46 protein-coding genes and 1 tRNA gene (2 of these 47 running past the window's edge) are annotated in these 57,671 nt (G+C 67.8%); 27 read left to right on the forward strand and 20 right to left on the reverse strand.

Going from position 1 to position 57,671, the window contains the following annotated elements:
- Positions 1-110, forward strand: the final stretch of a protein-coding gene (locus CVV76_RS10575; RefSeq protein WP_102224611.1) for a muconate/chloromuconate family cycloisomerase. The gene continues 1,066 nt to the left of window position 1, outside the view; the window shows 110 of its 1,176 coding nt (coding positions 1,067-1,176); the start codon falls outside the window, past its left edge; its stop codon occupies positions 108-110.
- Positions 111-112: 2 nt separating this feature from the next.
- A complete protein-coding gene (locus tag CVV76_RS10580; RefSeq protein WP_102224612.1) occupies positions 113-751 on the forward strand; it encodes a glutathione S-transferase N-terminal domain-containing protein in 639 nt (212 codons plus the stop codon).
- Between the two features lie 28 nt (positions 752-779).
- Here CVV76_RS10580 and CVV76_RS10585 read toward each other — a convergent pair whose 3' ends face one another.
- Positions 780-1,667, reverse strand: a complete 888-nt coding sequence (locus CVV76_RS10585) for a LysR family transcriptional regulator (protein WP_102224613.1) — start codon at positions 1,665-1,667, stop codon at positions 780-782.
- 335 nt (positions 1,668-2,002) lie between these two features.
- Between CVV76_RS10585 and CVV76_RS10590 the strand changes: the two genes are divergently transcribed.
- From CVV76_RS10590 to CVV76_RS10605, 4 genes are read left to right on the forward strand one after another with little or no spacing between them, the layout of a single operon-like run.
- Entirely contained in the window at positions 2,003-2,452 is a 450-nt protein-coding gene (locus CVV76_RS10590; protein WP_158243134.1) for a MarR family winged helix-turn-helix transcriptional regulator, read from the forward strand.
- Entirely contained in the window at positions 2,449-4,710 is a 2,262-nt protein-coding gene (locus CVV76_RS10595; RefSeq protein WP_102224615.1) for an FUSC family protein, read from the forward strand. Before CVV76_RS10590 ends, CVV76_RS10595 begins: the two co-directional genes overlap by 4 nt.
- Complete coding sequence (locus CVV76_RS10600; protein ID WP_233192805.1) at positions 4,710-4,916, forward strand: DUF1656 domain-containing protein; 207 nt, start codon at positions 4,710-4,712, stop codon at positions 4,914-4,916. The genes CVV76_RS10595 and CVV76_RS10600 overlap by 1 nt, the downstream gene beginning before the upstream one ends.
- Positions 4,901-5,776, forward strand: a complete 876-nt coding sequence (locus tag CVV76_RS10605) for an efflux RND transporter periplasmic adaptor subunit (RefSeq protein ID WP_102224616.1) — start codon at positions 4,901-4,903, stop codon at positions 5,774-5,776. Before CVV76_RS10600 ends, CVV76_RS10605 begins: the two co-directional genes overlap by 16 nt.
- Before the next feature lie 94 nt (positions 5,777-5,870).
- On the opposite strand, the gene CVV76_RS10610 is transcribed toward CVV76_RS10605, so the two are convergent.
- The 7 genes from CVV76_RS10610 to pdxH all read right to left on the reverse strand — a co-directional run bounded on the left by CVV76_RS10610 (position 5,871) and on the right by pdxH (position 16,667).
- Positions 5,871-9,551, reverse strand: a complete 3,681-nt coding sequence (locus CVV76_RS10610; protein ID WP_102224617.1) for a vitamin B12-dependent ribonucleotide reductase — start codon at positions 9,549-9,551, stop codon at positions 5,871-5,873.
- Between the two features lie 553 nt (positions 9,552-10,104).
- Positions 10,105-13,359 carry an efflux RND transporter permease subunit gene (locus CVV76_RS10615; protein WP_102224618.1) on the reverse strand — a complete coding sequence of 1,085 codons (3,255 nt, stop codon included), beginning with the start codon at positions 13,357-13,359 and terminating at the stop codon, positions 10,105-10,107.
- Between the two features lie 11 nt (positions 13,360-13,370).
- Positions 13,371-14,357: an efflux RND transporter periplasmic adaptor subunit gene (locus tag CVV76_RS10620; RefSeq protein WP_233192806.1), complete on the reverse strand. Its 987-nt coding sequence runs from the start codon at positions 14,355-14,357 to the stop codon at positions 13,371-13,373.
- Between the two features lie 363 nt (positions 14,358-14,720).
- Positions 14,721-14,797: transfer RNA gene (locus CVV76_RS10625), tRNA-Pro, on the reverse strand.
- 41 nt (positions 14,798-14,838) lie between these two features.
- Entirely contained in the window at positions 14,839-15,345 is a 507-nt protein-coding gene (locus CVV76_RS10630) for a DUF192 domain-containing protein (protein WP_332888540.1), read from the reverse strand.
- Entirely contained in the window at positions 15,342-15,941 is a 600-nt protein-coding gene (locus CVV76_RS10635) for a cold-shock protein (RefSeq protein WP_102224619.1), read from the reverse strand. The genes CVV76_RS10630 and CVV76_RS10635 overlap by 4 nt, the downstream gene beginning before the upstream one ends.
- A 123-nt stretch (positions 15,942-16,064) precedes the next feature.
- Positions 16,065-16,667, reverse strand: coding sequence for a pyridoxamine 5'-phosphate oxidase (pdxH, locus tag CVV76_RS10640; RefSeq protein ID WP_102224714.1), 603 nt, complete (start codon positions 16,665-16,667; stop codon positions 16,065-16,067).
- A gap of 239 nt (positions 16,668-16,906) precedes the next feature.
- Here pdxH and fabI point away from each other — a divergent pair, with 239 nt between their 5' ends.
- The 8 genes from fabI (at position 16,907) to CVV76_RS10680 (ending at position 25,386) form a co-directional block, all read left to right on the forward strand.
- Complete coding sequence (gene fabI, locus CVV76_RS10645) at positions 16,907-17,728, forward strand: enoyl-ACP reductase FabI (RefSeq protein WP_102224620.1); 822 nt, start codon at positions 16,907-16,909, stop codon at positions 17,726-17,728.
- 47 nt (positions 17,729-17,775) lie between these two features.
- Complete coding sequence (locus CVV76_RS10650) at positions 17,776-18,372, forward strand: LysE family translocator (RefSeq protein WP_102224621.1); 597 nt, start codon at positions 17,776-17,778, stop codon at positions 18,370-18,372.
- Positions 18,373-18,382: 10 nt separating this feature from the next.
- Positions 18,383-18,889 carry a xanthine phosphoribosyltransferase gene (gpt, locus tag CVV76_RS10655; RefSeq protein ID WP_102224622.1) on the forward strand — a complete coding sequence of 169 codons (507 nt, stop codon included), beginning with the start codon at positions 18,383-18,385 and terminating at the stop codon, positions 18,887-18,889.
- Positions 18,890-18,899: 10 nt separating this feature from the next.
- Positions 18,900-19,397, forward strand: a complete 498-nt coding sequence (locus CVV76_RS10660) for a DUF2127 domain-containing protein (protein WP_158243135.1) — start codon at positions 18,900-18,902, stop codon at positions 19,395-19,397.
- A gap of 163 nt (positions 19,398-19,560) precedes the next feature.
- Positions 19,561-20,760 carry an aminotransferase gene (locus CVV76_RS10665; RefSeq protein WP_102224624.1) on the forward strand — a complete coding sequence of 400 codons (1,200 nt, stop codon included), beginning with the start codon at positions 19,561-19,563 and terminating at the stop codon, positions 20,758-20,760.
- A gap of 82 nt (positions 20,761-20,842) precedes the next feature.
- Positions 20,843-22,741, forward strand: a complete 1,899-nt coding sequence (locus CVV76_RS10670; RefSeq protein WP_102224625.1) for a peptidylprolyl isomerase — start codon at positions 20,843-20,845, stop codon at positions 22,739-22,741.
- Positions 22,742-22,752: 11 nt separating this feature from the next.
- Positions 22,753-24,264, forward strand: coding sequence for an anthranilate synthase component I (trpE, locus tag CVV76_RS10675; RefSeq protein ID WP_102224626.1), 1,512 nt, complete (start codon positions 22,753-22,755; stop codon positions 24,262-24,264).
- Positions 24,265-24,516: 252 nt separating this feature from the next.
- The gene (locus CVV76_RS10680) at positions 24,517-25,386 is read left to right on the forward strand and encodes an NAD(P)-dependent oxidoreductase (protein ID WP_102224627.1); all 870 of its coding nucleotides are present in this window, start codon (positions 24,517-24,519) and stop codon (positions 25,384-25,386) included.
- A 119-nt stretch (positions 25,387-25,505) separates the two neighbouring features.
- On the opposite strand, the gene trpD is transcribed toward CVV76_RS10680, so the two are convergent.
- Together trpD and CVV76_RS10690 are read right to left on the reverse strand one after the other, a co-directional pair.
- Positions 25,506-26,519, reverse strand: coding sequence for an anthranilate phosphoribosyltransferase (trpD, locus tag CVV76_RS10685; RefSeq protein WP_102224628.1), 1,014 nt, complete (start codon positions 26,517-26,519; stop codon positions 25,506-25,508).
- Positions 26,516-27,109, reverse strand: coding sequence for an anthranilate synthase component II (locus tag CVV76_RS10690; RefSeq protein ID WP_102224629.1), 594 nt, complete (start codon positions 27,107-27,109; stop codon positions 26,516-26,518). Before CVV76_RS10690 ends, trpD begins: the two co-directional genes overlap by 4 nt.
- A 188-nt stretch (positions 27,110-27,297) precedes the next feature.
- Between CVV76_RS10690 and CVV76_RS10695 the strand changes: the two genes are divergently transcribed.
- The 5 genes from CVV76_RS10695 (at position 27,298) to lexA (ending at position 32,619) form a co-directional block, all read left to right on the forward strand.
- A complete protein-coding gene (locus CVV76_RS10695) occupies positions 27,298-29,325 on the forward strand; it encodes a divergent polysaccharide deacetylase family protein (RefSeq protein WP_102224630.1) in 2,028 nt (675 codons plus the stop codon).
- A gap of 9 nt (positions 29,326-29,334) precedes the next feature.
- Positions 29,335-30,141, forward strand: a complete 807-nt coding sequence (gene trpC / locus CVV76_RS10700) for an indole-3-glycerol phosphate synthase TrpC (protein WP_102224631.1) — start codon at positions 29,335-29,337, stop codon at positions 30,139-30,141.
- A complete protein-coding gene (gene moaC / locus CVV76_RS10705; RefSeq protein ID WP_102224632.1) occupies positions 30,141-30,617 on the forward strand; it encodes a cyclic pyranopterin monophosphate synthase MoaC in 477 nt (158 codons plus the stop codon). The genes trpC and moaC overlap by 1 nt, the downstream gene beginning before the upstream one ends.
- Positions 30,614-31,798 carry a molybdopterin molybdotransferase MoeA gene (locus CVV76_RS10710; protein WP_102224633.1) on the forward strand — a complete coding sequence of 395 codons (1,185 nt, stop codon included), beginning with the start codon at positions 30,614-30,616 and terminating at the stop codon, positions 31,796-31,798. Before moaC ends, CVV76_RS10710 begins: the two co-directional genes overlap by 4 nt.
- Before the next feature lie 89 nt (positions 31,799-31,887).
- Positions 31,888-32,619: a transcriptional repressor LexA gene (gene lexA / locus CVV76_RS10715; RefSeq protein WP_102224715.1), complete on the forward strand. Its 732-nt coding sequence runs from the start codon at positions 31,888-31,890 to the stop codon at positions 32,617-32,619.
- Here lexA and CVV76_RS10720 read toward each other — a convergent pair.
- Positions 32,613-34,784 (reverse strand): ComEC/Rec2 family competence protein, encoded by a 2,172-nt coding sequence (locus CVV76_RS10720; protein WP_233192808.1) that lies wholly within the window; start codon positions 34,782-34,784, stop codon positions 32,613-32,615. The two genes, lexA and CVV76_RS10720, sit on opposite strands and share 7 nt — an antisense overlap.
- A gap of 77 nt (positions 34,785-34,861) precedes the next feature.
- On the opposite strand from CVV76_RS10720, the gene gltX reads away from it, so the two are divergent.
- Both gltX and CVV76_RS10730 read left to right on the forward strand, forming a co-directional pair.
- Positions 34,862-36,322, forward strand: coding sequence for a glutamate--tRNA ligase (gltX, locus tag CVV76_RS10725; protein WP_102224635.1), 1,461 nt, complete (start codon positions 34,862-34,864; stop codon positions 36,320-36,322).
- 49 nt (positions 36,323-36,371) lie between these two features.
- Entirely contained in the window at positions 36,372-37,667 is a 1,296-nt protein-coding gene (locus CVV76_RS10730) for a citrate synthase (RefSeq protein WP_102224716.1), read from the forward strand.
- Between the two features lie 127 nt (positions 37,668-37,794).
- On the opposite strand, the gene CVV76_RS10735 is transcribed toward CVV76_RS10730, so the two are convergent.
- From CVV76_RS10735 to uvrA, 4 genes are all read right to left on the reverse strand, one after another.
- Complete coding sequence (locus tag CVV76_RS10735; protein ID WP_102224636.1) at positions 37,795-38,574, reverse strand: enoyl-CoA hydratase-related protein; 780 nt, start codon at positions 38,572-38,574, stop codon at positions 37,795-37,797.
- Between the two features lie 66 nt (positions 38,575-38,640).
- A complete protein-coding gene (locus CVV76_RS10740) occupies positions 38,641-39,126 on the reverse strand; it encodes a cytochrome c-type biogenesis protein (RefSeq protein ID WP_102224637.1) in 486 nt (161 codons plus the stop codon).
- Positions 39,123-41,105 (reverse strand): heme lyase CcmF/NrfE family subunit, encoded by a 1,983-nt coding sequence (locus CVV76_RS10745; RefSeq protein WP_102224717.1) that lies wholly within the window; start codon positions 41,103-41,105, stop codon positions 39,123-39,125. Before CVV76_RS10745 ends, CVV76_RS10740 begins: the two co-directional genes overlap by 4 nt.
- A 228-nt stretch (positions 41,106-41,333) precedes the next feature.
- The gene (gene uvrA, locus CVV76_RS10750) at positions 41,334-44,207 is read right to left on the reverse strand and encodes an excinuclease ABC subunit UvrA (protein ID WP_102224638.1); all 2,874 of its coding nucleotides are present in this window, start codon (positions 44,205-44,207) and stop codon (positions 41,334-41,336) included.
- Positions 44,208-44,570: 363 nt separating this feature from the next.
- Between uvrA and CVV76_RS10755 the strand changes: the two genes are divergently transcribed.
- Positions 44,571-44,948 carry a rhodanese-like domain-containing protein gene (locus tag CVV76_RS10755; RefSeq protein WP_102224639.1) on the forward strand — a complete coding sequence of 126 codons (378 nt, stop codon included), beginning with the start codon at positions 44,571-44,573 and terminating at the stop codon, positions 44,946-44,948.
- Between the two features lie 228 nt (positions 44,949-45,176).
- Here CVV76_RS10755 and lpdA read toward each other — a convergent pair whose 3' ends face one another.
- The 5 genes from lpdA to CVV76_RS10780 form a co-directional block, all read right to left on the reverse strand.
- A complete protein-coding gene (lpdA, locus tag CVV76_RS10760; RefSeq protein ID WP_102224640.1) occupies positions 45,177-46,571 on the reverse strand; it encodes a dihydrolipoyl dehydrogenase in 1,395 nt (464 codons plus the stop codon).
- Between the two features lie 148 nt (positions 46,572-46,719).
- Positions 46,720-47,313 (reverse strand): DUF924 family protein, encoded by a 594-nt coding sequence (locus tag CVV76_RS10765; protein WP_102224641.1) that lies wholly within the window; start codon positions 47,311-47,313, stop codon positions 46,720-46,722.
- Between the two features lie 135 nt (positions 47,314-47,448).
- Positions 47,449-48,741, reverse strand: coding sequence for an MFS transporter (locus CVV76_RS10770; RefSeq protein ID WP_102224642.1), 1,293 nt, complete (start codon positions 48,739-48,741; stop codon positions 47,449-47,451).
- Between the two features lie 49 nt (positions 48,742-48,790).
- Positions 48,791-49,894 (reverse strand): tRNA preQ1(34) S-adenosylmethionine ribosyltransferase-isomerase QueA, encoded by a 1,104-nt coding sequence (gene queA, locus CVV76_RS10775; RefSeq protein ID WP_102224718.1) that lies wholly within the window; start codon positions 49,892-49,894, stop codon positions 48,791-48,793.
- A gap of 112 nt (positions 49,895-50,006) precedes the next feature.
- Positions 50,007-53,579, reverse strand: a complete 3,573-nt coding sequence (locus CVV76_RS10780) for a YhdP family protein (protein ID WP_102224643.1) — start codon at positions 53,577-53,579, stop codon at positions 50,007-50,009.
- Between the two features lie 116 nt (positions 53,580-53,695).
- Here CVV76_RS10780 and CVV76_RS10785 point away from each other — a divergent pair, with 116 nt between their 5' ends.
- From CVV76_RS10785 to CVV76_RS10805, 5 genes are all read left to right on the forward strand, one after another.
- Positions 53,696-54,163: a peroxiredoxin gene (locus CVV76_RS10785; RefSeq protein WP_102224644.1), complete on the forward strand. Its 468-nt coding sequence runs from the start codon at positions 53,696-53,698 to the stop codon at positions 54,161-54,163.
- The gene (locus CVV76_RS10790; RefSeq protein ID WP_102224645.1) at positions 54,160-55,008 is read left to right on the forward strand and encodes a ferritin-like domain-containing protein; all 849 of its coding nucleotides are present in this window, start codon (positions 54,160-54,162) and stop codon (positions 55,006-55,008) included. Before CVV76_RS10785 ends, CVV76_RS10790 begins: the two co-directional genes overlap by 4 nt.
- Positions 55,009-55,212: 204 nt before the next feature.
- Positions 55,213-56,553, forward strand: coding sequence for a M23 family metallopeptidase (locus tag CVV76_RS10795; protein ID WP_102224646.1), 1,341 nt, complete (start codon positions 55,213-55,215; stop codon positions 56,551-56,553).
- Entirely contained in the window at positions 56,543-57,058 is a 516-nt protein-coding gene (locus tag CVV76_RS10800) for a bactofilin family protein (protein ID WP_102224647.1), read from the forward strand. The genes CVV76_RS10795 and CVV76_RS10800 overlap by 11 nt, the downstream gene beginning before the upstream one ends.
- Positions 57,059-57,212: 154 nt before the next feature.
- Positions 57,213-57,671: the 5' portion of an alpha-amylase family glycosyl hydrolase gene (locus tag CVV76_RS10805; RefSeq protein WP_102224648.1), read on the forward strand. 1,368 nt of this gene lie beyond the right edge of the window; 459 of the gene's 1,827 nt are visible here — the first part of the coding sequence; its start codon is at positions 57,213-57,215; its stop codon lies beyond the right edge, outside the window.

The raw sequence follows: 57,671 nt of genomic DNA on the forward strand, positions 1-57,671 counted from the left end.
CACGGGGCGAGATCCGGTTCGCGGACTACGCCGTGCACCTGCCGCAGGGCCCGGGCCTGGGCATCACGGTCGACGAGGAGGCGCTGGCCCGTGCCGCGCGGAAGGGCTGATCATGGCGCTGCTGCACTGGTCCCCGCGATCGCCCTATGTCCGCAAGGCAATGGTCGCGCTGCATGAAAAGGGGCTGGCGGGCACGGTGAAGACCCTGCGCACCCATGCCGACCCGATGATCCCCCATGCCGGGCTGATGGAGGTGAACCCGCTGTCCAAGATCCCGACGCTGGAACTGGACGACGGGCGGGTGCTGTTCGACAGCCACGTGATCTGCCAATGGGCGGATCTGGAGGGGGCGGAGGGCCCTCGCCTCTTTCCCTCCGATCCCGCGGCGCGGCTGGAGGCGGAGCGCGACGAAGCGCTCGGCACCGGCCTTCTCGACATCGCCCTGCCCTGGTTGGTGGAGTTGAAAATGCGCCCCGAGGCGCAGCGGTCGGCGCAGATGCTGGCAGTCTACCGCAGCAAGACCGCGAAAGTCTGCGACTGGCTGGAATCCCATGCCGCGCGACTGCGGGAACGGCCTTTCGACATCGGACATCTAACAATCGGGGTCGCGCTCTGCTATCTCGATTTCCGCTTCGATGCCGAGGGCTGGCGTGACGGCCGCCCCGCGCTGGCGCAATGGCACGAGGGATTCGCCGCCCGCTCCGCGGTCCAGGCGACGGCCTTCCGCGACGATCCGCGCCCCGAGGGCTGACGCCGCGGGCGCCGCCCCATGACCGGACCTAGCGCTTGCGCGCGAACTTTCGCGTCACCTCGAGGAAGTGCATGACCTGCGGCGCCCGGTTGTCGAGCCGGGCATGCACCGTCAGCCCGGTCCCCGGGTTATGGCCCTTGAAGCTGCGGTAGATCACCCCAGGCCGCTGGGTACGCGACACCGATTCCGGCACCACAGAGATCCCCGCCCCCACCGACACCAGGCTGATCGCCGACTGGAAATCCTGCGCAAGGTCCGTGGTCTTGGGCCTGAAGCCCTCGCGCAGGCACAGATCCAGCACGACGTCGGCATAGCTCGGCCGCGGTTGGCGGGGGTAAAGGACGAAGGTCTCTTCCGCCAGATCGCGGAAATGGATCTCGGGGCGCGTGCCAAGATCGGAATTGTCGGGCAGCGCGAGGACGAGGGGTTCGGTGCAGAGCGGCTCCGCGCGGAACTCCTCGTCGTCGAGATGCGGCCGGGCGACGGCGATGTCGATCTCGCGGCTGATCAGGGCGCGCTGCAGATCGGCGTTGTTCATCGCCGCAAGCTGCAACTCCACCCCCGGATAGAACGAGCGGTAGGACTTGATCAGCGCCGGCAGCACCCCGTGCGAAGCCGACCCGACGAAGGCGATCCGCAGGCTGCCGCCCGACCCCGACCCGACCAGCCGCGTCTCGCGGTAGGCGGCGTCGAGCCGGTCGAGCAACTGGCGGGCATGGGTTTGCAGCACCTCGCCCGCCTGGGTCAGCCGGATCTGGCTGCGCGAGCGGTCGAAGAGCTGCACGCCAAGCTCGCTTTCCAGCGCCGCGATCTGTCGCGACAGCGGCGGCTGCGCCATGTCGAGCCGCGTCGCGGCACGGCCGAAGTGCAGCTCCTCCGCGACCGCGAGGAAATATCTCAGCCGTTTGAAATCCATCCCTGCGTTCTCCCCCGGCAATACCATATAGGTCAAGGATGCACTCCGGATAATGCCCGAAAAGGTATCAGGACGCACCCCGGACCGAGCCTTGCCCGCCTCTTTCCGGCAAGAGGCCGCAAAGATCGGGGTGGCCCCCTCCAGCGCGCCCGCCCTGCCCTGTCTTTCCATGCCCCCCCCGCACGGCCCCGGACGGCCCCCATCCGAGGTTCCGGAGGCTCATGTCCACCCCTGACAAGCCTTGTGCACTGGCGCACAATAAGATGACATTACATTAAATGATATGTCATCTATATAGCCGACAGGGACCCCAGGGCACAAAGGATACGGGCGCGATGGCGGATCATATCGAAGAGAAGACGAGCTTTGCCCCGTTGCTGATCGCGGTCGCGCAATCCTGGCGCCGGGAGATCGCCAGGGAGCTGGCACGCGAGGGGCTGTCGGACGCCACTGCCCTGCCCATCGTCCACCTGCTGCGCGACGGCGACGGCATCCGGCAGACGGAACTCGCCCGCCGCGTCGGGGTGGAGAACACGGCGCTGGTGCGCATCCTCGACGTGCTGGAACGCGACGGCTACATCCGCCGCGACAGCGACCCGACCGACCGCCGCGCCAAGCTGGTGTATCTCACCGAACGCGGGCAGGCGCCGGCCCGGCATGCCTCGGACACGTTGCAGGCCCTGCGCGGCCGTCTTCTCGTGGGGATCGCGCCGGAGGACCTGGCGGTGACGGAACGGGTGCTCGAGAAGATCCTCTCCGCGCTCTACGACGAGACCGCGTCATGAGTGCCTCGGTCCTGCCCAGGGGAAGCGCACCGGCGCAGGCCGGGGCCGGACGCGCGGATACCGACGCGCCAGACCTCCCGACTGCGCCCCCGCCCGTGCAGACCTCCCCCTCCGCCGCTCCGAAAACCGACACGCCGAAGGCGCCGGCCCATCCGAAGGCACCCGCTATCTCGACCGCCGACGCGCTGTTCTCGATCAAGGCCTTCATCGCCGCGGGGCTGGCCTTCTCGATCGCCTGCGCCTTCAACCTCGAGAACCCGTACTGGGCGCTCGGCTGCGTCTACCTCGTGTCGAACCCGCTGTCGGGGGCGAGCACCTCGAAGGCGGTCTACCGCCTGCTGGGCACCGTCATCGGCGGGGTGATGACGATCGCCATCCTGCCCATCCTGGTCGCGGCGCCGACGCTGTTCATCCTTGTCGTGGGCGCGTGGATCGCCCTGTGCCTCTTCGTCTCGCTCCTCGACGGGACGCCGCGCAGCTATGCCTTCATGCTGGGCGGCTACACCGTCGCGCTGGTGGCCTTCACCATCGTCGACGATCCGACCGCCGTATTCCCCACCGCCGTCGCGCGGGTCGAGGAGATCGCGATCGGCGTCATCTGTGCCGCGCTGGTGAACCGGCTGATCTTCCCGCGTCACGTGGGCCCCGTGCTGTTCGGCCGGGTCAACGGCTGGCTCGACAACGCCGCGGCCCTGGCCGCCGCCACCCTGCGCGGCGCGTTCGAGGAAGACGCCGCCCGCGCCGAGATCCGCCGTCTTGCCGGCGACGCGACCGACATGCGCAATTTCACCACGCATATTTCCTACGACACGTCGCACCACCGCGACCTGGTCGACCTCAGCCTCGCGCTGCAATCGCGCATGACCCGGCTGCTGCCGATCCTGTCGGCGGTGCACGACCAGATCCGCGTGCTCGAGGAGCTGGGCACCCTGTCGCCGGAGGAGCGCGCCCTGCTGGGCGAAATCGCCGACTGGATCGAGGACGGCGCGACCGACACAATCCGGGCCGGCCGCCTGACAGACGACGTGCGGCGGATCAGCGAGGGCGCGCGCGATCTTGGCGGCTGGAGCAATCTTGTCCACGTCAACCTGGCCGAGCGGCTGAACGACGTCGTGACGCTTTGGGGCGACTGTGCCCTGCTGCGTGCGGCGATCGCCAGCGGCCGCCGGCTGACGACTGGAGAGCGCGCCCTGCTGGGCGACCGCCCGGCGGCCCCGCCGGTGCGCGACCGGCTGAGCGCCGGCATGGCCGGGCTTGCGGCCTTCCTCGCCGTCGTGATCTCGGCCACGCTCTGGCGCGTCACGGGGTGGAGCGACGGCGGAATCGCGATGGCGCAGCTTGCCCCGGTGTTCTGCTGCATCCTGGGCGCGATCGACAACCCGGTGCCAGCGATGCGCGGCTTTCTGAAATATCTGATCTGGGCCATGGTCGCCGCCTTCGTCTACGAATTCGCGCTGTTGCCGCAGATCACCGGCATCGTGCCGCTGGTCGCGGCGCTCGGGCTCTACCTGCTGCCGGCCGGGGTGCTGATGGCCCGGCCCGCCACCGCGACCATCGGCCTGACGCTTTGCGTCAACTTCTGCTACATGCTGCTGCTCAAGGCGAATTACAGCCCGAACCTCAGCCTGTCGATGAGCGGGAACATCGGCACGATCATGGGCATGGTGATCGCGATGAGCGTGGTGGGCAACGTCCGGTCGATCGGCGCCGACGTCGCCGCCAACCGGGTGCTGCGCCGGGCATGGGCCCGGATCGCCGACGCGACCCGGCCCTCCAGCCCGGTCTCGGCCGAGGAGCTGGGCGCGGTTCTGGTCGATGCGCTGGGACAGGCGGCGCCGCGTCTGGCGCAGGTGCGCGGCGGGCACGACCTGCTGGCCGGCGACATCCTGCGCGACCTGCGCGTCGGGCTGAACCTCGTCCGGCTGAAGCAGTTGCGGCCCGGATTGTCCGCCGTCGAAGCGACCGAGCTGGGCGCGCTGCTCGCCCGTCTCTCCACCTTCTACGCCACGCGCCGCCGCCACGACATCCGCGCAGCCGAAGCCCTGGTCGAGGACCTCGACGCGGCGGCGCGGCGGCTCAACCCGATCCTCGCCGGACGCCAGCGGGCGCAGGTCCTTGCCGCACTGACGGGCATCCGGCTGGGCGTCTCGCCCGCCGGGCGCGCGCCCGTGCCCCTGAACCTGGATCTGGGTCCGGACCTGGACCCCGACCCCCGGGCGTCCAAAGTGACGCCTCTCGCAGCGGGAGCAACTACCTGATGCAACAGATTGATATATATGGGGTCTTCCTTCCCACTCTGCTGATCGCAGCACTGGCGGGATACTGGGTCTTCCTCGTGCTTCGCAGGGGGCTGGTCCGGGTCGGAGCGTACCGCTTCGTCTGGCACCGCCCGCTTTTCGACGTCGCCCTCTACGGCGTCATCCTTGGTCTCATCGGATATGGTCTGAAATGGTTCGTCTACTGAAAAACACCGCCGGGTCCGCCGGCCGGGCCCTGATCACGCTGGCGATCTGCGTCTGCGCCCTGATCCTTGCCCACAGCCTGTGGGATTACTACATGGCCGCGCCCTGGACGCGCGACGGGCACGTGCGTGCCGATGTGGTGCATGTGACACCCGATGTCTCGGGGCTGGTCAGCGACGTCCTGGTGAAGGACGAGGCGGTGGTCAGGAAGGGCGACATCCTGTTCCGCATCGACCCGCGCCGCTTCCAGCTTGCCGTGGCGCAAGCGAAGGCCGCGCTGGACGAGGCCGATGCCGCCGTGACCGTCGCGCAGCTTACGCTGGGCCGCAAGAAGAAGCTGGCGGGCCAGGATTTCGCCAGCCAGCAGACGCTGGACGAGAACGAGGCCAACCTGAAATCGGCCGTCGCCGCCCAGGCGGATGCGCGCGCCGCGCTCGACCTGGCAAAGCTCAACCTCGAGCGGACTGCGGTGCGGGCCACGGTTCCGGGGCGGATAACCAACCTCTCGCTGCGTCCCGGCGATTATGCCAGCGCCGGCACCCCGGTCGCCGCGCTGGTGGATTCGGCGACGGTCTACATCGCGGGGTATTTCGAGGAGACCAAGCTGCCGCGCATCCATGTCGGCGACCCGGCGAAGGTGACGCTGATGGGGACGACCCGCAGCCTGACCGGCCATGTCACCAGCATCTCGGCAGGCGTCACCGACCGGGAACGGTCGGACGTCAGGGGCGACCTTGCCAACGTCGCCTCCACCTTTTCGTGGGTCAGGCTGGCCCAGCGGGTGCCGGTCAGGATCACCCTCGACGGCGATCAGGCGAAGGGGCTGGTGGTCGGCCGCACCGCGACGGTTTCCATCGACTGAAACGCGAAGGGGGGCACGGGGGGCCTGCCGCCCCTCGTGCCCCCATGATGTCGTCCCGGTCTTGCGGGTCTGTCGGATCAGACGGCCGCGAAGGTCAGCTACAGCCGCTCGTCCCGCCGCAGGTGTTGCACTTCATGCAGGTGCCATTGCGCACCAGCGTATAGTTGCCGCACTCGCCACAGGGGTCGCCCTCGTAGCCCTGCATCTTGGCCTTGGTCCGCGCATCCATCGAGACCGAGCCGGAGCTGAGCGCGGTGCTCGGCGCCGCCGCCGTCGTCACCCCGGTATCCCCCACGATCGCCGCCAGCGCGGCCGAGGGATCGGTCCCGGCAAAGCCGGTCGCCGACATGCCGCCCTGCAGCACCACCAGCTCCTGCGGGACCCGCTTGCGCAGATACCCGGTCGAGGAGATCTGCTTGAGCACCTCGAGCGATTTCGACGCGGCGCTCTCGCTGGGTTCGGCCACGTTGCCGGCCTCTTCCTGGTGGCTGATCGTGTCGAAGGTCGCCCCCGCAGGCTTCACATGCGCCAGATCGGTGCGGTCGAGGTAGCTGACCGCCAGTTCCCGGAAGATGTAATCGAGGATCGAGGTCGCCGACTTGATCGAGTCGTTGCCCTGCACCATCCCGGCCGGTTCGAACTTGGTGAAGGTGAAGGCGTCGACGAATTCCTCCAGCGGCACGCCGTACTGAAGGCCGACCGAGACCGCGATGGCGAAGTTGTTCATCATCGCCCGGAAGCCCGCGCCTTCCTTGTGCATGTCGATGAAGATCTCGCCCAGTGCGCCGTCCTTGTACTCGCCGGTGCGCAGGTAGACCTTGTGACCGCCGATCATCGCCTTCTGGGTGTAGCCCTTGCGACGCTCCGGCAGCTTCTCGCGGTGCGAGCGAACGATCTCCTTCACCACCACCTTCTCGACGATCTTCTCGGCGATGACCTGCGCCTTCTCCATCGGCGTGCCCGAGGTCAGGACCTCTTCGGCCTCCTCGTCGTCCTCGACCAGCGCCGCCGCCAGCGGCTGGCTGAGCTTGGAGCCGTCACGATAGAGCGCGTTGGCCTTGATGCCCAGGCTCCACGACAGTTCGTAGGCCGCGAGGCAATCCTCGATCGTGGCCGAGTTCGGCATGTTGATGGTCTTGGAGATCGCGCCCGAGATGAAGGATTGCGCGGCCGCCATCATCTTGATGTGGCTGTCGACCGAAAGGTAGCGCTTGCCCTTCTTGCCGCAGGGGTTGGCGCAGTCGAAGACGACGTAATGTTCCGGCTTCAGGAACGGCGCGCCTTCCAGCGTCATCGTCCCGCAGACATGATCGTTCGCGGCCTCGATCTGTTGCTTGGTGAAGCCCAGGTGACGCAGCAGGTCGAACCCCGGATCGTTCAGCTTGGCCGCCGGGATGCCCAGCGTCTTGGTGCAGAACTCCTCGCCCAGCGTCCACTGGTTGAAGACGAAGCGGATGTCGAAGGCCGAGGGCAGCGCGGCCTCGATCTTCTCCAGCTCGCGCGCCCCGAACCCGTGCCCGATCAGCGCGGTGTGGTTGATGCCGGGGCAATTGCCAAGGCTGGCGTGACCGACGGCATAGGCGATGATCTCCTCGATCTGGGCCGAGCCGTAGCCAAGGGTTTCCAGCGCGCCCGGAACCGAACGGTTGATGATCTTGAAGTAGCCGCCACCGGCCAGCTTCTTGAACTTCACCAGCGCGAAGTCCGGCTCGATCCCCGTGGTGTCGCAATCCATCACCAGACCGATCGTGCCGGTCGGCGCGATGACCGAGACCTGCGCGTTGCGGTAGCCGTGCTTCTCGCCCAGCGACAGCGCCTCGTCCCACGCCGATTTCGACAGCGCGACAAGGGTTTGGTCGGGGCAGTTCACGTGGTCTAGGGCGACCGGCTTGACCGCCAGATCCTCATAGCCCGACACCTCGCCATAGGCGGCCCGGCGGTGGTTGCGGATCACCCGCAGCATGTGGGCGGCGTTGCGCCCATGGCTCGGGAAGGCGCCCAGTTCGCCCGCCATCTCGGCCGAGGTGGCATAGGCCACACCGGTCATGATCGCGGTCAGCGCGCCACCCAGCGCCCGGCCCTCGTCGCTGTCATAGCCGAGGCCCATGTTCATCAAGAGGCCGCCGATGTTGGCGTAGCCCAGGCCCAGCGTGCGGAAGTCATACGACAGCTGCGCGATTTCCTTCGAGGGGAACTGCGCCATGGTCACGCTGATCTCCAGCGTGATCGTCCACAGCCGCGTGGCGTGCATGTAGCCTTCGGCGTCGAACTTGCCGTTCTCGTAGAAGGTCAGCAGGTTCATCGAGGCAAGGTTACAGGCCGTGTCGTCGAGGAACATGTATTCCGAACAGGGGTTGGAGCCCCGGATCGGCCCGTCCTCGGGGCAGGTGTGCCAGGCGTTCACGGTGTCGTGGAACTGGATCCCCGGATCGGCGCAGGCCCAAGCGGCGTGACCAACCTGATCCCACAGCTCGCGCGCCTTTACGGTCTTGGCGACCTTGCCGTCGGTGCGGCGCAGGAGCGCCCAGTCGGCATCGTCCTTGACCGCCTTGAGGAACGCATCCGTCACGCGGACGGAGTTGTTCGAGTTCTGGCCCGCGACGGTCGCATAGGCCTCGCTGTCCCAGTCGGTCGAATAGGTCGGGAACTCGATCGCGTCGTAACCTTGCCGAGCGTATTGCAGCACGCGATTGATGTAGGTCTCGGGGATCATCACCCGCTTGGCCGACTTGATCGCGTCCTTCAGGCCCGCGTTCTGGGCCGGGTCGGTCGCGCCTTCCATCGTGCCGTCGAAGGCCTTGATGGCCTCGAAAATCTTGTTCAGCTCGCGCTCGTGCATCTTGGAGCCAGCGACGAGAGAGGCAACCTTCTGCTCCTCCTTCACCTTCCAGTTCACGAATTCCTCGATATCGGGGTGATCCATGTCGCAGATCACCATCTTGGCCGCGCGCCGCGTGGTGCCGCCCGACTTGATCGCGCCCGCGGCACGGTCGCCGATCCGCAGAAAGCCCATCAGGCCCGACGACTTGCCGCCGCCCGACAGCTTTTCACCCTCGGCGCGCAGCGACGAGAAGTTGGTGCCGGTGCCCGAGCCGTACTTGAACAGACGCGCCTCGCGGACCCAGAGATCCATGATGCCGCCGTCACCCACCAGGTCGTCGGCGACCGACTGGATGAAGCAGGCGTGCGGCTGCGGATGTTCGTAGGCCGAGGCCGATTTCGTCAGCTTGCCGGTCTTGTAGTCGACGTAGTAATGGCCCTGCCCCGGGCCGTCGATGCCATAGGCCCAGTGCAGGCCGGTGTTGAACCATTGCGGGGAGTTCGGCGCAGCCATCTGCAGCGCCAGCATCGCGCGCATCTCGTCGAAATAGGCGCGGGCGTCGGATTCGGTGGTGAAGTAGCCGCCCTTCCAGCCCCAGTAGGCCCAGGCGCCGGCGAGACGGTCGAACACCTGCCGGGCCGAGCTTTCGCCACCCATCCGGGCCTCTTCGGGAAGCGCCTGCAGCGCCTTCTCGTCGGGGACGGAACGCCACAGGAATTCCGGCACGTCCTTTTCCTTCACGCGCTTGAGCGCCGCGGGGACACCGGCCTTGCGGAAGTATTTCTGCGCCAGCACGTCCGAGGCGACCTGGCTCCACCCCTCGGGGACCTCGACCGCCTCGTTGCGGAAGACGATCTTGCCGTCCGGGTTGCGGATCTCCGACACGGTGGTGGTAAAGGAAATGGCGGCGTAGGCGTCCTGCCCGGCCTCGGTGAATTTGCGCTCGATCTTCATCTCTATGCCTCTTCGACCTGTCCTGTCCCCATGGCGTGTTCCGACGCCTCTCAGCCGGTCCCGGCGGAGGGGGACATGACGCAACCGTCGCCGCCCGCATCAGGGGCGACCGGTCCGGCGCTTTGCACGCCTGGCTCTTACTGAGTGTCCCGCTCCGGCCACCTGCACTACATGTTGTGTGCATCTGGGCCAGCCCACACAAACTGACGTAGAATGCGGGGGCGGGTCAACGACAAAATCTGGTAGGCGCAGCGGTTTTTTCGGTTGACCCTTTGCCCCGCTTGAGGGCGCGGCCGGGGGCTAAACACAGGTCACCGTTACGAATCTGTGGAGAAGCCGTGGACAACTTTGAGGGCACCATGGATTTACATAAATATTTCATGGACTTGGATACCATTTCGAAGGCAAAATTCGCCGGGATGAAATCATGCACAGCACCCTTTCCCGTGCCTTTGGGCGCCCGGATCGATCGCCAAGCTACTGTGGCAAAAAGAAAACGGCGCGCCCTTCGAACCGGAGGAAGGGCACGCCGTCTGCCACAATATGTAGCGTCTCAGCTGCGGAAGACTCGGTAGATCGCAGGGATCACCAACACGGTCAGCAGGGTCGAGGACAAGAGACCGAACAGCAGAGAGATCGCCAGGCCCTGGAAAATGGGGTCGCTGAGGATCACCACGGCACCGATCATCGCCGCGATCGCGGTCAGCAGGATCGGCTTGAACCGGATTGCGCCGGCCTCGATCAGGATGTCGACCTTGGTCTTCCCCGCCGGATCGGCATGGCGGATGAAATCCACCAGCAGGATAGAGTTCCGCACGATGATTCCCGCCAGCGCGATGAAGCCGATCATCGAGGTCGCGGTGAACGGCGCATGGAACAGCCAGTGCCCCAGCATGATCCCCAGGAACGTCAGGGGAATCGGCGTCAGGATCACCAGCGGCAGCTTGAACGACCCGAATTGCGCCACCACCAGGATGTAGATCCCCAGCAGCGCCACCCCGAAGGCCGCGCCCATGTCGCGGAAGGTGACCCATGTCACCTCCCACTCGCCATCCCACAGAAGCGTCACGTGGCTTTCGTCCGTCGGCTGGCCATGCAGCGCGACCACCGGCTTCTCGCCCGCCGGCCAGGTCATCTTGTCCAGTTCCTGATCGACGGCCAGCATGCCGTAAAGCGGCGCCTCGAACCGGCCCGCCAGCTCGGCCGTCACCATCTCGGCGAAGCGGCCGTTGTGGCGGAAGATCGGGTAGCTGGCCTTTTCCTTCTGCATCGTCACCACGTCACCAAGCTCCACCACCCCCTTGCCACCGGGCAGCGCGTTGGCGGGAATCGGGGTGGAAAGGAACGCCGGATTCACCACCCGGTCCTTCTTGGCCAGCTCGACGATGATCGGAATCGGCTGGCGCCCCGCGCCGCGGTGGGAATAGCCGATCGTCGTCATCCCGTTCAGGATCTTGAGCGTGTCGAACACGTCGGCATCCTGCACGTGGTAGAATTCCAGGTTGTCGGTGGACAGCGTCGCGCGCATCCGGTCGGGCTGATTGCGGAAACTGTCGTCCACATCCACGATGAAGGGCACCTTGCGGAACGCCTCCTCGATCTTGCGGGCGGCATCGCGACGGACCTCGGGCGTCGGCCCGTAGACCTCGGCCAGAAGGGTGGAGATCACCGGCGGGCCGGGCGGGGGCTCGACCGTCTTCAGCCGCGCGCTCTCGGGCAGCTTCAGCGCGTTCAGCTTCTCGCGGATCTCGAGCGCGATCTGGTGCGAGGTCCGGTCCCGGTCGCCCTTGGGTGACAGGTTGATCTGCACTTCGCCTTCGTTCGGGTCGCCACGCAGGTAATAATGCCGGACAAGCCCGTTGAAATCGAAGGGCGCCGCCGTGCCCGCATGAGTCTGGGCCGAGACGACCTCGGGGATCTGCATCACCGCGTCGGCCACTCGCTGCGCCACGCCGTCGGTGGTTTCCACCGCCGTCCCCGCGGGCATGTCGATCACCACCGACAGCTCCGACTTGTTGTCGAAGGGCAGCAGTTTCACCGTGACGTGCTTGGTATAGAGCAGCCCGAGCGAGCCGAAGCTGAGCACCACGGTGACCAGCAGGAACGTGAGCGCCCTGCCCTTCGTCTTCAGCACGGGCCGCGCGACGGCGGCATAGGCCCGGCCCAGACGCCCGCCGGGCTGGCCGCCTCCGTCGCCCCCGTGGCTGTCATCATGACCATGCCCGGTCATCGGTGCGCGCCCCGCGACCTTGACCATCAGCCAGGGCGTGATGATCACCGCGACGAAGAAGGAAAAGATCATCGCGGCCGAGGCGACCGAGGGGATCGGGCTCATGTACGGCCCCATCAGGCCGGAGACGAACAGCATGGGCAACAAGGCTGCGACCACGGTCAGCGTCGCCACGATGGTGGGGTTGCCGACCTCGGCCACCGCCTCGATCGCCGCCTGGATGCGCGGTTTCCCCCGGTCCAGCGCCCAGTGCCGGGCGATGTTCTCGATCACCACGATGGCATCGTCGACCAGGATCCCGATCGAGAAGATCAGCGCAAACAGGCTGACCCGGTTCAGCGTGTAACCCATGATCCACGCGGCAAAGAGGGTGAGCAGGATCGTCACCGGGATCACCACCGCGACCACGATGGATTCGCGCCAGCCCACCGCCAGAAGCACCAGGCCGATAATCGAGATCGTGGCGAGCCCGAGGTGGAACAGAAGCTCGTTCGCCTTCTCGTTCGCGGAATGGCCGTAGTTGCGCGTCACCTCGACCTTCACGGTGTCGGGGATCAGGCGCCCCTCAAGCCCCTGCACCATCTGCAGGATCTGGTCGGCCACGACCACGGCATTCGACCCCGCGCGCTTGGCCACGGCAAGCGTCACCGCCGGGGCCCGCGTCACCTTGCCGTCAGGCCCGCGCATGACGTTGGAGACGATGGCGTCCGACGTGTTCGGCACGAACGTCACGTTTGCAACGTCGCGCACGTAGACCGGTCGGCCATCCCGTGCCGTCAAAAGCAGATTTGCGATCTCGGCCGGCGCGGTCAGGGTCTGGCCCGCCACCAGGTCGACCTGTTGCCCCCCCTCGCGCACGCGGCCCGTCGACAGCGCCTCGTTCGCGCCTTTTACCTTGGCGGCAAGCTGTTGCAGCGTGATGCCGTAAAGCGCCAGCTTCTCGGGTTCGGGCGCGATGCGGATCGCGTCCGGCGCCTCGCCCACGATGTAGGAGAGGCCCACGTTGTCGATCTTGGCGACCTCGGTGCGCAACGCGCGGGCGATGCGGGTCAGGTCGTTCGCGCTGACATGCGCGCCGGGCTTCGGTGTCAGCGTCAGCGACACGATCGCCACGTCGTTGATGCCACGCCCCACGATCAGGGGTTCGGGAATGCCCACCGGGATCCGGTCGAGGTTTGCGCGCACCTTGTCATGCACCCGCAGGATCGCCGCGTCGGCCGAGGTGCCCACCTGGAAGCGCGCGGTGACCATCGCGTAGTCGTCGCGGGTCTGGGAATAGACGTGGTCGACGCCGGCGATGCCCTTGACGATGGTTTCCATCGGCTCGGTAACCAGCTTGACCGCATCCGCGGCCTTCAGCCCGGGCGCCTGGATATGAATGTCGACCAGCGGGACCGAGATCTGCGGCTCTTCCTCGCGCGGCAGGCTCATCAGCGCAACGATCCCCACAGCCAGCGCCGCGATGATGAACAGCGGCGTCAGCGGCGACAGGATGAAGCCCCGCGTCAGCCGCCCGGCAAGGCCGAGGCGCACCGGCGCCGCGGCGTCGCCACTCGGGGGACGGGTCGGGTCGTGCATGTCGGGCGTACTCATTTCTCGGCCACCACCACTCGGTCGCCCGGCTCCAGCCCCGACAGGATCTCGACCATCTTCGTTCCGTCGATTTCATCATGGCTGCCGGGCACGACGGTGCGCAGCACCTCGCCCCCATCTTCGGCCACGGTGACATAATCGAGGCCGAGCCGGGTGATCAGCGCGGCCTCCGGCACCATCAGCGCCTGCCGCTTGCCCACCGGCAGCTTGACCAGGACGCGGGCACCGACGAAGCGGTCCGGAAGGTCCCTGACCTCGACATCGGCGGTCACGCGCCCGCCCTGGATCAGCGGGTAGATCTTGGCCAGCGTGCCGGTCGTGGCCCCCTCCGGCGTCTCTATCTGGATCGTCGCCCCCTGCTCGAGAAACGGCGCGTGGCGTTCGGGCACCGCGAGCCGCAGGAAGAAGCCGCCCCCCGCCACCATCGCGACCGTCTCGCCCGGGGTGATGACCGAGCCCTTGGCGACCGGCACGGTCAGGATCTTGCCCGAGATCGGCGCAAGCACCCTGCCCTCGTCCGACTGCTGCACGACGACCTGCCGCTGTGCCGTGGTCGCGGCGATCTGATTGGTCAGCACGTCGACCTGGGTCTGCAACTGGTCGAGCTGCTGCACCGTGCTGACACCGCGCGCCTTCAGCTCCTCCCCGCGCTTCAGCTCGGCCTGGGCGTTGGTCAGCTGCGCGTTCAGTGCCTTCAGCTGGGCGTCGAAGGAACTCAGCTGGTAGTTGAGTTTCTGGTCGACGATATGGCCGATCTCCTGCCCCGCCGTAACCTGGTCATTCTCGGTCACCGTGAGCGCGACAAGGGTTCCGCCGATTCGGGCCCGCGCCGGAACGTCGTCCTTCGGCTCGATCTCGCCGTAGACCGCCTTCCAGTCGGTGACGATCACGGGCGCCAGCGGCGCAAGTTCGGCCGCCGGGGCGGAAAGCGGCACCAGAAGCGGCGCTGCAGCAAGGGCAAGAGCGGTCAACAGCGATCGCATGACATCATCCTTCCAGGTGCGGGCAACACCGCGCGACCGCGGCGATCCCTTGCACAAATACTATTCCATTTTGTGAATATGATTTGAGTGCCGGAATTTCAAGCCTCTCCTCCCCCGCAGATGCGTACGCGTGGCCCGCGCCTGAACCTGCGTCGGGCCCCGGCGTGGGTCACGCTGGACGGATCACGCTATCACGCCGGATCACGATCTCATGACCCCGTGGCAAAGTCTGGATCAGGTTGGTGCGAAACCGAAGAACTTTCCGCGCGGGAGGGCAACGGCCGCATGCAAGGCGGTGCTGCCTCCCGACGTGAAAACCGGCGGTATGAAAACCGGCGGCGTGATCGGTGGATCATGTGGGAATGGTCGGGGCGGCGAGATTCGAACTCACGACCTTCTGTACCCAAAACAGACGCGCTACCAGGCTGCGCTACGCCCCGACGGCGCCTGCATACAAGGGAAGCCGGGCGGAGGAAAGCGCCTAACGCGCGTCGCAGCGCCAGAGTGCCGCAGATTGCGGCATGACGCCGGCCCGCATCTGCGCGCCGACCCTCAGGCCGGCGTGGGCGGCGGCGCCACCGTTCACCTCGAGCACCGCGAAAACCTTGTCACCGCCGAAGATCGGCGTATCGTCCATCGGCTTTGCCTTCTCGGCGATCCGTGTCACCCGGCCCGCCCGGTCGAGAAACACCATGTCGAGCGGGATCAGCGTGTTATGCATCCAGAACGAGACCGACTGCGGCGTGCCGAAAAGGAACAGCATCCCCGCATCCGCATCGAGATGCCGAACGTTCATCAGGCCCCGCGTCCTCTCGTCGTCGGTGCGGGCATATTTGACCTGAAAGGCCACGACCGGTGTGCCCGCGCCGGTACCGGAGCGGAACTCCACCCGGCCAGGAGCACAGCCCGCCTGGGCTGCAACTCCTTGCCAGATAAGGATGAAAGCCGAAACCGTCGCGACGCGAAGCCAGCGCGGAAGCGCCGTCACGCGGAATTCTCGCTCGAGGTCTCGTCGGAGCTCTCATGAGAACTTTCGTGGGAGCCTGCATGGGCAGGCTCGCGCAGCGCGGCCTCCCACGAGGTCACCTGCGTCGCCATCCGGCCGCGGCGGCCCTCTATGATGCGCAGTCCGATCGCCTCGCCCGGCTGCAGGTCGGCAAAGCCCGACATCCGCAGAACTTCGATATGGACGAACACGTCCTCCGACCGGCCGAACACGTTGGCAAAGCCGAAGCCCTTGCCCTTGTCGAACCACTTCACCCGCGCAGGTTCCAGCGGCTGATCTGCCGGATCGGGCATCGCATCGCCCGCCAGATCGTCGAGAACTCCCTGCCCGGCCACGGGCTCGGGCGGTTCGATCGTCAGAACTTCGGTCGCCTGGGCCCCACGTTGCGTCTGTTGCACCCGGACCGCGATCCCCGCGCCGTCCGCGACGGAGCTCTGGCCGAAGTTGCGCAGAACGTTCGCATGGAGCAGGATATCCGGGCCGCCGTCGTCGGCCACGATGAAGCCGAATCCCTTTACGGGATCGAACCACTTAACGCGGCCGTGAACCTCTTGCGGGGCCGTGCCTTCTTCGGTCATCTTGTTCTTCGCTTCCCCAAAATCTTGCCCATCCCCCGGGCCCGAGTTGTCGCAATTGCATTGGTGAATTCAAGCACAAAATTTCACCATGCAAAGACCAGTGCATTTCACGAAGCGTGAAATTCAGGGGTTCAGACGCTGAATATTCCACGCATCTTCAAGGTGTTCCCGACGCCAGCGGAACCGGTCATGAAGCCGGAACGCACCGTCCGCCCAGAACTCTATCTCGAGCGGCCGCAGCCGGTAGCCTCCCCAGAAGGGAGGCCGTGTCGGAGCCGATCCCTTTTCGGCAGTGACCCTGGCGACCTCGGCCATCAGGGCCATGCGCGAGGGTAGCGGCTCGGACTGGCGGGACGCCCACGCTCCGAGCCGGCTCTTGAGCGATCTGGACGCATAATACGCGTCGGCCTGCGGACCATCCTCGCGTTCAAGGGTTCCACGCACCCTGATCTGGCGCCTCAGGCTCTTCGAGTGTAGCACGAACGCGGCCTTCCCGGCAGCATCGATTTCACGAGCCTTCACACTCTCGTAATTGGTGTAAAAGACGAAGGCGTCGGCCTCGATCTCCTTGAGCAGCACCATCCGCACGTTGGGCAGGCCATCGGGATCCACGGTCGCCAGCGCAATCGCGTTCGGGTCGTTCGGTTCCTGCGTCTCGGCCTCCGCCAGCCAACGCGCCGCCAGCGCGAAGGGGTCGTCGCCCGCGAAGATGCCGCTTCTGTCCACCATGGCTCACCTCTCGCAAAAGACCGCCGTAGCGGATCGCCCGCGCCCATACAAGTGACGTCGCTGCCGCTGCGCAAGACCCCGCCACAGCGCCGCCCCAACCGCCCGCAAACAGGCCGCGAGAGGGCCGTGGCGCCCGCCCCGGGCCCGCCCGGCGGGCCGCCGCTCTGGCCCTTGATGCGGCGCGCGTCATCGCCTACAGGAATGCGACACGCGCAAAGGTCGGCGAGGGACAAGGCATGCCAAATGGGCTGATGGAGGGGAAGCGGGGCCTGATCATGGGTCTTGCGAACGACAAGTCGATTGCCTGGGGCATCGCCAAGGCTTTATCCGACCAGGGGGCCGAGATCGCCCTGTCGTACCAGGGTGAAGCACTGAAGAAGCGGGTCACCCCGCTGGCCGAACAGATCGGCACGTCGGTGATGGTCGAATGCGACGTGACCGACGCGGACTCGCTCGACACGCTGTTCGATACGCTAAAGTCCGAATGGGGCGCGATCGACTTTGTCGTCCACGCGATCGGCTTTTCCGACAAGAACGAGCTGCGCGGGCGCTACGTCGACACCTCGCGCGACAACTTCCGCACCACGATGGACATCTCGGTGTTCTCCTTCACCGCGATCTGCAAGCGCGCAGCGGAACTGATGCCGGCGGGCGGCAGCCTGCTGACGCTGACCTATTACGGCGCCGAACAGGTCATGCCGCATTACAACGTCATGGGCGTGGCCAAGGCGGCGCTCGAGGCTTCGGTGATGTACATCGCCGAGGACCTGGGCAAGCTGGGCATCCGCTGCAACGCGATCTCGGCCGGGCCGATCAAGACGCTTGCGGCAAGCGGGATCGGCGACTTCCGCTACATCATGAAGTGGAACGAGCTGAACTCGCCGCTGCGGCGCAACGTCACGCAGGAAGAGGTCGGCAAGGCTGCGCTCTACCTGCTGTCGGATCTCGGCTCGGGCACGACGGGCGAAACGCTGCATGTCGACGCGGGCTACCACGTGGTCGGGATGAAGGCGGTCGACGCCCCCGACATCGACGCGGTCACCGGCCGCAAGGAGTGAGCCGCGGCTGACGCACCCGCGGCGGGAGGAGGCGCGGAAAGAACGCCATGAGCATCGCAAGCCTTCTGGCCTTCAACCTGGCGATCCTGGGTGCGCTCTGCGTCCCCGGCCCCGCCCTGCTGTCGCTGCTGCGCCAGTCGCTGATCCGGGGCCGGCCCGCGGCGCTGGCCACCGCCGCGGGGCTTGCCACCGCCGCAACGCTCTGGAGCCTTGCCGCGATCGTCGGGCTGTCGGCCCTTTTCGCGCTGGTGCCCTGGGCCTATGCTGCGATCAAGCTGGCGGGGGCGGCCTACCTTGGCTGTATCGCGGTCGCGCTGTGGCGCGGGGCGCGCGATCCGCTGCCCGCGGCGGTGCCCTCGCACGGACGCAGCTTTCGCTTCGGCCTGCTGTCCAACCTGTCGAACCCCAAGGCCGTCTTCTTCATCGCCGCGATCTTTTCCACCGTCTTCCCGGTGATGCCGCGCGGCGAGACGGCGGCGTTCGTGCTGGCGAACCACTTCGCGCTGGAACTGGCGTGGTATTCCGCCGCCGCCCTGATGCTGACCACGGCGCCGGTAAGCGCCGCCTATCTGCGGGCCAAGGCCTGGATCGACCGGACGAGCGCCGTGATCCTCGGGCTCATCGCCGTCCGCACCGCCACCTGAGGAGCACGCCATGTCCGACCGTCTGCCGCATGAAAAGGGGTTCCATGTTTCCTGGGACCAGATCCACCGCGATGCCCGCGCGCTCGCCTGGCGGCTGGATGGCCAGGGGCCGGGCGACGGCGGCTGGCATGCCGTGGTCGCGATCACGCGCGGCGGCATGGCGCCCGCGATGATCGTCGCGCGCGAGCTCGACATCCGCCTCGTCGACACGATCTCGGTCAAGTCCTACAACCACCAGACCCAGGCCGAGCCGCGCGTCATCAAGGCCCCGCAGGCCGAGCTGATGGGCGCCGACGGCGAGGGGGTGCTGGTGGTCGATGACCTGGTCGATACGGGAAAGACGCTGGAACTGGTGCGCAAACTTTATCCCAAGGCGCATTTCGCCACCGTCTACGCAAAGCCGCAGGGCCGCGAGATGGTCGATACCTTCATCACCGAAGTCAGCCAGGACACCTGGATCTTCTTCCCCTGGGACATGGCGCTGCAATATGTCGAGCCGTTCCGGGGCAAGGACTGAGAACCCGCCGATGCCCGCGGGCCATCTCGACCGTCTGGCACGCTGGCTGCACGGATCCTACCTGTTCGGGTTGGGGATGCAGGCACTGATCGGCTCGGTGCAGTTCGTCGCGGCGCTGGTGCTGATCGGCGCGCAGATGACCGACGAGATGGCCGAGCTTGCACACTGGACCTCGCGGATGATGGCGACGCAGACCCCGGACCCGCTGGCCGCGCGGGCGCTGCGGGCGCTACATGAATTCTCGGTCCATCCGCATACCTTCTGGTCGGTCTACCTGCTGGGCCACGGCATCCTGAACCTCGGGGTGGTGGTGGCGCTGCTGGCGCGCAAGCACTGGGCCTACCCCGCGTCGATCCTCGTGCTGGTGGCCTTCATCGTCTACCAGATGTGGGACTTTTCCCTGACCCATGCGCCGGTGCTGATCCTGCTGTCGCTGTTCGACCTGGCCGTGATCGGGCTGGTCTGGCGGGAATGGCGCGAAGTCCGGGAGCGCGGCGCCGAGAGATGACTTGGCGGCGGGGGGGCACACCCCCGTACCCGCCGCATCCGCGGGGGTTTCACACCCCCGCACCCCCGTGGGATATTTCCACTCAGAAGAAAGAAAGGAAGCGGGGCTTTCGGCGGGTCGGGCGCTGCGCTACCGTCGCGCGGATTTGCCCTGGAGACCGACGATGATCAGCCCGCTCAATCCGCATATGGCCGCGACCTTTCCGCCCCCGGTGATGGAGGCGCGGCGCTGGCTGGAGGGGGTGAGCTTTCCGCCCGGGCGGCCGCTGATCAACGTGAGCCAGGCAGCACCGGTCGCGCCGCCGCCCGAGGGGCTGCGCCGGGCGATCGCCGAGGCCGCGCTGACCGACGACGCGGCGCATCTTTATGGCCCCGTGCTGGGCCTGCCGGAACTGCGGGCCGAGGTGGCGGCGCAATGGACGGCGGCCTATGGCGGCACCGTCGCGCCGGGACAGGTGGCCATCACCCAGGGCTGCAACCAGGCCTTCTGCGCGGTGATGTCGACGCTGGCGGGGCCCGGCGACGAGGTTATCCTGCCGACTCCGTGGTACTTCAATCACAAGATGTGGCTGGAGATGACCGATGTCCGCGCCGTGCCACTGACGACAGATGACACCCTGGTGCCCGACCCCGAAGCGGCGGCCGCGCTGATCGGTGACCGGACGAGGGCGATCGTGCTGGTCAGCCCCAACAACCCTGGCGGGGCGGAATACCCGCCCGAGGTGATCCGCGCCTTCCACGACCTGGCCCGGCGGCGCGGTATCGCGCTGATCCTCGACGAGACCTACCGCGATTTCGACAGCCGCGAGGGGCGGCCGCACGACCTGTTTGCCGATCCGGACTGGGACGAAAGCTTCATCCAGCTCTATTCCTTCTCCAAGGCCTACCGGCTGACCGGGCACCGGGTCGGGGCGCTGGTGGCATCGTCCGCGCGGCTGGCGGAGGTGGAGAAGTTCCTCGACACCGTGGCGATCTGCGCGAACGGCCTTGGCCAGCGCGCGGCGCTCTGGGGGATGCGCAACCTCGGCCAGTGGCTGGCGGGCGAACGGGCCGAGATCCTCGACCGCCGCGCCGCGGTGATCGAGGGGTTCCCGGCCGTCGAGGGCTGGCGCCTGCTGGGCTGCGGGGCCTATTTCGCCTATGCCGAGCATGGGTTCGACACCCCCTCGGACCAGTTGGCGCAGCGGCTGGTGCGCGAGGCGGGCGTGCTCATGCTGCCCGGCACGATGTTCCAGCCCGAGGACGGCGGCGCGGGCCAGGCGGCGGGACGGCGGCAGATGCGGATCGCCTTTGCCAACATCGACCGCGCCGGCATCGGCGAGATGTTCGCGCGGCTTCGGGCCCATGGCGCGGATCACGCCTAGGATGGGGCGCATCTGACGGCTTGCCCCCCTGCCCCCGGGCCATTACAGAACCAAGCGGAACGCAAGTAACGGGAGGCGATGCATGGCCCGCCGCAGCACTGGGGACAAGCCGAAACGCAAGGAGCGCGCCGAGGGCGAGAAGCGCTCTCGCAAGGGGGCGATGGTCATCTCGTGGATCCTGCTGGGGCTGATCGTGATCGGCCTCGGCGGCTTCGGTATCACCAATTTCGGCGGTGGCGTCTCCAACATCGCCAGCGTCGGCGATACCAAGATCACGGTGGACGATTACGGCCGCGCGATGAAGCAGGAGCTTCAGGCGGTATCGGCCCAGACCGGCAAGAACGTCACCTTCCAGCAGGCCCAGCAGATGGGCCTCGATCAGCAGGTCCTTCAGAAGCTGGTGCTGACCGCCGCGCTTGATGACGAGGATCAGCGCCAGGGGATCTCGGTCGGCGACAAGAAGCTGCGCGCCGACATCACGGGGATGAAGGCGTTCCAGGGGGCCGACGGCAAGTTCAGCCGCGACGCCTACCGTTTCGTGCTGCAGCAGAACGGCCTGACCGAAGGCGCGTTCGAGGCCAAGATCCGGCAGGAGATGGCCCGCGGCATCCTGCAGGACGCGGTGGTGAACGGCTTCGGCACGCCGAAATCCTATGTCGACACGATCGTGCATTACGTGGGCGCGCGCCGCGGCTTCGAGATCCTCAAGCTGTCGTCGGACGATCTGAAGACCCCGGTGCCGACCCCGACCGACGCCCAGCTTCAGGCCTATTACAAGGCCCATCCCAAGCAATACACCAGCCTTCCGGCCAAGCGCATCACCTATGCCCAGCTGCTGCCCGACGAGGTGGCGAAGACCCTCAAGGTCGACGAGGCCGAGCTGAAGAAATACTACGATCAGCACAAGTCCGACTACGTCAAGCCGCAGCGCCGGCTGGTGGAGCGGCTGGTCTATCCCGACGAGGCCAAGGCCAAGGCCGCCAAGGCCAAGCTGGATGCCGGCACCTCGTTCGAGGCGCTGGTCAAGGCGCGCGGGCTGGAGCTGAGCGATATCGACATGGGCGACGTGACCCAGGACCAGCTGAGTTCCGCCGCGGGCAAGGCCGTCTTCGCCGCCCAGAAGGGCGCCGTCGTGGGCCCGGTGCAGTCGAGCCTGGGGCCCGCCCTGTTCCGCGTGAACAACGTGCTGCCGGCACAGACCACCAGCTTCGCCGAGGCCAAGCCGGATATCCAGGACGAGCTGGCGCAAAGCCAGGCGCGGCACAAGATCTCGGCCCAGATCGAGCATCTGAACGACCTCCTGGCCGGGGGCGCCACGCTTGAGGATCTGGCCAAGGAAACCGACATGACGCTGGGCACCGTCGACTTCAACGCCAAGACCGACGACGGCATCGCGGGCTACGAGGGCTTCCGCAAGGCCGCGCAGAAGGTGACCAAGGACGACTATCCCGCGATCATCGAGCTGGACGACGGCGGCATCGTGGCGCTGCGCCTCGACGACAACGTGAAACCGGCGCTGGAGCCCTTCGACAAGGTCAAGGACCAGGTGACGGAAGACTGGACCCAGGCCCAGACCGACAAGGAGCTGAAGGCCGAGGCCGAAGCCGCCAAGAAGGCGGCCGAGGCGGCGGGCGGCGATCTGGCCAAGCAGGGCACCGTCGACGTGCAGGAACCGATCATCCGCTCGGGCTACATCGACAACGCCCCGCCCGGGCTGCTGGACGGCGTGTTCGACATGAAGCAGGGCGAGATCAAGCTGTTCCCCGGCAAGGAAACGGTCTGGGTGGTCAAGCTGACCCAGGTCCTGCAGCCCGACACCAAAGATCCCGACCTCAAGAAGGTCGAGGACCGGATTAAGGATGACGGCCAGCAGGGCATCGCCAACGACGCCTTCCTCTACTTCGCTAAGGCGATCCAGTCGCGGCAGGGCATCCAGATCAATCAATCCGCGATCAACGCGGCCAATGCCCAGCTTCGCTGACGGAGGACGGAATGCAGCTTTCTCCCTCTTTCGAGGAATTCGAGGCCGGTTGGAAGGCGGGTGAGAACCAGGTGGTGCACGGCCGGCTTGCGGCCGATCTGGACACCCCGGTCAGCCTGATGCTGAAACTGGCCGGGGCGCGCAAGAACAGCTTCATGCTGGAAAGCGTGACCGGGGGCGAGGTACGCGGGCGCTATTCCGTCGTCGGGCTGAAGCCCGACCTGATCTGGGAATGCCGGGGCGAGACCAGCCGCATCAACCGCGATGCGCGGTTCGACGAGGGGGCATTCACCGATCTCGACGGGCACCCGCTCGACACGCTCCGCGCGCTGATCGCGGAAAGCCGGATCGACATGCCGGCCGAGCTTCCGGCAATTTCCTCGGGGCTTTACGGCTTTCTCGGCTACGACATGATCCGTCTGGTGGAACACCTGCCCGACGTGAACCCCGACCCGATCGGCCTGCCCGACGCGGTGCTCCTGCGCCCCTCGGTCGTGGCTGTGCTGGACGGCGTGAAGGGAGAGGTCACGGTGGTCGCGCCCGCCTGGGTCGGCTCGGGCCTCTCGGCGCGGGCGGCCTATGCCCAAGCGGCGGAACGGGTGATGGATGCGGTGCGCGATCTCGAACGCGCGGCGGTCGGCGAAAGCCGCGACCTCGGCGCCATGGTCGCCCCGGGCGAGGCGGTGTCGAACTTCACCAAGGACGCCTACATGGCCGCGGTCGAGAAGGCCAAGGATTACATCCGCGCGGGCGACATCTTCCAGGTCGTGCCGGCGCAACGCTGGGCCCAGCCCTTCCCGCTGCCGCCCTTCGCGCTCTACCGCTCGCTCCGGCGCACCAACCCTTCGCCCTTCATGTTCTTCTTCAACTTCGGGCCCTTCCAGGTGATCGGTGCAAGCCCCGAGATCCTCGTGCGTCTGCGCGAGGGCGAGGTGACGATCCGCCCCATCGCCGGCACCCGCCCCCGCGGCGCGACGCCGGCGGAGGACAAGGCGCTGGAGGAGGATCTGCTGTCCGACAAGAAGGAACTGGCAGAACACCTCATGCTCCTCGACCTCGGGCGCAACGACGTCGGCCGGGTGGCGAAGATCGGCACCGTCCACCCGACCGAGAAGTTCATCGTGGAACGCTATTCCCACGTCATGCACATCGTCTCGAACGTGGTGGGCGAGCTGAACGAGGGTGAAGATGCGCTGTCGGCCCTCCTCGCCGGGATGCCCGCGGGTACGGTCTCCGGCGCGCCGAAGATCCGCGCGATGCAGATCATCGACGAGCTGGAGCCGGAAAAGCGCGGCGTCTATGGCGGCGCCTGCGGCTATTTCGCGGCCAACGGCGAGATGGACATGTGCATCGCCCTGCGCACCGCGGTGCTGAAGGACCAGACGCTCTACATCCAGTCGGGCGGCGGCGTGGTCTACGACAGCGACCCCGAGGCCGAGTGGCAGGAAACCGTCAACAAGGCCAAGGCGATGCGCCGCGCCGCGGAAGACGCCGGGATGTTCGCCCAAGGTGGAAACGGCTGAAGCCCGCCGCCCGCCGCATTCTTCGGCACCACGTCGGCCGCCACCTCTCCTGCCACCTCTCCTGCCACCGCGTCTGCCACCGCGTCTGCAACCGCCGCCCCTCTCCAGGGGCCTGCCTCTCCACGATATCGTGACGCCCTCCGCTGGATCGCGCCCGCCCCCGCCCTAGCTGGCGAGGGGCGCGCTGTCGCCGCCCCGGTGGCAGCACCCGGGCCGACGCGCTGGCATCACGAACGGGAAGGAGACAATCTCATGAAAGTTGGTTTCATCGGTCTCGGGCAGATGGGCAGCGGGATCGCCGGCAACCTGCTCAAGGCGGGGCACGAGGTGACGGTCTGGAACCGCAGTCCCGACAAGGCGGACAGCCTGGTCGAAGCCGGCGCCGCGCGCGCCGCGACCCCGGCCGAGGCGGCACAGGGCGATGTCGTCATGACGATGCTGGCCGATGACAAAGCCGTGGAAAGCGTTGTCTTCGGCGAGGACGGGATCGCCGGCTGCCCCGCGCTGCACGTCTCGCACAGCACGATCAGCATCGAGCTGTCGGAACGGCTGGAGGCGGCGATGTCCGGCGCCGGCGGCTACGTTGCCGCGCCGGTCTTTGGACGCCCCGAGGTCGCGGCGGCGGGCAATCTCTTCGTCATCGCCGCCGGGCCCGCCGACGCGCTCGACCGCTGCGCGCCGCTGTTCGACGCGATCGGCCAGCGCAGCTTCGTCGTCGGCGACCACGGGCCCGCCGCCAACCTCGTGAAGCTCTGCGGCAACTTCATGATCATGACGGCGGTGGAAAGCATGGCCGAGGCGATGACCTTGGCCGAGAAGGGCGGGATCGAGCGGCAGGCCCTGCTCGAGGTACTAACCGGCACGCTGTTCGGTTCGCCGATCAACAAGACCTATGGCGAGATCCTCGTGAACGACAGGTTCCGCCCCGCCGGCTTCGCCGCCCCCCTCGGCCTCAAGGACATGACCCTCGTCGACGAGGCGGCGCGCCGGTCGAACGTGCCGATGCCCTTTCTCGGCACGATCCGCGACCATCTGAAATCGGTCATCGCCACCGAAGGCCCCGATATCGACTGGGGCGCCGCCGCCCTCGCCGTCCGCCGCGGCGCCGGCCTCGGCAACTGACCCCGCAAGGGGGCGCCTCCCGGCAGCCCGCCCGGCAACCCATACAGGCATCCGGCCCCGGCGCCCCCAACTTCTTCTGAGCGAAAATATCCCCGCCGGAGGCATCCGGCGCAGCCGGATCAGCCTGCCCGGGTCACCAGCGACAGCGCCTCGACCTTGGCCCTGGCGGCGCCGGAATCGATGCTCTCGCGCGCCATCTCGGCACCGGTCTTCAGGTCCTCCGCCCTGCCCGCCACGACCAGCGCCGCGGCGGCGTTGAGCAAGACGGCGTCGCGGTAGGCCCCCGTCGCCCCGTCCAGAAGCGCGCGCATCGCCGCGGCGTTCTCGGCCGGCGTGCCGCCCAGGATCGCCTCGAAAGGATGCACCGGCAGGCCCGCATCCTCGGGCGACACGGTGAATTCGCTGATCCTGCCGTCCTCCAGCGCGGCCACCATCGAGGGCGCCGCGATCGACAATTCGTCGGTCCCGTCACCACCATGGACAAGCCAGGCCTTCTCCGACCCCAGCGCCTGCAGCACCTCGGCCATCGGGCGGATCAGGTCGGCGGTGAAGGCCCCGGTGAGCTGGCGCTTGACCCCGGCGGGGTTGGTCAGCGGCCCGAGGATGTTGAACAGCGTCCGCGTGCCAAGCTCGATCCGGACCGGGCCGACATGGCGCATCGCCGGGTGGTGCATCGGCGCCATCATGAAGCCGATGCCGACCTCCTTCAGCGCGCGCTCCACCTCCGCCGGGCCGACCATCACGTCGATCCCCATCTCGGTCAGCGCATCCGCCGCCCCCGATTTCGACGAGAGGTTGCGGTTGCCGTGCTTGGCCACCACCACCCCCGCGCCCGCCACGACGAAGGCCGTCGCGGTCGAGATGTTCAGCGTGCCCTTGCCGTCGCCCCCGGTGCCGACGATGTCGATCGCGCCCGCGGGGGCCGCAACCTTGTGGCACTTGGCCCGCATCACCGCCGCGGCGGCCGCATATTCGCCCACCGTCTCGCCCCGGGTGCGCAGCGCCATCAGAAGGCCGCCCATCTGCGCCGGGGTCGCGTTGCCCTCGAACAGGATCTGGAACGCGCCCTCCGCCTCCTCGCGGGTCAGCGGACGGGTAGGCACGATGCCGAGATAGGTCTTCATGTCGCTCATGCCGTGACCCCGGCGCGCGACTTCGCCATGTCGAGGAAGTTGCGCAGAAGCTGGTGACCATGCTCGGAGGCGATGCTTTCGGGGTGAAACTGAACCCCCTCGATCGGCTTCTCGCGGTGCCTCAGCCCCATGATCGTGCCGTCCTCCAGCTCCGCCGTCACCTCCAGCACATCGGGAAGCGACGCCCGCTCGACCACCAGGCTGTGATACCGCGTCGCGGCAAAGGGCGACGGCAGGCCGGCAAACACCCCCTGCCCCTGGTGCCGGATCTGGCCCATCTTGCCATGCACGATCTCGGAATGACGCACCACCTTGCCGCCGAAGGCCTGCCCGATGGTCTGGTGCCCGAGGCAGACCCCCAGCAGCGGCACGCCCTGCTCGGCGGCGGCGGCGGTCAGCGGCAGGCAGATCCCGGCCTGCGCCGGATCGCAGGGCCCGGGCGACAGCACGATCGCCTCGGGGGCCATGGCGATTGCCTCCTGCACCTCGATCTTGTCGTTGCGCACCACCCGCATCTCGGCGCCGAGGTCGCCCAGAAAATGCACGAGGTTGTAGGTGAAGCTGTCATAATTGTCGATCAGCAGCAGCATGGCGGCCCTTCCCGGCGCCCGGGTCCCGAAGACCCCCGGCGCCCGTGTCGATAGGGGGTGAACCCGGTTCCGTGTCGCGCTATAAATGGTCAGAGCCGCGCGCCCGGGTCAAGGGCGGTCGGGGTCCTTCCCGGGCCCCGTGCAGGAAACAGGCGGCAATCGAGGCTGGACAGGGTCACGGAGGCAGGATGGCCAAAGGCGTGGTAAGCGGGGCGCTCGCGGGCGTCGTCGTGTCGGTACTCGGGCTTGGCGCGCTGTCCGAATTCGGCCCGCCGCCGGGGCGGCGGCTTTCGCCCGCCGCAACCCTGCGCCCTGCGCCCGTGCTCCCTGCAACCGTGCCCTCTGCGCCCGCGCCCGCCGAAACAACCACCGCCACGCCCGAACCTTCGCCCCAGCCATCGCCGGAGGAATCATCCGGCGCATCTTCCGGTACAAGCACGACACCCTCGAAGACCCCCGCGCCCGAGACCTCTACCGCAACGGCGGAACCGGCGCCCGAACTGACGACCGCGCCCGCCCAAGACCAGGCGAAAAGCGCAGAAGCACCCGCCGCGACCAGCCAGCCGGAAACGGCGGCGGAAGGCGCGGATATGCCGTCACAGACCGGCTCGGATGCGCAAGCCGCCGGGACGACACCGCCGGAAACCGCACCCGACGCAGCGACCGCCCCCGCCCCCGCCCCCGAGGCCGATACCGCCGCCGTGGCAAGCGTGGCACCCGGGACAGACGCGGCCGAGGCCAGGCTGCCGTCGTCCTCGACGCCCCCGGTCGCCGCCGCCGGCGGGTCGCAGCAACCGCCCCGCACACCGGCGGCGGAAGCGGCTCCTGTGGGCGCCGCCGGCACCCCGGCGCCCGTTCCGCAGGTCGCGCAGGCGGGCAGCGTCCGGGCCCCCGCGCCGGACGGTACGGAGACGTCGCAGATCACCGCGCCCTCGGCCGAAGCCCCCCTGACCGGCCTTCCGCCCGCGGCGCCCGCTACGCCCTCCAAGGCGGGCGACAGCCCAGAGATCCTGACCCCGCCACCCGCGGTCAGCGCCGGGGCCACCGCTCCCGGCGCCCCCGCGATGGCCGAAGCAGATGCCCCGCCACGGGGGCCGGCCCCCGGCAGCCCCGCGGATCGCCCCATCCTGGCGGCACCGTCGGGCCCGATCGCCGCCCAGCCCGGGCAACCCGCCCCCGAGGTCTCGGATGGTCTTCCCAAGGCCGACGGGCCGCAGCCGCGCATCCTCAAGATCGGGCGCGATGCCGGAACCGAAGACGCACCCGCAACTGCCGACACCCCGGATGCCGCGGCGCCCCTGCCCGGCACCGCCTCCGGCCCGCCCAGTGTCGCGGGCGCGCCGAAACCCGGCTTTGGCCAGCGGGTCGCGGGGGTGACCATGGGGCGGCTTCCGACGATCTCGGAGAATGCGCGCCCCTCGGGCCAGGCTGGCGAGACCGGCGTACAGACCGCCCCGGCCCCCTCCGCCGTCGTGCCCGCCCCCGGCCGCCGCATCGTGCTGCCGCCCGGGGCCGCCACGCAGGCCACGCCGGCGCCGGTCGCCCCTCAGGCCGCGGTCAGACGCTATGCCAGCGACTTTTCCAACCCCGACAGCAAGCCGGTTCTGTCGGTGATCCTGATCGACACCGGCGGCACGCTCGACCGTGCCGCCCTTGCCGCGCTGCCGCTCCACATTACCTTCGCCATCGACCCCACCAGGCCCGGCGCCGCCGAGGCGGCCCAGCTTTACCGGGCGGCCGGACACGAGGTGCTGATCCTCGCCGACGGCATCCCCGCGAACGCGACCGCCACCGACCTTGCCACGATCTTCGAGGGCTACCGCGCGGCTCTGCCAGAGGCGGTCGGCGTCCTCGACCCGGCGGAGGGCGGGTGGGAGGCCGACCGCCCGCTTTCGCAAAGCGTGGTGGACGAGATCCGCGACCGCGGCCTCGGCCTCGTGACCTACGGCAAGGGCCTTGATGCGGCGGCGCAGATCGCGCAGGCCGCCGACGTGCCGGCGGCCCGGATCTATCGCCGACTTGACGCGGATGACGAGAACCCCGAAAAGATCACACGTTACCTAGATCGCGCCGCCTTCAAGGCCGCGCAGGATGGCCGCGTGGTGGTGATCGGTCACACCCGGCCCGACACCGTGACCGGGCTGAAGGACTGGGCCGGCGATGTCCGCGCCCGTACCCTTGCCATCGGCCCGGTGACCGCCGCGCTCAAGCCCTGAAGGATTCAGATGTCTACCATTCTCGACAAGATCAAGGCCTACAAGCTCGACGAGGTGGCCGCCCGCAAGGCCACCCGTCCGCTGTCCGAGGTCGAGGCCGCGGCCCGCGAGGCAAGCGCGCCCCGAGGCTTCGCGGCGGCGCTGAAACGGGCCTCCGAGACCGGCTACGGGCTGATTGCAGAGATCAAGAAAGCCAGCCCTTCCAAGGGCTTGATCCGGCCCGACTTCGACCCGCCCGCACTCGCGCGGGCCTATGAGGCGGGCGGCGCAACCTGTCTGTCGGTGCTGACCGACACCCCCAGCTTCCAGGGCGCCGACAGCTTCCTGACCGAGGCGCGCGCCGCCTGCGCGCTACCCGCGCTGCGCAAGGATTTCCTCTACGATACCTATCAGGTGGCCGAGGCCCGCGCGCTCGGCGCCGATTGCATCCTGATCATCATGGCCAGCGTCTCCGACGCCCAGGCCGTCGAGCTCGAAGACGCCGCGACCGCCTGGGGCATGGATGTGCTAATCGAGGTGCATGACGCCGAAGAGCTGGATCGCGCGCGCGCTCTGAAATCCCCGCTACTCGGCGTAAACAACCGCAATCTCAGGACGTTCGAGGTCACTCTTGACACGACGCGGGCGCTGTCCCGGGACCTGCCGGAGGGGCGGATTCTGGTCTGCGAAAGCGGCCTCTTCACCCCCGGGGATCTGGCGGACATGGCCGGCTACGGCGCCCGTTGCTTCCTGATCGGCGAAAGCCTGATGCGGCAGGACGACGTTGCCGCCGCGACCCGCGCCCTGCTTGCCGCCCCGGTGGCGAGGGCGTCGTGATGCCGCTTACCCATTTCGACGCCGAGGGCCATGCGCATATGGTCGACGTCTCGGACAAGGCCGTCACCGACCGTATCGCGGTGGCCTCCGGGGCTGTGAAGATGTCCGCGGAAACCCTTGATCTCATTGTCGAAGGTCGCGCCAAGAAGGGTGATGTGCTGGGCGTCGCGCGGCTGGCCGGGATCATGGGGGCCAAGCGGACCTCGGACCTGATCCCGCTGTGTCATCCATTGCCGGTCACCAAGGTCGCGCTTGACCTCGTCCCCGATCCGGCACTGCCCGGCATCCGCATCACCGCGACGGTCAAGACCTCGGGCCAGACCGGGGTGGAGATGGAGGCGCTGACCGCCGTATCCACCGCCGCCCTCACGATCTACGACATGGTGAAGGCGGCCGACCGCGCCATGGTCATCGCCGACATCCGCCTCGACCTGAAAGATGGAGGAAAATCTGGTCGTTACGAGGTGAAGCGGTGATTTCAGTCGACGAGGCCCTCGCCCGCGTCCTGGCCCTGGCGGCGCCCCTGCCGGCCGAGGAGATCGCGCTTTCCGAAGCCGCCGGCCGGGTGCTGGCCGCCCCGGTCGTCGCGCGACGCGACCAGCCGCCCTTCGCCGCCTCGGCCATGGACGGTTATGCCATCGGCGACACGTCGGCAGGTCCGGGCGCCCGCTTTCGCGTGATCGGCGAGGCAGGCGCCGGTCACGGCTTTCCCGGCCCGGTCGGTCCCGGCGAGGCGGTGCGCATATTCACTGGCGCGCCGCTTCCGGAAGGCACGAACCGCGTTGTAATTCAAGAAGATACAAGCCGAAGCGAAGACATCGTCACTCTCGGCGACAGCCTGGACGGCGGACTGAATGTACGCCCCGCCGCGGCGGATTTCAGCGTCGGCGACAGGCTGGACGCGCCGCGGCGCCTGCGCCCCGCCGACCTGGCCCTTATCGCGGCGATGAACGCTCCGCGCGTGACGGTCTCCCGGCGTCCCGTCGTCGCCCTGATCGCCACGGGGGACGAGCTGGTGATGCCGGGCGAAACGCCGGGCCCGGATCAGATCATCGCCTCGAATACCTTTGCGCTCAAGGCCATGGCCGAATCCGTGGGCGCCGAAGCGCGGCTTCTGCCGATCGCCCGAGATACCGAGGCGGAGCTGCGCCTGACCCTCGACCTTGCCGCCGACGCCGACCTGATCGTGACCATCGGGGGTGCCTCGGTCGGCGATCATGACCTGGTCGGCAAGGTGGCCGGCGACATGGGCCTCGACCGCGCCTTCTACAAGGTGGCGATGCGTCCGGGCAAACCGCTGATGGCCGGAACATTGCATGGCACTCCGATGCTTGGCCTTCCCGGAAATCCGGTTTCATCAATTGTTTGCGGGCATCTCTTCATGTTGCCGGCACTGCGCGCGATGCAGGGTTTGACTGAGGTTTCCCCGCGGCCGCTCCCTGCGATTCTAGGCGCGGATGTCGGCCCGACCGGCCCGCGGAAACACTACATGCGCGCCCGCCTTGCCCCCGGCGAGACCCTGCCGCGCATCACGCCCTTTGACAGCCAGGACAGCGCGCTGCTGACGATCCTCACCGAGGCGGAGGCGCTGCTGATCCGTCCCGTGGGCGACGGACCGCGCAAGGCGGGCGAAACGGTGCACTATCTGCCGCTCTGAGCCGCCTTTGCGAAGGCTTGACACAAAAACGGAACGCGAATAGAACATTTGACGAACTCTTCTGCTTGGCCCTGACGGAGGCGCTGAACATGCTGACCCGCAAGCAGCTGGAACTGCTGGATTTCATCAACAAGCGCCTGAACGCCGACGGTGTACCGCCCTCTTTCGACGAGATGAAGGAGGCGCTGGACCTGCGCTCCAAGTCCGGGATCCACCGGCTGATCACGGCGCTCGAGGAACGCGGGTTCATCCGTCGGCTCGCGCACCGTGCCCGGGCGATCGAGATCGTCAAGCTTCCCGACGCGCTTTCCGGCGCGACAGCCAAGGCGACAACCGCGGCGGCACCGGCTTTCGCGCCCAGGGTTCTCGATGGTGGCCAGCGCAGTGCGCCGACGCCGCCCGCCGACCCTGTGGCCATGCCGATCGAGGCGGTGCATGCGCTGGAGCTGCCGGTGATGGGACGGATCGCGGCCGGAACGCCGATCGAGGCGATCGAACATGTGTCGCATCATGTCGCGGTGCCGGGTTCCATGCTCGGCGGAGCGGGGCAGCATTTCGCGCTTGAGGTGAAGGGCGATTCGATGATCGAGGCCGGGATCAACGATGGCGACATCGTGGTGATCCGCGCCCAGGATTCCGCCGACAACGGCGACATCGTGGTGGCCCTGGTCGACGATCAGGAGGCAACGCTGAAGCGGTATCGCCGCAGGGGCGGGACGATCACGCTCGAGGCCGCCAACCCGGTGTATGAGCCGCGCGTTCTGCCCGAAGGCCGGGTCAAGGTGCAGGGCCGTCTTGTCGGCCTGATCCGAAGCTACTGATCCGCGGCCGCCGTCTGGCCCGTGTTTTTCGCTGCTGCGCCACCCTGATGGTCGCGTCGGCGTCGGGTCGAGGGTGAAGGCGCGGTCCAGGGCCGCTGCCCTGCCACACCGTTCGCTGTTCGGATACTGAAGGATGAAGCGCCCGCCGCCACCGTGTCGGCACCGTGTCCATCGACAGAATTGTAAAGCGCGACAGCCCCGCTGACACCAAGCGACGTCGCGTCGAATAGCAGGCAATCGCGCGGTGGCTCGGGAACGCGGGCGTCGGTGATCACGATGGCCCCCGGGGTGCAGGCATCGGCCACGGCCTGCGCAGCCCCCTTTCCCTTCAGGACAATGCCGTCCTGCCCCGCAAGGCGAAAGCGGCGCGCGGCGGGCGAGCCGTCGAAGCCGTTCCTGCCCGCGGCCGCTGCCTGATCGGCGGCATCGCCGTCATTCTCCAGCCAGCGCAGCGCAGTGAAGCCGGCGCCGCGCGGCGCGGACAACGCCCGCCCCGCCGGTGTCTCAAGACCTGCGAGCGTTCCCTCGCCCGCGATCAACAGTTCCGGGCGCGTGGCCAGCCCCCAGCCGATCAGGGCCACGGCGATCGCCCCGACACCGGCCAGCCGCGCCACGCCGCGCATAAGCATGGCCACAAGCGCCCCCATCGCGAGCGACGGCAGCACCCAGGCCGGCGGCGCGGGCACCGGTACGACCGCCCCCGGAAGCCCGGCGACGACCCCGGCCACGGACAGGATCCAGCCCGCCCCGAGGCCCATCGCCCACAGCACAGGCGCCGCAAGGCCCAGCGGCGCCAGAAGCGCCGCGATCACCGCGGCCGGCATCACGACAAGCCCCATCACTGGCACCGACAGCAGGTTCGCGAGCAACCCGTATTCTGCGATCCGGTTGAAAGTGGCCGCCGCGATCGGCGCGGTCGCCGCCCCCGCCACGAAGGAGGAAAACAGGAGCGTTCCCGCAGCGCGCAGGGGCTTTGGCACCCGCGCGCCGCGCCCGCGCAGGGCACCAAAGGCCGCGACCAGCGCGGTGGTGGCAGCAAAGGACATCTGGAACCCGGGTTCCGTCAGGCTCTCGGGTTGCGCGATCAGCAGGATCAGGGCGGCCAGCGCGACCGACCGCAGGGTCAGCGCCCGGCGGTCGGCCAGAACCGCCCCCAGCATCACCGCCACCATGACGAAGGCGCGTTGCGTCGCGATGCTGCCGCCCGACAGCAGGAGATAGGCGGCCGCCGCGCCAAGCGCCCCGACCGCCGCGATCTTCTTCGCCGGAAGTCGCAGGCCGACCGGCGGGACGGCGGCCAGCGCCAGCCGCAGCGCGCCGAATACGAAACCCGCCAGCAACCCCATGTGAAGCCCCGAGATCGCCAGCAGATGCGCGAGGTTCGAGGCGCGCAGGTCATCGGCCGTCGCGCGGTCGATCCCCGACCGCTCGCCCGTGGCGACCGCGGCGGCGAAGGCCCCCGGCTGCCCGGGTATCCGGGCCCGTATCGCCTCGGCCAGCCGGGCCCGAAGCCGGTCGACAGGCACCCCGGAGGCCGGCTGCCACAAGACCGCGGGGCTGGTCGCGTAGCCGGTGGCGCCGAGGCGGTCGAACCAGGCCATCCGGCGAAAGTCGAACCCTCCGGGCTCGGCCGGACCCGGGGGCGGCGACAGATGGGCGGTGACGGAAATCACCTGACCCGGCTCAGGGGTGATCCCGGGGATCCGCGCGCGCAGGGTGACACGCACCCGCGCCGGAGTGGCCGCGCGTGCGATACCGGGCAGGAGCACCCGGTCCAGCGTGACGCGCGGATAATCCGACAGCGCCCGGTCGATCACCACCACCCGCCCCGTCACCGGCCCGTAAAGATGCCGGCCGAGCACCGGCGCCGCGACAAGGGCGCTTCGCCCCCCCGCAGCCAGCATCCCGCCCGCAATCAGCGCCAGGGCCAACGCGACCGGCCGCCAGCGCGGCCCCGCCGCCCAGGCCCAGGCCAGCGCCGCCGCGAATGAGGCCGCGATCGCGGCCCATTCCGCAAGGCCCGGCTCCACCGGCAGCGCGAAGTAGCCGCCGATTCCGAACGCGAGGCAAACCGGGGCCCAAGGCAGCAGCAACCCGCGCGCGGCGACCAGCCTGTCCAGCGGATGGGACCACATCAGGGCCCCGAGGCGTGCCCGGGTTCCCACTCTTGTTCTCCGGCCTCCTCTTGCCTAGACAGTCGCCAAACCTACCTCCCGCCTGGTTACCGAAAGGTTAACGCCCGATGCCCGCCGACCTCTCCGTCGACACGCCTGTCGTCACCCGTTTCGCCCCCTCGCCGACCGGCTACCTCCATATCGGCGGCGGCCGCACGGCGCTGTTCAACTGGCTCTACGCCCGCGGCCGCGGCGGCAAGTTCCTGCTCCGGATCGAGGATACGGACCGCGCCCGTTCCACCCCCGAGGCAACGGCGGCGATCCTGCGCGGCCTCGAATGGCTGGGCCTCGACTGGGACGGCGAGCCGGTCAGCCAGTTCGAACGCGCCGACCGCCACGCCGAGGTGGCGCGCGATATGCTGGCCCGCGGTGCGGCCTACAAGTGCTTTTCCACGCAGGAGGAAATCGAGGCGTTCCGCGAGGCCGCCCGGGCCGAGGGCCGCTCGACCCTGTTCCAGAGCCCCTGGCGCGACGCCGATCCCGCGACCTTCCCCGACGCGCCCTACGTGATCCGCCTCAAGGCGCCGCGCACCGGCGAGACCGTGATCGCGGACGAGGTGCAGGGCGACGTGACCTTCCGCAACGACCAGCTCGACGACATGGTTTGTTTACGCTCGGATGGTACGCCCACCTACATGCTTGCCGTTGTCGTCGACGATCACGACATGGGCGTCACCCATGTGATCCGGGGCGACGACCACCTGACCAACGCCGCCCGGCAGACGCAGGTCTACCAGGCGATGGAATGGGACGTGCCGGTGTTCGCCCACATCCCGCTGATCCACGGCCCCGACGGCAAGAAGCTGTCGAAACGGCACGGCGCGCTGGGGGTCGAGGAATACCAGGCGATGGGCTACCCGTCGGCGGGGATGCGCAACTACCTCGCGCGGCTCGGCTGGAGCCATGGCGATGACGAGTTCTTTACCGACGCGCAGGCGAAGGCGTGGTTCGACCTCAAGGGGATCGGCCGTGCGCCCGCCCGACTCGACTTCAAGAAGCTGGAGAACCTCTGTGGCCAGCACATCGCCGCGGGCGAGGATGCCGCACTGCTGCATGAGCTGGAGGCCTACCTCGCCGCCGCTGGAAAACCGGCGCTGACGCAGGGTCAGAGGGAGGGCCTGGCGCGGGGCATGTACTGCCTGAAAGAGCGCGCGAAAACCTTCCCGGAACTTCTTGAAAAAGCTCACTTTGTGTTGACAGACCGGCCGATCGACGCGGACCCCAAGGCGGCCAAGGCGCTGGACACGGTATCCCGTGGTATACTGTCGGAATTGACGCCGCAGTTGCAAAGTGCTAGCTGGACGCGAGACGCGCTGGAAGCCGTCGTCGCCGGGGTGGCCGAGACGCACGGTCTGGGTCTCGGCAAGCTGGCGGGGCCATTGCGCGCCGCGCTGGCTGGGCGCACGGTCACACCCAGTGTCTTCGACATGATGCTCGTCATCGGGCGCGACGAAACGATCGCGCGCCTTGACGACGCAGCGGGCCCGAACGCGGAGGCGCCGGAGGCGCAGCCGGGGGCCCGGGCCTGACGTTCATGCGCCGCGCGCAGACCGCGCCGGCAAAAAGGAGAGGATGACGATGGCGGATACCGACAAGAAAGCGACGCTGCAGTTCGACGGAAAGACGATCGACCTGCCGATGAAGAGCCCCACCGCGGGCCCGGACGTGATCGACATCACCAAGCTCTACGCGCAGGGCGACGTCTTCACCTACGACCCGGGCTTCACCTCGACCGCATCCTGCGAGTCGACCATCACCTTCATCGACGGCGACAAGGGGGAGCTTCTCTATCGCGGCTACCCGATCGACCAGCTCGCCGAGAAGTCGAACTACCTCGAATCGTGCTACCTGCTGCTCTACGGTGAACTGCCCACCAAGGCGGAGTACGAGGACTTCACCTATCGCGTGACCCGTCACACGATGGTGCACGAGCAGATGCACAACTTCTTCCGTGGTTTCCGCCGTGATGCCCACCCGATGGCGACCATGGTCGGCGTCGTCGGGGCGATGTCGGCCTTCTACCACGACAGCACCGACATCACCGATGCGCACCAGCGCGAGGTCGCCTCGATCCGGTTGATCGCGAAGATGCCGACGATCGCGGCGATGGCCTACAAGTATTCGGTCGGCCAGCCCTTCGTGTACCCGCGCAACGACCTCGACTATGCGTCGAACTTCCTCAACATGTGCTTCTCGGTCCCGGCCGAGCCCTACAAGATCGAGCCGGCGCTGGCGAAGGCGATGGATCGCATCTTCCTGCTGCACGCCGATCACGAGCAGAACGCCTCGACCTCGACGGTGCGCCTGGCGGGCTCCTCGGGCGCGAACCCCTTCGCCTGCATCGCGGCCGGCATCGCCTGCCTCTGGGGCCCGGCGCACGGTGGTGCGAACCAGGCCTGCCTCGAGATGCTGCGCCAGATCGGGTCGGTCGACAAGATCCCGGAATACATCGCCAAGGCCAAGGACAAGAACGATCCGTTCCGCCTGATGGGCTTCGGCCACCGGGTCTACAAGAACTTCGACCCGCGCGCCAAGGTGATGAAGGAGAGCGCCGACGAGGTGCTGGACCTTCTGGGCATCAAGGACAACGAGACGCTTCAGGTCGCCAAGGAACTGGAGAAAATCGCGCTGGAGGACGACTACTTCGTCGAGAAGAAGCTGTATCCGAACGTCGATTTCTACTCGGGCATCATCCTCGAGGCGATGGGCTTCCCCACCTCGATGTTCACCCCGATCTTCGCGCTGTCGCGCACCGTCGGCTGGATCGCCCAGTGGAAGGAAATGATCGGCGACAAGGGCCAGAAGATCGGCCGCCCGCGGCAGCTTTACGTTGGCGAGCCGGCGCGCGATTACGTCGACATCTCGACCCGCTGAGGCGGCTGGAGACCGGATCGGAAGGGTCGCCTGCGGGCGGCCCTTTTTTCGTCGAAAAAAGGAAGGGCGAGCGGCTGTCTGCCCCTCCTCGCGCCCCCCGAGTGTATCTCTGCCAAGGTGAAGGGGATCAGGCGCCGGTGAAGGCGGGTTTGCGCTTTTCGAGGAAGGCCTTGACCCCTTCGGCGAAATCGGCGGAGCGGCCGCAGGCGCCCTGCAGCCTTGCCTCGAGCGCGAGCTGGGCCTCAAGGTCGTTTGCGGGGCTGGCGCGCAGGGCTTCTTTCAGCGCGCGGTAGGCGCCCGTGGGGCCCTTGGCGAGATGGGCGGCCCGGGATTGCCAGTGGGCGGCGAAATCGGCATCCGGGACGGCTTCCCAGATCATGCCCCAATCCGCCGCCTGGCGAGCAGTGATCTTGTCGGCGAACAGTGCCGCGCCCATGGCGCGGGCCGAGCCCACGAGCCGCGGCAGGACGTAGGTACCACCGGCGTCGGGGATCAGCGCGATCCGGGTGAAGGCCTGGAGGAAGACCGCGCCTTCCGTGGCGATCACCACGTCGCAGGCCAGCGCGATATTGGCCCCCGCCCCCGCCGCCGCGCCGTTGACAGCGGCGATCGTCGGGATCGGGCTGTTGACGATCGCACGCAGGACAGGCGCATACTCCTCGGTCAGCGTCTTTTCGAGATCCAGGTCCGAGGTATCCTCGCGGTCGCCAAGGTCTTGTCCGGCGCAGAACCCGCGCCCGGCCCCGGTCAGCACCAGCACGCGCGCGCCTTGGTCCGGGGCCGCGGCGATGCAGGCGGCCAGTTCGGCGCGCATCGCGGGTGTCAGGGCGTTCATCACGTCGGGCCGGTTCAGGGTCAACACCCCGATGCCGTCGGTGACCTTAAAGGTGATCGTCTCGTAGGCCATGGCGCCCCTCCCTCTTCCGAGGTCACCTTAGGGGCGTGGGAGGAAGGGGAAAAGAGGGACTGCGCGTCACTCGCGCATGATCTCGGCGAGGCGGCGCTCTTCCTCGGCGTCGAGGCCGGGGCCGCTCTCGCCCGCGCGCCGCCGGCGGCGCTGGGTGACGATTGCGATGACGGCGCCCGCGACGAGCATGGCAGGCCCGGCGATCCAGAGGATCAGGTTGGCGCCGCGGGTGTTGGGCTTCAGCAGCACGTATTCGCCGTAGCGCGCGACGATGTAGTTGACGACCTGGCTGTTGGTATCGCCCGCCAGGATCCGCTTGCGCACCAGCACCCGCAGGTCATGCGCAAGCGCGGCGTTCGACTCATCGATATCCTCGTTGCGGCAGACGAGGCAGCGCAGCCCCTTCGAGATCTCTCGCGCGCGGGCCTCAAGCTTGGGGTTCTTCAGCATCTCGTCGGGTTGCACCGCCAGCGCAGGCGTCGCCAGCAGGATCGGCAGCGACACCGGCGAGAGCAGCGCGAGGATCAGCGCGATACGGGCGAGGTTCGTCATTCCGCGGGCACCGGGTCCTGCGGCGCCGGGGCGGCCCTGCGTGCGCCCGCGGCGACCCGGTAGCGCCGGTCGGAAAGGCTGAGCGCGCCGCCGAAGGCCATGATCAGCGCGCCGCCCCAGATCCAGACCGCAAAGGGCTTGATGTAGGTGCGCACCGCGTAGCCGCCCTGCTTCTGCGGGTCGCCAACGACGACGTAGAGGTCGCGCGTCAGGCCGGGCCGGATCGCCGCCTCGGTCGTGGGCATGCCGGCCACCGGGTAGAACCGCTTTTCGGGGTGCATCACCGCGACCTGATGGCCATCGCGGGTGACGATCACGTCGGCGGTCTTGGCGGTGTAGTTCGGCCCCTTGGTGTCATGCACGTCCTTGAGCGTGATGTTGTAGCCCCCGACGTCGTAGCTGTCGCCAAGTTGCGCCACGCGGATATCCTCGACCTGCCAGGCCATCACCGCGGCGATGCCGAAGATACTCAGCCCCAGCCCGCCATGGGCCACCGCGCGGCCCCAATCGGCCCGCGGCAGCCGCGCCAGACGGCCCAGGCGGGCGCGGAGACCGCCGCGGCCGGTGCGGCTCATCAGGTCGACGGAAGCGCCGAAGACCAGCCAGACGCCGAGACCGAGGCCGATCGGCCCGAGCGCGCTGTGCCCGCTCTGCATCGCGTAGACCAGCAGTGCGATGGCCAGCGCCAGCGCCAGCCCGCCCCAGAGCGGGCGCATGACCCGGCCCAGGCGCCCCCGTTTCCAAGGCATCAGCGTGCCGAGCGGCAGGATGATCGCCAGCGCCACCATGAACGGCGTGAAGGCCATGTCGAAGAACGGCGCCCCCACCGAGAGCTTGCGGTTGAACGCGAGCTCGGCGATCAACGGCCAGATCGTGCCAATGAACACGACGAAACAGGCCACCGCGAGAAGGACGTTGTTGGCCACCAGCGCGGTCTCGCGGCTGACGGTCGAGAATACGCCCTTGGCCTCCATCGCCGGGGCGCGGATCGCGAAGAGCGTCAGTGCGACCCCCATGAAGGCCGCGATCAGCGCCAGGATGAAGACGCCGCGCGTCGGATCGGTGGCAAACGCATGGACCGAGGTGATCACCCCCGAGCGCACGATGAAGGTGCCGATCAGCGAGAAGCCGAAGGCGAGGATCGCCAGCAGGATCGTCCAGCTCTTCAGCGCCTCGCGCTTTTCGACCACGATCGCTGAATGCAGAAGGGCAGCGGCGATCAGCCAGGGCATGAAGCTGGCGTTCTCGGTCGGGTCCCAGAACCAGAAGCCGCCCCAGCCCAGTTCGTAATACGCCCAGAGCGAGCCAAGCGCGATGCCGATCGTCAGGAACAGCCAGGCCGTCAGCGTCCAGGGCCGGACCCAGCGCGCCCAGGCGGCATCGACCCGACCCTCGATCAGCGCCGCGATCGCAAAGGAGAACGACATCGAGAGGCCGACATAGCCGAGGTAGAGGAACGGCGGATGGAAGGCGAGGCCCGGATCCTGCAGCAGCGGGTTCATCCCCTGCCCGTTCATCGGCGCCGGATCGACGCGCCAGAACGGGTTCGAGGTGAACAGGATGAACAGGTAGAACGCCACCCCGATCAGCGCCTGCACCGCCAGCACGCGGGCCTTGAGCGACGGCGGAAGATTGCCCCCGAACCAGGCGGCGCAGGCCCCGAAAAGCGACAGGATCAGCACCCACAGCAGCATGGAGCCCTCGTGATTGCCCCAGACGCCGGCCACCTTGTAGAGCATGGGCTTGAGCGTGTTCGAATTGTCGACCACCAGCCGCAGGCTGAAATCATCGGTGACGAAGGCATAGGTCAGGGCCGCGAAGGAGAACGCCACCAGCAGGAATTGCGTCGTCGCCGCCGGCTCGGCCAGCGCCATCCAGCCCGGCCACCCCTTGTGGGCGCCGATCAGGGGAAGCACGGTCTGCACGACCGCGACGAAAAGCGCCAGCACCAGCGCGAAATGGCCGAGTTCTACGATCATGCGCGGATCATACCCCCGCCGCGCGGTCACGCCAATGCCCTGCGCCCACCTGTCGCGGCCCGCGCGATCACGATTGCCCGCCCCATATCCCACGCAGACAGGACCAGCCGTTACGCGGCGCGCACCCCGCCCATGGCCGCGCCCCGGCAGCTGTCCTCGCTCAGCAGGTACGCCCGTCTTTCTGCTCTCAAATATCCCGGGGGGTGCAGGGGGCAGCGCCCCCGCCGGTCACTCGGCCGCCACCTTCTTGCGCGGCTTGAGCATATCCTTGAGGTAGCGGCCTGTGTGGCTGCCCTCGACGCCGGCCACCTGTTCCGGCGTGCCGGTGGCAACGATGGTGCCGCCGCCGTCGCCGCCCTCCGGCCCGATGTCGACGATCCAGTCGGCCGTCTTGATGACATCAAGGTTATGCTCGATCACCAGCACGGTGTTGCCCTGCTCCACCAGCTCGTGCAGCACTTCCAGAAGCTTGCGCACATCCTCGAAATGCAGGCCCGTCGTCGGTTCGTCGAGGATATAGAGCGTCCGCCCTGTGGCGCGCCGCGACAACTCCTTCGAGAGCTTCACCCGCTGCGCCTCGCCGCCCGAAAGCGTCGTCGCCTGCTGGCCGACCTTGATGTAGCCAAGGCCCACCTGCACCAGCGCATCCATCTTCTCGCGGATCGAGGGGACGGCGGCAAAGAACTCCTGCGCATCCTCGACCGTCATATCAAGAACGTCGGCTATGCTCTTGCCCTTGAACTTGATTTCCAGGGTCTCTCGGTTGTAGCGCTTGCCCTTGCAGGTCTCGCATTCGACATAGACGTCGGGCAGGAAGTGCATCTCGATCTTGATGACGCCGTCGCCCTGGCAGGCCTCGCAGCGGCCGCCCTTGACGTTGAAGCTGAAGCGCCCGGGTTTGTAGCCGCGCGCCTTGGCTTCTGGCAGGCCCGCGAACCAGTCGCGGATCGGGCCGAAGGCACCGGTATAGGTGGCCGGGTTCGAACGCGGGGTACGGCCGATCGGGCGCTGGTCGATGTCGATGACCTTGTCGAGATGCTCGAACCCCTTGATCGTCTCGCAGGGCGCGGGCGTCTCGCGCGCGCCGTTCAGGCGCATCGCGGCGGTCTTGTAGAGGGTCTCGATCGTCAGGGTCGACTTGCCGCCGCCGGACACCCCGGTGACGCAGACGAACTTGCCCAGCGGAAACTCCGCGGTCACGTCCTGCAGGTTGTTGCCCGTGGCCTTCACCACGGTCAGCTTTTTGCCGTTGCCCTTGCGCCGCTTGGCCGGCACCGCGATCTCGCGCGTGCCCGACAGGTATTGTCCGGTCAGGCTGGCCGGGTCATCGGCGATCTGGTCGGGCGTGCCATGCGCCACCACCTGCCCGCCATGCACCCCCGCCCCCGGCCCGATGTCAAAGACGTAATCGGCGTGGCGGATCGCATCTTCGTCATGTTCAACCACCAGCACGGTATTGCCCTGGTCGCGCAGGTTCTTCAGCGTCTGCAACAGCCGGTCGTTGTCGCGCTGGTGCAGGCCGATCGACGGTTCGTCGAGGACATAGAGCACCCCGGTCAGCCCCGACCCGATCTGGCTTGCCAGACGGATCCGCTGGCTTTCCCCGCCCGAAAGCGTGCCGGCCGCCCGGCTCATCGTCAGGTATTCGAGGCCCACGTTGTTGAGGAACCCCAAACGCTCGCGGATCTCCTTGAGGATGGCGCGGGCGATCTCGTTCTTCTGGTTGGTCAGCGCCTCGGGCACCGTCTCGATCCAGGCGTGGGCCTCCTTGATCGACATCTCGACCACATGCCCCACGTGCAGCAGGTTGTCCGCCGTCCCGATCTTCACTGCCAGCGCTTCGGGCCGCAGGCGATAGCCGCCGCAGGCGCCGCAGGGGCGGTTGTTCTGGTAGCGTTCGAATTCCTCGCGAACCCAGGCGCTGTCGGTCTCGCGATACCGCCGCTCCATGTTCGGGATCACGCCCTCGAAAGCGCGGCTGACCTCGTAGACGCGGCCGCCCTCGTCATAGCGGAAACGGATCTCCTCGCCGCCTGAACCATGCAGGAAGACCTGTTTGACGTGCTCGGGCAGATCCTTCCAGGGCGTTTTCTTGTTGAATTCGTAATGCTTGGCGATGGCGTCGATGGTCTGCAGGAAATAGGGCGACTTGCCTTTGCGCCAGGGCGCCAGCGCGCCGTTCGCCAGCGTCAGCGCGGCGTCGGGCACCACGAGGCGTTCGTCAAAGAACAGCTCCACCCCCAGCCCGTCGCATTCCGGGCAGGCGCCGAAGGGCGCGTTGAAGGAAAACAGCCGCGGCTCGATCTCTGGGATCGTGAAGCCGCTGACCGGACAGGCGAATTTCTCGGAGAAGGTGGTGCGCTCCGGCTCCCCCTCGCTGGGCGCGGTCTCGAGGATCGCGATCCCGTCGGCAAGGTCGAGCGCGGTGCGCAGGCTGTCGGCAAGCCGCGTCTCCATCCCCTCGCGCACGACGATCCGGTCGACCACCACGTCGATGTCGTGGCGGAACTTCTTGTCCAGCGTCGGCGGGCTGTCGAGTTCGTGGAATTCCCCGTCCACCTTGACCCGCTGAAAGCCCTGCTTGCGCAACTCGAGGAATTCCTTGCGGTATTCGCCCTTACGATCGCGCACGATGGGGGCCAGCAGATAGGCGCGCGTGCCCTCCTCCATACCCATGATCCGGTCGACCATGTCCTGCACCTGCTGCGCTTCGATCGGCTGGCCGGTGGCGGGACTGTAGGGGGTGCCGACGCGGGCAAAGAGCAGGCGCAGGTAATCGTAGATCTCGGTCACCGTGCCGACGGTGGAACGCGGGTTCTTCGACGTGGTCTTCTGCTCGATCGAAATCGCGGGCGAAAGGCCCGAGATATGATCGACATCAGGCTTCTGCATCATGTTGAGGAACTGGCGGGCATAGGCCGACAGCGACTCGACATAGCGGCGCTGGCCCTCGGCATAGATCGTGTCGAAGGCCAGCGAGGACTTGCCCGACCCCGACAGCCCGGTGATCACGACCAGCTGGTCGCGCGGGATATCGACGTCGATCCCCTTCAGATTGTGCTCGCGCGCGCCGCGCACTTCGATCTGTTTCAGCTCGGCCATACCGGTCCCCTGCTCCACCGCAGAACAGATAGGGGATCATCTCCGAGTCTCCAATGATAAAATGCGAACATTAAGAGAACATTTACCAATGCGCCGCAGGTTTGCTCAGGGAGCGCGCAGTCCCGCAGCAGATCCCCCGGCGATTCGCTCCCCCCGGCGCCTGGGTCGATCGCCCGGGACTGCGCGTTTCCACTCTGCCCACGAAGGCGGCGCCGGGTGGGAAGGCATGGTTGGAAGCTGAAAGAAGGTGACGCACACGACAATCAAATTCACTATTTTGCATACTTCTGTTGGCAGAGGCTTGATTGACTCTGCCGCCTGCTCCAGATCAGGGACAACGCACTCCATGCGAAGGGAAACGCGATGCTCTCATTTCTCCGGCCTTCGGGTCCCCGGGTCGAACGGATCAGCGGCAAGGATGCCGTGGCACAGGCCGCTCAGGGCGGAATGCTGCTGATCGACGTGCGCGACGCGGGGGAATTGCGCGCGACCGGCAAGGCGAAAGGTGCGCTGCACATCCCGATGTCGGTTCTGGCGCTGAAGGCCGACCCCAAGGCGCCGGATACCGACCCGACGCTCAAGGCGGCCTTCGAGGCGGGAACGCCGGTCGCGCTCTATTGCGCTTCGGGCGGGCGCTCGCAGATGGGCGGGAAGACGCTGGTCAAGCTGGGCTATGCCAAGGTCTACAATATCGGCGGACTCGCGGACTGGCGGGATGGCGGCGGCGCGCTGGAACGCTGACCCCCGCTTCGGAACAAGACGCGCAGGGGTCCTGTGCCTATGCCGGGCCACCTTTTGAGTAACATGTGCCCGAGTGCCACGTGACCGCTGGCGCGCCAGTCGCCCGGTAGAAGGACGCGGCACTGCGCCAACTTGCGGCGTTCGGCGGCCGATCGCCGAAAGAGGGGTGCGCAGGGTGCGTTGAAACGCACCCTGCCGGTTTCAGCATCGGGACCGGCTGCGCCCGGATCAGAAGTGGATCGCCCGGCCGTAGGCGTCGAGCACGCTCTCGTGCATCATCTCGCTCAGCGTCGGGTGCGGGAAGACCGTGTTCATAAGATCCTCTTCCGTGGTCTCCAACTGGCGGCCGACGACATAGCCCTGAATCAGCTCGGTCACCTCGGCACCGACCATGTGGGCGCCCAGAAGCTCCCCGGTCTTGGCGTCGAACACCGTCTTGATCATGCCCTCGGGCTCCCCCAGCGCGATGGCCTTGCCATTGCCGATGAAGGGGAACTTGCCCACCTTCACCTGATAGCCGGCCTCCTTCGCCTTGGCCTCGGTCATGCCCACCGACGCCACCTGCGGCGCGCAATAGGTGCAGCCCGCAATGGAACCCGGCTTCACCGGATGCGGGTGCTTGCCGGCGATCAGTTCCGCCACCATCACCCCTTCGTGGCTCGCCTTGTGGGCCAGCCACGGCGCGCCGGCGATATCGCCGATCGCATAGATCCCCTCGACCCCGGTGCGGCAATATTCGTCGACCACGACGTGGGTGCGGTCGACCTTCACGCCCAGGCCTTCCAGCCCCAGCCCCTCGACGTTGCCGACGATGCCGACGGCCGAGATCACGGTGTCGAACTCCTTGGTCTCGGTCTTGCCGCCGCTCTCGATATGGGCGGTGACCTTCGAGGCCGCACGGTCGAGCTTCTTCACCGTGGCCTTCTCCAGGATCGTCATCCCCTGCTTCTGGAACTGCTTCTTGGCGAAGGCCGAGATCTCGGCATCCTCCACCGGCAGGATACGGTCCATCACCTCGACCACCGTGGTCTCGGCGCCCAGGGTATTGAAGAAGCTGGCGAATTCGATGCCGATCGCGCCGGACCCGATGACCAGGAGCTTCTTCGGCTCGTGCGGCGGCTGCAGCGCGTGCTTGTAGGACCAGACGCGTTTGCCATCGGCCTCAAGCCCCGGCAGGTCGCGCGCCCGCGCGCCAGTCGCCAGCACGATGTGCTTCGAGGTCAGCTCCTCGGTGCCCTTGTCGGTCTTGACGGTGACGCTGCCCTTCTTGGGCAGCGTGGCCTCGCCCATGATCACGGTGATCTTGTTCTTCTTCAGCAGGTGCCCCACGCCGGACGACAACTGCTTGGCCACCCCGCGCGAGCGTTTGACCACGGCGTCGAGGTCGTAGCCGAACTTCTCGGCGCTGAGGCCGAAGTCCTTGGCACGGTGCATCAGGTGATAGACCTCGGCCGAGCGCAGGAGCGCCTTGGTGGGAATGCAGCCCCAGTTGAGGCAGATGCCGCCCAGGTGCTCACGCTCCACGACGGCGACGTTCAGCCCCAGCTGCGCCCCGCGGATCGCCGCCACGTAGCCCCCCGGCCCCGCGCCGATCACGATCATGTCGAATGCCTTGGCCGCCATCTGAGCCCTCCTTGCAGAAAGTAGTTTGGTATTAAACTATTTCACACGGGGCGGCAATCCACCCCGTGCAGCTGTCTCCGGGTCGCCCCGGTCCTGCCCCGTTCGGGGCGGATCCGGCGCGCCGTGCAAGCCCGCGGTCGACGCATCTTCAGGCGCCGGCCTTCAGGGCCTCGATGATCTTTGCATAGCCGCCATTTGCCACGAAATCGGCCTCATCCGGAGTGGACGCGCGGCCCAGAGCGGCGTTGCGGCCAGGGAAACGGCCGAAGCGGCGGATCACCTCCTCGTGAACCCGGGCGTGCAGCAGGTTGCCGACACCCGTCTCGGGCATCCGCTCGGCGATCAGCGCGACGCAGCGGGCCTGACTTTCGGGATTCTCGTGGTGCATCAGCGGGAGGTAGACGAACTGGCGCTGCGGCTCGGGAAGCTGCATGTCCCATCCTGCCCGCAGCGCGATCTCCGTCGCGGCCCGCGCCAGCGGATCGGTGGCGAAGGCCCGTGCATCGCCGCGCCAGATGTTGCGCGGAAACTGGTCGGTCACGATCAGGTAGGCCAGCGCCGGCTCCGGTTCGACAAGCCAGTCCTTCAGCCCCCCGTCCCCGGCCCGCGCGCAAAGCGTGCCGAAGCGGTCCCGCACGGCCTGGTCGAGGGTCGCGCCCCCGGCGTACCAGCCCTTGGGCCCGACCTCGTCAAGCCAAAACTGAAGCACCTCGGTGCCCGGCCAATCGGCCCCGCGTTCCATGGCAGGCCTCCCTCCCGCTGTCTGCTTCAGATCAGCGTGGCAGCTTTGCCGCCGGGGTGCAACACGGGGCAAGAGAGCCGGCACGAGACGCGCCAAGACATGCGGCAAGCGGCGGGAGAGTTTCCCCCGCCGATGTCAGGCCGCGCTCGAGGGCGGCTCGGCCTCCTCGTTCGCGGGATCCCCGGGCGCATCGGTGCTGTCCTCGACCGCCGCCTCGAACACCGCCTCGACCGCCAGGGTCGACGCGGTGGGCACGACCGCCGCGAAGGCCCCGGTTTCCGAGACCGGCGTCGCGCGGCGCCGCGTCATGCGCCAGCCGGCATAGGCCGACAGCATTGCCAGCAGGATGCCGATGAACAGGAAGAAGCCCCCCGCACCGATCTTGGCCATGATCCAGCCGGTGATCACGGGCCCGAGGATCGCACCGGTGCCGTTGATGAAGATCAGCCCGGCCGAGGCGGCCGCCATGTCCTCCTTGTCGAGGAAGTCGTTGGTATAGGCGATCAGCAGCGAATAGAGCGGGTTCGAGATGCCGCCCACCACCAGCGCGACCCCCAGGAGCGCGACGAAGGGCAGCGCGAGGAAGGCCGCGATCACCGCCACCGCGCCGCCGAAGGCGGTAAGCCCGAGGATCAGCATCCGACGATCCATCCGGTCCGAGGCCCAGCCGATCGGATACTGAAACAGCATGCCGCCAACATAGATCGTGCCGATGAAGATCGAGATGTCGCGCACGCTCAGCCCCTGCTGGGTGCCCCAGACCGAAGCCATGCCGAACAGCGCCGAGAACACGCCCCCCATCAGGAAGACGCCGATGCAACCCAGCGGCGATGTCTGGTAAAGCTTGCGGAACGACAGCGGTTTCGTGGTGTCGAAGACCGGCGCCGGGGCGATCGACAGCAGGATCGGCGTGAAGGCCAGCGACACCAGCACCGAGGGAATCACGAAGAGAGTGAAGCCCGAGGGGCTGGCCACGTTCATCAGTGCCTGGGCGGCGACGATGCCGATCATCTGCACGATCATGTAGAGCGACAGCGCCTGGCCTCGCGTCTCGTTCGTGGCGGTGTTGTTGAGCCAGCTTTCCGCGGTGATGTAGACCCCGGAGAAGCAGAACCCGATCAGGATGCGCAGAAGCGCCCAGCTCTGCCATTGGGCCAGCACCGGGTAAAGCACCAGCACCGCCGAGATCAGCGAACCGAGCGCGGCGAAGACCCGCACGTGGCCGACCCGCCGGATCATGCCCGGCGTCACGCGCGACCCGAACAGGAACCCCAGGAAGTAGGCCGACATCACCACCGACATCTGGAAGGTGGAAAAGCCCTCGATACCGCCGCGGATACCCAGCAGGGTGCCCTGCACACCGTTGCCCACCATCAGCAGCATGACGCCCATGAGCAGCGGCCAAGTCGAGCCGAGAACGCGGATCATCGTGTCCCTCCTGTCTTTCCCTCCGGCCTAACGCGCCGGCTTGCCTGCGTCACTCCCCCGGGGCGACATTTTCTTTCCCGTCGGCGTCCCCGGCCCGGGCGGGCGGGATCAGCAGCGAGGAATCGCCGTAGGAGAAGAAACGGTAGCGCGTTTCGATCGCATGAGCGTAAACGCGGTCGATCCTGTCCTTGCCCATGAGGGCCGAGACCAGCATCATCAGCGTCGATTTCGGCAGGTGGAAATTGGTCATCAGCGCATCGGTGACGCGGAAGCGGTAGCCCGGGTAGATGAAGATGTCGGTCGTCCCGGTCCAGGGCTGCATCGTGCCACCCGCGTCCGCCGCGCTCTCGATCAGCCGGAGCGCGGTGGTACCGACCGGAATGATCCTGCCGCCCGCGGCGCGGGTCGCGTTGATCTCCTCCGCGGCGGCGGCCGTGACCTCGCCCCACTCGGCATGCATGCGGTGGGTCGTCACGTCCTCCACCTTCACCGGCAGGAAGGTGCCCGCGCCGACATGCAGCGTGACCTCGGTGAAGGCCACGCCCTTCCGCCGCAGCGTCTCCAGCAGGTCGGCGTCGAAGTGGAGCGAGGCGGTGGGCGCGGCGACCGCGCCGGAATGGCGGGCAAAGATCGTCTGGTAGTCGTCGCGGTCCTGCGCATCGGCCGGGCGGCGGGCGGCGATGTAGGGCGGCAGCGGCATCGCGCCTGCCTCGGCCAGCGCCGCGTCGAAATCCTCGCCCGTCAGGTTGAAGGTCAGGAGAACCTCGCCTTCCTCGCGGGCGCCCGCCGTGGCGCTGAGCCTGTCGGAAAAGCGGATCACGTCGCCCGCGCGCAGCTTCCGCGCGGGTTTCGCCAGCGCGAGCCAGGCGCCTTCGGGACGCGGCTCCAGCAGGGTGATCTCGATCTTCGCCACGCCTTCGCCGGGGGCGGCTCCGTCGCGGGTCCGGGTGCCGGTCAGCCGCGCCGGGATCACCCTGGTGTTGTTCAGGATCAGCCGGTCGCCGGGGCCCAGAAGGTCCGGCAGGTCACGCACGTGCAGATCGCGGAACGTGTCGCCCTCGGCCACCAGAAGGCGCGCCGAAGTGCGCGGCCGCGCGGGGCGGGTCGCGATCAGTTCTTCGGGCAGGTGGAAATCGAAATCGCTCAGTTGCATGGCGCCGGATATGCCGTGCCCCGGGGCGGCACGCAAGATGGTGCCCGCGCCTCCGTCGGAGACCATGCACCACGGTCCGGCCCCGCTTCTTCGGCGAAGAAGCGATCCCGCCCTATTCCCCGAGCTTTGCCGCAGGCTTCCTCAACAGGTCGCGCAGGAACCCCGGCGCCAGCACCGACAGCGGGTTGACCGAGATCTTGGGATCCTTGGCCGTCCCCCTCAGCGCGTAGTTGAAGCCGAACACCCCTTCGCCCTGGCGCGAGATCAGCTGCCCCACGCCGTTGAGCAGGTAGATCGGCGACACCACACCCTGCAGGTCGAATGCCTGGCCCCCGAAGGTATAGGTGCCTTGCGCCGACACGCCCAGCGACGCGCCGACCGCCGCGGCGTTGTCGACCTCCACCCCCTTGGGCGTCAGCTTGAACCCCGCGTTGATGGTCGAGAACACGAGGCCCTGTCCGTTCAACTGCTCGAGCAGCCCGACCACGCTGATCGCGTTCAGCAGGTCGGCAAGCGCCGGCGCGTTCTGAACCCGGATGTCGTCGACCCGGAGCTGGCCGTCGTAGTCGCCCCTGGCCGCCTCCGGCACCAGCGTAAGGCGCATCTGGCCGCCGTGCATCCGGTCGTAGATTCCGGCCGCGCGGAACACCGCGCCGGCGTCGGCCGAGGTGACCCTGACCGCGCTGCGTGCCCCGGGCCGGGTGCTGGCGGGGGCCACCGTGCCCTGCACCGGCGCGGTGCCGTTCACCCGGCCCGCGAACTTGCCGTTGAAGCCCCCGAGCGTCGTGAACGAGCCGGTGAACCCGGTCATCGACAGCGTGTCGCTGATCTTCAGCCGGTCGAGCCGCGTGGTGATCGGCACGGCCTGCGACGTGTTGCCCGCCGCCATCTGCGGCAGCTTCGACAGGTCCACCGTGCCGCCCGGCAGGGTGACGGCGACCGGCTTGCCCTTGCCCTGCCCCACCAGGTCGACCGGCGCGTCCAGCCAGTTGCCGGCCTTGACGCTGGCAAGGTGCACCGCGCCCAGCGTGCCGTCGCCGTTGATCCGCACATCGCCCGAGGCGGCCAGCCCCGGCCCCTTGAGCACCAGCTTCGAGATCTCGGGCGGGGTGCCCAGGCTGCCCGCCACGTCGAGGGTTCCCGCGGTGGCGGCGGGCTTGGACCAGCCGATCTCGGGGATCTTCAGGGTCAGGCCCTTCAGGTCCGAGGTCAGCGTGAAGCGCGGCGCCTTGTCCTTGTCCAGAACGATCCGGATCCTGCCGCGCCCGGCGCCGGACAGCGCCCCCGGCGGCAGCCCGAGGTTGAAGGCGCTGGCAAAGACCGGCGACAGGGTGACCGTGCCCGTCACCTCGGAATGGCCGGCATGCTCGGGGCCGAACTTCTGCGACCATTCCCCGTCGAAGGCCACGGGGCCAAGCTTCCCCGGCCCCCAGATCCGGATCCCCGACGGGTCGGCATGCAGTTGCAGCCGATCCGAGGTCAGCACCCGGTCGGGCACGATCTTCGACGAGGACACGCCGGTGATCTCGCCGTTCACGTTATACGTCACGTCGGGCAGGTCGATCTTGTCCTGCAGCGGCAGCTTGATCACCGCCGTCACACGGGCCCGGCCATTGGCCAGATCCACCGGCTGGCCCGCCTTGGTGAGGAACTCGAACGGCGGCTCGTCAAGCAACGAGAGCGCTGCCGTGACGCTGGAGGAGGTCTTCAGCGTGACCACGGCGGGCGCGGGCTTGGCCGTGATGTCCGGCACCTGGAAGACCGAGCCGGAGACATCGACCGCGCCGCCCTTGGGCGGGGTGACGTGGCCGCGGTGGATCACCATGGTGTAGGTGTTGCCCTCGATCGTAGCATAGCCTTCGCCGTCCTCGACCGGCGGCAGGGTCTTGATCACCCGCACGTCGGCGCCCGAGAAGTCGTATCCCAATGCAAGCCTGGGCGTCTCGCCCGGGGTCAGGCGCAGCGCGACGTTGACGTTCGAAAGCACCCCGGTCAGCACGTTGTCTGCCAGCCACTCCCGCGTCTTGTCGACCACGTTCACGGGCCAGAGGGCCAGAAGCTGATCGTGCCGGATCTCGTTCACCTTGGCGTCGAGCGCGACCTTGAGGCCTTTCGGCGTGGCCGTCAGACGCGCCTTCGCGTCGATCCGCCGCTTGCCCTCGATCAGCACGAGCTGCCCCAGCTCGACGTCGAACGGGTCGAGCTTCAGCTTGAGGTCGAGCGCGCCCTGAGAGAACCGCACGGGCTTCTCGAACAGGCCCTCGGGATCGACCATGACCTTGGCGAACTTCATCTGGCCGAGGAAGGCGCGCGGCAACCCGTTCTTCACATCCTCGAGCAGAACCTGCCCTGCCGCATGGATGCGCAGGATCCGGCTGTCGACCGAGGCCTCGGTGATGGAGATCCGGCCCGATTTCGGCGCGTAGGTGAAGGCCAGCGTACCGTGCTGCAGCGGCACCGGCTTGACCTGCTCGCCGACCTTCAGCGCGCCCTTGCCGATCTTGAGTTGCCCCTCCATAGGGCCGAGCTGACCCTGATCGTTCACCGAGGCGCGGAAATCGCCCGAGATCGGGGCGTCGATCAGCTTGAGCCAGGCCAGCGCCGGCGCCTGCGCCGCGATGTCGGACGAGGCAACCCCGGTGACCCGCGCCGAGAGGCGCGCCGCCGGGGAATGTTTCTGGCCGACGAAGGTGAAGACCGCGCGCGCGGGTTCGCCAGAGCGGCCGACGAGGCCGAACCCGAGCTCGAGCGAAATCTGCCGGGCGTCCTGCACCAGCGAGGCGCGCCCGTCGGTGACCTGCCAGATCCGCCCCGCCCGCTGGTCGTCCAGCGTGATCGACAGCGCGTCGGCCTCGATCCGGGTCAGCCCGGACAGTTCCGGCTGCGCAAAGATCGCGTCGATCCGCTCCAGCAGGTCGCCGGGCGAGGTGATCGGCGGCCCGCCGCTGCCGATGCCCTGCCCCATGGCAAGGTCGATCGCCCCGCTCGGATCGCGCTTGAGCATCAGGCTCGCGCCCGAGATCCGCACCCGCTCGGGCCGGATCCGGCCCTCCAGCAGCGGCGCGACCGCCAGCGACACGCGCACCTCGGGCAACGCCATCAGCGCGTTGCCCGACCCGTCGAGAAAGCGCACGTCGCGCAACCGCACCCGCGGCACGTAATTCTGGTCAAGCACGACGGCGACGCCGCCAAGGCTGATCCGTCCGCGCCCGTCGAGCGACCGGTTCACCCGCGCCTCGATCCGGCTGACCGCCCATTCCGGCGCGATCAGCGGCTTGCCGGTCATCGCCATGACGCCGAAGCCCCCGGCGCCTGCCAGCAGCACGAGGCTGAGGAGCAGCCAGATGCCGAAACGCCCGCGCCGGCGCGGACCGCCCCCGGGGCGCCCGTCCCCGGTTACGGCGCATTCCGGCTCAAGGCAGTCCCGCTCTCCGCACTCCGCCTCCCCGCATCCAGAATCGGCGCACCCAGAATCGGCGTAGTCGGGATCGGCATCCCCCGGGATCAGGCGGTCCGAATCCGGGTGCTCCGCGCTCCCGTCGTCCGTCCGCGCCGCGCCGGCGGGCGCACGGCCGCCTTCGCCCCCGGGGTCCGACAGGCCGCCGGTTTCCGGGCGCTGCGCCGCCTGCGCCGCGTCGTCTCTGCCGTCGTCCTTTGTCGCGCCCAGCCGCGGGGTATCGTCCAAACTGCCCAGTCGCTCCGGTCGATCTGCTCGGGGGGTGCCGGTTTCTCCGGCTTGCCTTTATTCTTGCCGAAGGCCAACTAAAACTCAAAGGCTTAGAAATGACAGGAGGATATGACATGCCCGGACCAGCGATCGGCGACAAGGCGCCGGACTTCACCCTGCCGCGAGACGGCGGAGAGACCGTCACCCTCTCGGCGCTGGCGCCGCAGAAGGTCGTGCTTTACTTCTACCCGCGCGACGACACGCCGGGCTGCACCACCGAGGCGCTGGATTTCACCGCCCGCATCAAGGAGTTCGCCGAGGCGGGCGCGGTTGTCGTCGGGATTTCCAAGGATACCGTGGCAAAGCACGACAAGTTCGCGGCCAAGCACGGGCTTTCCGTCATCCTTGCCTCGGATGCCGAGGGTGACACCTGCGAGGCCTATGGCGTCTGGGTCGAGAAGAACATGTACGGCAAGAAGAGCATGGGGATCGCGCGCACGACCTTCCTGATCGGCGCCGACGGCACGGTCGCGCAGGTCTGGCCCAAGGTGAAGGTCGCGGGCCATGCCGACGAGGTGCTGGCCGCGGTGCGCGCCCTGTGACCGGGGACGTAGGCGGAAAATCGCTGACCGAGCGCGCGGTCGAGGTGCTGACCACCGCCGACGGGCGGGAAAAGACCCGGGTCAGCCGCGCCCATGCCGCCGCATGGTTCGCCACGCGCGCTGCGGGCAGCGGGATGGAGGTGGGCACCGCAAGCCCGCCCCTGCGCCCCGCCCGCCCCGAGCGGCCCGAGCTGAAGGCCCCACGCGACGTGCCGCGCCGCCGCCCGGGCTCGCCTGCGGGTCGGATCGCATTGCTTCATGCGGTCGCGCATATCGAACTCAACGCCGTCGATCTGCACTGGGACGTGATCGCGCGCTACGGCGATGCGGGCATGCCGGTCGGCTTTTACGACGACTGGGTCAAGGCGGCGGACGAGGAATCGAAGCATTTCAACCTGATCTGTGACTGCCTCGAGGCGATGGACAGCCATTACGGCGCCCTGCCCGCCCATGCCGGGATGTGGCGCGCGGCCGAGGATACGGTGGACGACCTGCCCGGCCGCATGGCCGTGGTGCCCATGGTCCTCGAGGCGCGCGGCCTCGACGTGACGCCGGGGATGATCGAGATCTTCCGCAAGGCCGCCGCCGCGGGCGACACGGCGGCCGAAGGCGCAGTCGCCGCGATGGAGGTGATCTATGCCGAAGAGGTCGGCCACGTCGCCTATGGCTCGAAATGGTTCAACTGGCTTTGCGGACGCGCGGGCACCGATCCGAAGGACGAGTTTCACCGCCTCGTGCGGCACTATTTCCACGGTGCCCTGAAACCGCCCTTCAACGAGGAAAAACGTGCCGAGGCGGGCTTGCCACCTGACTTTTACTGGCCGCTGGCCGACGAGATACGCTAGCCATTGTGTGTCGCGGCCGCGCAACATCTGTCTCTTGTTGGCACCAGTCGGCGATTTTCTGCCCAAATCGGCGTCAAACCGCCTCTCCCGCCGCAAATTAACGCAAAAATGTTGCTCTTCGGCCACCTGTCGGGCAAGTAGGTGGCCAGACGGCGTGCTCTGGGGATGTTGCGGCGCCGACAAATAAAAAACGGGGACAGAGGCTTGTCGGGACGGATCGCTCATCGCGTCAACACCGCGCTTTCGCGTCACTTGCCGGAACAGCGGCTCTTTCTGAAATCGGATAGCGAAACGCGGTTCGTGCGACTCTCGCCGATGACCCAGGCGGTGGCGCTGGGAACCGGGGGGGCCGTGGTCGCCTGGACGGTTGTCGCCTCGGCGATCCTGATGATGGATTCGATCGGCGCCGGAAACGCGCGCGAGCAGACGCGGCGCGAACAGCTGGCCTACGAGGCGCGGCTGAACGCGCTATCGGCCGACCGCGAGAAACGCACCGAGGAGGCCGCCAGCGCCCAGGCCCGGTTCAACGTGGCCCTTGAGCAGGTGTCGCAGATGCAATCGGCGCTACTGGCGTCCGAGGACCGGCGAACCGAGCTGGAGACCGGCATCAACGTGATCCAGAAGACGCTACAGCGCACCGTCAAGGAACGCGATGACGCGCGCGCCACCCTGGCCAAGACCAAGGCCACGCTGGTGGCCGAAACCGGATCGAGCCACACCACCGCGGGCGAGGCGCGCGACATGGCGGCCACCGTCACCATGCTGTCGGCGGCGCTTTCGAACACCGCACAGGCCCGCGACAGCGCCGACAACGACGCCGAGGTCGCCCGGCAGGAGGCCGACAAGCTCGCCCTCGACAAGCGCCTGATGATCGAACGCAACCAGCAGATCTTCGGCAAGCTGGAAAACGCGGTGCAGACGGCGATGGGCCCGCTCGACAAGATGTTCAAGCGGGTCGGCATCTCCCCCGACAAGGTGCTGGCCGACATTCGCCGCGGCACCCAGGGCGACGAGATGCCCGCCAAGATCACGCTGTCGACCTCGGGGCGTCAGGCCTCGCTCGAAACCACGCGGGCGAACGAGATCCTCGCCAGCTTCGACCAGCTGAACCGGCTGCGCATCGGTGCCGACAAGGTACCGCTCGGCCTGCCGCTGCACGTGTCCTTCCGCTATTCCTCGCCCTTCGGCTATCGTCACAACCCGTTCGGCGGCAGCAAGGGTGAATTTCACCCCGGCCAGGATATCGCCGCCAAATGGGGCAGCCCGCTCTACTCCACCGCCGACGGCGTGGTGGTACGCGCGGGTTGGGTCCGCGGGTACGGCAAGCTCGTGGAAATTCAGCATTCCTTCGGCCTCACCACCCGCTACGGCCACATGTCGCGCATTGCCGTGAAGGTCGGCGAAAGGGTCTCGCGCGGTGAGAGGATCGGTGATATGGGGTCTACTGGACGGTCCACAGGATCGCATGTGCACTACGAGGTGCGCCAGGGCGACAAGCCCGTCAATCCCATGACTTACATCAAGGCTGCTGCAAATGTTTTCTAAGAGCCGTATCAACGAACCCGGGCCCAAACCCGCCGAGCCCGAGAAGACCGAAGCTCCGGCCGCGGCCCCCAAGCCCGCCACCCCTGAATACTCGGCCCCCGTCGCGTCCAAGCCGAAGCCCGCCGCCTCGGTGCTGTCGTCGGACCTTACCGTGACCGGCAACCTCAAGACCACCGGCGACATCCAGGTCGAGGGCGTGGTCGAGGGTGACATCCGCGCCCATCTGCTGACCGTCGGCGAAGGCGCCACGATCCGCGGCGAGGTGGTGGCCGACGACGTCGTGGTTAACGGCCGCATCATCGGCCGCGTGCGTGGCCTCAAGGTGCGCCTGACCTCGACCGCCCGGGTCGAAGGCGACATCATCCACAAGACCATCGCGATCGAAAGCGGCGCCCATTTCGAGGGCTCGGTGCAGCGCCAGGACGACCCGCTGCAATCCGGCGGCAAGCCCGCGGCCATCGCGCCGCCCTCGGCGCCTAAGGCCCTCGAGGAAAAGAAGGCCTGATCCGGCCAAGCAGTCGCGCAATTTCAAGGCACCACCCCTGGGTGGTGCCTTTTTTATGTGCGGCGCATCAGACCATCCCGCTACCGCCACTTCGCCCCCCGCCGCCGTCTCGCCACCGCTTGCCAAGCCCTTGGCGCGGCGCAAAGATGCGGGCATGCAGACCCGGCCCGACGCCCCCGCCTCCGCCTCTCCCGCCGCCGCAAGCGACACCGGTCCTGCCGGATCCGGCAGCGCAGGCTCCGTCCCCCGCCAGTTGCGCGAGCGGCTGGAGCAAAGCCTCGCCTTCCTCTACCCGGACGCGGATGTCGCCGCGCTGACCACGCGGGTACTCGACAGCTACTGGCCCGGCGACATGCGCCCGCGCCGGCGTGGCCGCGTTGCGGGCAACACGCTGTGGGACCAGCGCGACAACTACATGATCACCTATGGCAACTCGATCGTCGACGGATCGCACAAGCCGCTGGATCTGCTGCGGCATTTCGCCAGCCGCTACCTTGCCCCCGGGATCCGCGGCATCCATGTGCTGCCCTATTTCCCCTTCACCTCGGACGACGGCTTTGCCGTGACCGATTACTACGCCGTCAACTCGCAGCTTGGCGCATGGGAAGACATC

This window comes from Acidimangrovimonas sediminis (assembly GCF_002871005.1).
In the GTDB taxonomy this organism is placed as follows: Bacteria; Pseudomonadota; Alphaproteobacteria; order Rhodobacterales; family Rhodobacteraceae; genus Acidimangrovimonas; species Acidimangrovimonas sediminis.

Coding starts and splice junctions, on each gene's coding strand:
- CVV76_RS10610 (WP_102224617.1), bottom strand. CDS start 9,551: ATGAAGATCGAGCGCAAATTCACCGAGGCCGGGCAGGACGCCTACGCC.
- CVV76_RS10785 (WP_102224644.1), top strand. CDS start 53,696: ATGCCCGGACCAGCGATCGGCGACAAGGCGCCGGACTTCACCCTGCCG.
- moaC (WP_102224632.1), top strand. CDS start 30,141: ATGCCGCTTACCCATTTCGACGCCGAGGGCCATGCGCATATGGTCGAC.
- CVV76_RS10740 (WP_102224637.1), bottom strand. CDS start 39,126: ATGACGAACCTCGCCCGTATCGCGCTGATCCTCGCGCTGCTCTCGCCG.
- gpt (WP_102224622.1), top strand. CDS start 18,383: ATGTCCGACCGTCTGCCGCATGAAAAGGGGTTCCATGTTTCCTGGGAC.
- gltX (WP_102224635.1), top strand. CDS start 34,862: ATGCCCGCCGACCTCTCCGTCGACACGCCTGTCGTCACCCGTTTCGCC.
- lexA (WP_102224715.1), top strand. CDS start 31,888: ATGCTGACCCGCAAGCAGCTGGAACTGCTGGATTTCATCAACAAGCGC.
- CVV76_RS10620 (WP_233192806.1), bottom strand. CDS start 14,357: ATGCGATCGCTGTTGACCGCTCTTGCCCTTGCTGCAGCGCCGCTTCTG.
- CVV76_RS10660 (WP_158243135.1), top strand. CDS start 18,900: ATGCCCGCGGGCCATCTCGACCGTCTGGCACGCTGGCTGCACGGATCC.
- lpdA (WP_102224640.1), bottom strand. CDS start 46,571: ATGGCGGCCAAGGCATTCGACATGATCGTGATCGGCGCGGGGCCGGGG.
- trpE (WP_102224626.1), top strand. CDS start 22,753: ATGCAGCTTTCTCCCTCTTTCGAGGAATTCGAGGCCGGTTGGAAGGCG.
- CVV76_RS10635 (WP_102224619.1), bottom strand. CDS start 15,941: ATGACCGAAGAAGGCACGGCCCCGCAAGAGGTTCACGGCCGCGTTAAG.
- CVV76_RS10600 (WP_233192805.1), top strand. CDS start 4,710: ATGCAACAGATTGATATATATGGGGTCTTCCTTCCCACTCTGCTGATC.
- fabI (WP_102224620.1), top strand. CDS start 16,907: ATGCCAAATGGGCTGATGGAGGGGAAGCGGGGCCTGATCATGGGTCTT.
- CVV76_RS10590 (WP_158243134.1), top strand. CDS start 2,003: ATGGCGGATCATATCGAAGAGAAGACGAGCTTTGCCCCGTTGCTGATC.
- CVV76_RS10595 (WP_102224615.1), top strand. CDS start 2,449: ATGAGTGCCTCGGTCCTGCCCAGGGGAAGCGCACCGGCGCAGGCCGGG.
- CVV76_RS10665 (WP_102224624.1), top strand. CDS start 19,561: ATGATCAGCCCGCTCAATCCGCATATGGCCGCGACCTTTCCGCCCCCG.
- CVV76_RS10800 (WP_102224647.1), top strand. CDS start 56,543: ATGTTTTCTAAGAGCCGTATCAACGAACCCGGGCCCAAACCCGCCGAG.
- CVV76_RS10580 (WP_102224612.1), top strand. CDS start 113: ATGGCGCTGCTGCACTGGTCCCCGCGATCGCCCTATGTCCGCAAGGCA.
- CVV76_RS10605 (WP_102224616.1), top strand. CDS start 4,901: ATGGTTCGTCTACTGAAAAACACCGCCGGGTCCGCCGGCCGGGCCCTG.
- CVV76_RS10680 (WP_102224627.1), top strand. CDS start 24,517: ATGAAAGTTGGTTTCATCGGTCTCGGGCAGATGGGCAGCGGGATCGCC.
- CVV76_RS10695 (WP_102224630.1), top strand. CDS start 27,298: ATGGCCAAAGGCGTGGTAAGCGGGGCGCTCGCGGGCGTCGTCGTGTCG.
- queA (WP_102224718.1), bottom strand. CDS start 49,894: ATGCAACTGAGCGATTTCGATTTCCACCTGCCCGAAGAACTGATCGCG.
- CVV76_RS10670 (WP_102224625.1), top strand. CDS start 20,843: ATGGCCCGCCGCAGCACTGGGGACAAGCCGAAACGCAAGGAGCGCGCC.
- CVV76_RS10755 (WP_102224639.1), top strand. CDS start 44,571: ATGCTCTCATTTCTCCGGCCTTCGGGTCCCCGGGTCGAACGGATCAGC.
- trpC (WP_102224631.1), top strand. CDS start 29,335: ATGTCTACCATTCTCGACAAGATCAAGGCCTACAAGCTCGACGAGGTG.
- CVV76_RS10735 (WP_102224636.1), bottom strand. CDS start 38,574: ATGGCCTACGAGACGATCACCTTTAAGGTCACCGACGGCATCGGGGTG.
- CVV76_RS10615 (WP_102224618.1), bottom strand. CDS start 13,359: ATGCACGACCCGACCCGTCCCCCGAGTGGCGACGCCGCGGCGCCGGTG.
- CVV76_RS10585 (WP_102224613.1), bottom strand. CDS start 1,667: ATGGATTTCAAACGGCTGAGATATTTCCTCGCGGTCGCGGAGGAGCTG.
- trpD (WP_102224628.1), bottom strand. CDS start 26,519: ATGAGCGACATGAAGACCTATCTCGGCATCGTGCCTACCCGTCCGCTG.
- CVV76_RS10765 (WP_102224641.1), bottom strand. CDS start 47,313: ATGGAACGCGGGGCCGATTGGCCGGGCACCGAGGTGCTTCAGTTTTGG.
- CVV76_RS10650 (WP_102224621.1), top strand. CDS start 17,776: ATGAGCATCGCAAGCCTTCTGGCCTTCAACCTGGCGATCCTGGGTGCG.
- CVV76_RS10690 (WP_102224629.1), bottom strand. CDS start 27,109: ATGCTGCTGCTGATCGACAATTATGACAGCTTCACCTACAACCTCGTG.
- uvrA (WP_102224638.1), bottom strand. CDS start 44,207: ATGGCCGAGCTGAAACAGATCGAAGTGCGCGGCGCGCGCGAGCACAAT.
- CVV76_RS10745 (WP_102224717.1), bottom strand. CDS start 41,105: ATGATCGTAGAACTCGGCCATTTCGCGCTGGTGCTGGCGCTTTTCGTC.
- CVV76_RS10730 (WP_102224716.1), top strand. CDS start 36,372: ATGGCGGATACCGACAAGAAAGCGACGCTGCAGTTCGACGGAAAGACG.
- CVV76_RS10770 (WP_102224642.1), bottom strand. CDS start 48,741: ATGATCCGCGTTCTCGGCTCGACTTGGCCGCTGCTCATGGGCGTCATG.